Origin of the sequence: Eikenella sp. NML120348 (assembly GCF_001648435.1) — a bacterium.
Taxonomy (GTDB): domain Bacteria; phylum Pseudomonadota; class Gammaproteobacteria; order Burkholderiales; family Neisseriaceae; genus Eikenella; species Eikenella exigua.
The window spans coordinates 56,005-112,852 of record NZ_LXSP01000004.1 but is presented as its reverse complement, the minus strand read 5'-3'; the positions used below and the strand labels follow the sequence as shown (position 1 = coordinate 112,852).

Annotated in this window: 49 protein-coding genes and 3 pseudogenes (2 of these 52 running past the window's edge); 18 read left to right on the top strand and 34 right to left on the bottom strand. The window is 55.5% G+C overall.

Annotated features, from left to right (window positions below; genetic code table 11):
• Together A7P99_RS07565 and A7P99_RS07560 are read right to left on the bottom strand one after the other, a co-directional pair.
• Positions 1 to 515, bottom strand: the 5' portion of a protein-coding gene (locus A7P99_RS07565) for a M3 family metallopeptidase (RefSeq protein WP_156496201.1). 1,519 nt of this gene lie to the left of the window's left edge; the window shows 515 of its 2,034 coding nt (coding positions 1-515); it begins with the start codon at positions 513 to 515; its stop codon lies beyond the left edge, outside the window.
• Positions 516 to 743: 228 nt separating this feature from the next.
• Positions 744 to 1,142 carry a hypothetical protein gene (locus tag A7P99_RS07560; RefSeq protein ID WP_067448039.1) on the bottom strand — a complete coding sequence of 133 codons (399 nt, stop codon included), beginning with the start codon at positions 1,140 to 1,142 and terminating at the stop codon, positions 744 to 746.
• On the opposite strand from A7P99_RS07560, the gene A7P99_RS10110 reads away from it, so the two are divergent.
• Positions 1,141 to 1,335, top strand: a complete 195-nt coding sequence (locus tag A7P99_RS10110; RefSeq protein ID WP_153705555.1) for a hypothetical protein — start codon at positions 1,141 to 1,143, stop codon at positions 1,333 to 1,335. The two genes, A7P99_RS07560 and A7P99_RS10110, sit on opposite strands and share 2 nt — an antisense overlap.
• A gap of 57 nt (positions 1,336 to 1,392) precedes the next feature.
• On the opposite strand, the gene A7P99_RS07555 is transcribed toward A7P99_RS10110, so the two are convergent.
• The 3 genes from A7P99_RS07555 to A7P99_RS07545 all read right to left on the bottom strand — a co-directional run bounded on the left by A7P99_RS07555 (position 1,393) and on the right by A7P99_RS07545 (position 7,485).
• Positions 1,393 to 2,889 carry an efflux transporter outer membrane subunit gene (locus A7P99_RS07555; RefSeq protein ID WP_067687128.1) on the bottom strand — a complete coding sequence of 499 codons (1,497 nt, stop codon included), beginning with the start codon at positions 2,887 to 2,889 and terminating at the stop codon, positions 1,393 to 1,395.
• Between the two features lie 61 nt (positions 2,890 to 2,950).
• Positions 2,951 to 6,199 carry an efflux RND transporter permease subunit gene (locus A7P99_RS07550; protein ID WP_067528594.1) on the bottom strand — a complete coding sequence of 1,083 codons (3,249 nt, stop codon included), beginning with the start codon at positions 6,197 to 6,199 and terminating at the stop codon, positions 2,951 to 2,953.
• Positions 6,200 to 6,213: 14 nt separating this feature from the next.
• Positions 6,214 to 7,485, bottom strand: a complete 1,272-nt coding sequence (locus A7P99_RS07545; RefSeq protein WP_067441417.1) for an efflux RND transporter periplasmic adaptor subunit — start codon at positions 7,483 to 7,485, stop codon at positions 6,214 to 6,216.
• Between the two features lie 262 nt (positions 7,486 to 7,747).
• Here A7P99_RS07545 and A7P99_RS07540 point away from each other — a divergent pair, with 262 nt between their 5' ends.
• From A7P99_RS07540 to A7P99_RS10100, 3 genes are all read left to right on the top strand, one after another.
• Complete coding sequence (locus tag A7P99_RS07540; protein WP_067441415.1) at positions 7,748 to 8,422, top strand: TetR family transcriptional regulator; 675 nt, start codon at positions 7,748 to 7,750, stop codon at positions 8,420 to 8,422.
• A 215-nt stretch (positions 8,423 to 8,637) separates the two neighbouring features.
• Positions 8,638 to 8,790, top strand: a complete 153-nt coding sequence (locus A7P99_RS10105) for a hypothetical protein (protein ID WP_153705553.1) — start codon at positions 8,638 to 8,640, stop codon at positions 8,788 to 8,790.
• Positions 8,791 to 9,004: 214 nt separating this feature from the next.
• The gene (locus tag A7P99_RS10100) at positions 9,005 to 9,250 is read left to right on the top strand and encodes a hypothetical protein (protein ID WP_153705552.1); all 246 of its coding nucleotides are present in this window, start codon (positions 9,005 to 9,007) and stop codon (positions 9,248 to 9,250) included.
• Between the two features lie 59 nt (positions 9,251 to 9,309).
• On the opposite strand, the gene A7P99_RS07535 is transcribed toward A7P99_RS10100, so the two are convergent.
• Positions 9,310 to 10,176 carry a peptidyl-prolyl cis-trans isomerase gene (locus A7P99_RS07535; RefSeq protein WP_067448045.1) on the bottom strand — a complete coding sequence of 289 codons (867 nt, stop codon included), beginning with the start codon at positions 10,174 to 10,176 and terminating at the stop codon, positions 9,310 to 9,312.
• Between the two features lie 239 nt (positions 10,177 to 10,415).
• Positions 10,416 to 10,709, bottom strand: coding sequence for a YciI family protein (locus tag A7P99_RS07530; protein WP_193563044.1), 294 nt, complete (start codon positions 10,707 to 10,709; stop codon positions 10,416 to 10,418).
• 502 nt (positions 10,710 to 11,211) lie between these two features.
• Here A7P99_RS07530 and A7P99_RS07525 point away from each other — a divergent pair.
• A complete protein-coding gene (locus A7P99_RS07525; protein ID WP_067528590.1) occupies positions 11,212 to 13,215 on the top strand; it encodes a FimV/HubP family polar landmark protein in 2,004 nt (667 codons plus the stop codon).
• Positions 13,216 to 13,440: 225 nt separating this feature from the next.
• Here A7P99_RS07525 and A7P99_RS07520 read toward each other — a convergent pair whose 3' ends face one another.
• Positions 13,441 to 13,638: a hypothetical protein gene (locus A7P99_RS07520; protein ID WP_067528588.1), complete on the bottom strand. Its 198-nt coding sequence runs from the start codon at positions 13,636 to 13,638 to the stop codon at positions 13,441 to 13,443.
• On the opposite strand from A7P99_RS07520, the gene truA reads away from it, so the two are divergent.
• From truA to A7P99_RS09755, 3 genes and pseudogenes are all read left to right on the top strand, one after another.
• Positions 13,637 to 14,446, top strand: a complete 810-nt coding sequence (gene truA, locus A7P99_RS07515; RefSeq protein WP_067528586.1) for a tRNA pseudouridine(38-40) synthase TruA — start codon at positions 13,637 to 13,639, stop codon at positions 14,444 to 14,446. The two genes, A7P99_RS07520 and truA, sit on opposite strands and share 2 nt — an antisense overlap.
• Before the next feature lie 10 nt (positions 14,447 to 14,456).
• Positions 14,457 to 14,703 (top strand): annotated as a pseudogene (locus A7P99_RS09760) (glutaredoxin family protein).
• Between the two features lie 18 nt (positions 14,704 to 14,721).
• A pseudogene (locus A7P99_RS09755) lies at positions 14,722 to 14,847 on the top strand (N-(5'-phosphoribosyl)anthranilate isomerase); the annotation flags it as partial.
• A gap of 68 nt (positions 14,848 to 14,915) precedes the next feature.
• Here the strand turns inward: A7P99_RS09755 and A7P99_RS07505 are convergent.
• The 5 genes from A7P99_RS07505 to glmM form a co-directional block, all read right to left on the bottom strand.
• Positions 14,916 to 15,308: a DUF4189 domain-containing protein gene (locus A7P99_RS07505; protein WP_156499718.1), complete on the bottom strand. Its 393-nt coding sequence runs from the start codon at positions 15,306 to 15,308 to the stop codon at positions 14,916 to 14,918.
• Complete coding sequence (locus tag A7P99_RS07500) at positions 15,293 to 15,937, bottom strand: DUF4189 domain-containing protein (protein ID WP_067687119.1); 645 nt, start codon at positions 15,935 to 15,937, stop codon at positions 15,293 to 15,295. The genes A7P99_RS07505 and A7P99_RS07500 overlap by 16 nt, the downstream gene beginning before the upstream one ends.
• Before the next feature lie 250 nt (positions 15,938 to 16,187).
• Entirely contained in the window at positions 16,188 to 17,816 is a 1,629-nt protein-coding gene (locus A7P99_RS07495) for an FAD-dependent oxidoreductase (RefSeq protein ID WP_067687116.1), read from the bottom strand.
• Positions 17,817 to 17,941: 125 nt separating this feature from the next.
• The gene (locus tag A7P99_RS07490; RefSeq protein WP_067528581.1) at positions 17,942 to 18,622 is read right to left on the bottom strand and encodes a DedA family protein; all 681 of its coding nucleotides are present in this window, start codon (positions 18,620 to 18,622) and stop codon (positions 17,942 to 17,944) included.
• Between the two features lie 27 nt (positions 18,623 to 18,649).
• Entirely contained in the window at positions 18,650 to 19,981 is a 1,332-nt protein-coding gene (glmM, locus tag A7P99_RS07485) for a phosphoglucosamine mutase (RefSeq protein ID WP_067448057.1), read from the bottom strand.
• A 396-nt stretch (positions 19,982 to 20,377) separates the two neighbouring features.
• Here glmM and A7P99_RS07480 point away from each other — a divergent pair, with 396 nt between their 5' ends.
• A complete protein-coding gene (locus A7P99_RS07480) occupies positions 20,378 to 20,908 on the top strand; it encodes an inorganic diphosphatase (protein WP_067687113.1) in 531 nt (176 codons plus the stop codon).
• A gap of 117 nt (positions 20,909 to 21,025) precedes the next feature.
• Here the strand turns inward: A7P99_RS07480 and A7P99_RS07475 are convergent, their stop codons facing one another.
• Entirely contained in the window at positions 21,026 to 21,541 is a 516-nt protein-coding gene (locus tag A7P99_RS07475) for a MarR family winged helix-turn-helix transcriptional regulator (protein ID WP_067448059.1), read from the bottom strand.
• Between the two features lie 304 nt (positions 21,542 to 21,845).
• On the opposite strand from A7P99_RS07475, the gene guaD reads away from it, so the two are divergent.
• The 3 genes from guaD to A7P99_RS07460 all read left to right on the top strand — a co-directional run bounded on the left by guaD (position 21,846) and on the right by A7P99_RS07460 (position 25,861).
• Positions 21,846 to 23,147, top strand: coding sequence for a guanine deaminase (gene guaD, locus A7P99_RS07470; RefSeq protein WP_067448061.1), 1,302 nt, complete (start codon positions 21,846 to 21,848; stop codon positions 23,145 to 23,147).
• 90 nt (positions 23,148 to 23,237) lie between these two features.
• A complete protein-coding gene (locus A7P99_RS07465) occupies positions 23,238 to 24,476 on the top strand; it encodes an MFS transporter (protein WP_067448063.1) in 1,239 nt (412 codons plus the stop codon).
• A gap of 173 nt (positions 24,477 to 24,649) precedes the next feature.
• Positions 24,650 to 25,861 carry a nitrate/nitrite transporter gene (locus A7P99_RS07460; protein WP_067448065.1) on the top strand — a complete coding sequence of 404 codons (1,212 nt, stop codon included), beginning with the start codon at positions 24,650 to 24,652 and terminating at the stop codon, positions 25,859 to 25,861.
• Between the two features lie 90 nt (positions 25,862 to 25,951).
• Here the strand turns inward: A7P99_RS07460 and A7P99_RS07455 are convergent, their stop codons facing one another.
• Positions 25,952 to 26,608 (bottom strand): triacylglycerol lipase, encoded by a 657-nt coding sequence (locus tag A7P99_RS07455; protein ID WP_067687110.1) that lies wholly within the window; start codon positions 26,606 to 26,608, stop codon positions 25,952 to 25,954.
• A 4-nt stretch (positions 26,609 to 26,612) separates the two neighbouring features.
• The gene (locus A7P99_RS07450) at positions 26,613 to 26,969 is read right to left on the bottom strand and encodes an STAS/SEC14 domain-containing protein (protein WP_067687107.1); all 357 of its coding nucleotides are present in this window, start codon (positions 26,967 to 26,969) and stop codon (positions 26,613 to 26,615) included.
• On the opposite strand from A7P99_RS07450, the gene A7P99_RS10590 reads away from it, so the two are divergent.
• A complete protein-coding gene (locus A7P99_RS10590; protein ID WP_255361306.1) occupies positions 26,968 to 27,096 on the top strand; it encodes a hypothetical protein in 129 nt (42 codons plus the stop codon). The genes A7P99_RS07450 and A7P99_RS10590 overlap by 2 nt on opposite strands.
• Positions 27,097 to 27,287: 191 nt before the next feature.
• On the opposite strand, the gene clpP is transcribed toward A7P99_RS10590, so the two are convergent.
• The 6 genes from clpP to A7P99_RS07420 form a co-directional block, all read right to left on the bottom strand.
• Positions 27,288 to 27,908, bottom strand: coding sequence for an ATP-dependent Clp endopeptidase proteolytic subunit ClpP (clpP, locus tag A7P99_RS07445; protein ID WP_064084091.1), 621 nt, complete (start codon positions 27,906 to 27,908; stop codon positions 27,288 to 27,290).
• Between the two features lie 97 nt (positions 27,909 to 28,005).
• On the bottom strand, positions 28,006 to 29,310 hold the full coding sequence (gene tig / locus A7P99_RS07440) for a trigger factor (protein ID WP_067687104.1): 1,305 nt from the start codon (positions 29,308 to 29,310) through the stop codon (positions 28,006 to 28,008).
• Positions 29,311 to 29,677: 367 nt separating this feature from the next.
• Positions 29,678 to 31,315 (bottom strand): SulP family inorganic anion transporter, encoded by a 1,638-nt coding sequence (locus A7P99_RS07435; RefSeq protein WP_067448073.1) that lies wholly within the window; start codon positions 31,313 to 31,315, stop codon positions 29,678 to 29,680.
• Between the two features lie 272 nt (positions 31,316 to 31,587).
• Complete coding sequence (locus A7P99_RS07430) at positions 31,588 to 32,841, bottom strand: M48 family metallopeptidase (RefSeq protein WP_067448075.1); 1,254 nt, start codon at positions 32,839 to 32,841, stop codon at positions 31,588 to 31,590.
• 560 nt (positions 32,842 to 33,401) lie between these two features.
• The gene (locus tag A7P99_RS07425) at positions 33,402 to 34,517 is read right to left on the bottom strand and encodes a phospholipase A (RefSeq protein ID WP_067687185.1); all 1,116 of its coding nucleotides are present in this window, start codon (positions 34,515 to 34,517) and stop codon (positions 33,402 to 33,404) included.
• Between the two features lie 54 nt (positions 34,518 to 34,571).
• A complete protein-coding gene (locus tag A7P99_RS07420) occupies positions 34,572 to 35,372 on the bottom strand; it encodes a hypothetical protein (RefSeq protein ID WP_082881552.1) in 801 nt (266 codons plus the stop codon).
• 445 nt (positions 35,373 to 35,817) lie between these two features.
• On the opposite strand from A7P99_RS07420, the gene A7P99_RS10255 reads away from it, so the two are divergent.
• Entirely contained in the window at positions 35,818 to 35,934 is a 117-nt protein-coding gene (locus tag A7P99_RS10255) for a helix-turn-helix transcriptional regulator (protein WP_167738609.1), read from the top strand.
• Between the two features lie 105 nt (positions 35,935 to 36,039).
• Here A7P99_RS10255 and A7P99_RS10700 read toward each other — a convergent pair.
• Positions 36,040 to 36,241: pseudogene (locus A7P99_RS10700) on the bottom strand (molybdopterin-synthase adenylyltransferase MoeB); the annotation flags it as partial.
• A 159-nt stretch (positions 36,242 to 36,400) separates the two neighbouring features.
• On the opposite strand from A7P99_RS10700, the gene A7P99_RS10095 reads away from it, so the two are divergent.
• Positions 36,401 to 36,601 carry a hypothetical protein gene (locus tag A7P99_RS10095; protein ID WP_153705546.1) on the top strand — a complete coding sequence of 67 codons (201 nt, stop codon included), beginning with the start codon at positions 36,401 to 36,403 and terminating at the stop codon, positions 36,599 to 36,601.
• A 79-nt stretch (positions 36,602 to 36,680) separates the two neighbouring features.
• Here the strand turns inward: A7P99_RS10095 and carA are convergent, their stop codons facing one another.
• The 4 genes from carA to A7P99_RS07400 all read right to left on the bottom strand — a co-directional run bounded on the left by carA (position 36,681) and on the right by A7P99_RS07400 (position 41,392).
• Positions 36,681 to 37,814 carry a glutamine-hydrolyzing carbamoyl-phosphate synthase small subunit gene (gene carA / locus A7P99_RS07415; RefSeq protein ID WP_067448077.1) on the bottom strand — a complete coding sequence of 378 codons (1,134 nt, stop codon included), beginning with the start codon at positions 37,812 to 37,814 and terminating at the stop codon, positions 36,681 to 36,683.
• 333 nt (positions 37,815 to 38,147) lie between these two features.
• A complete protein-coding gene (locus A7P99_RS07410) occupies positions 38,148 to 39,719 on the bottom strand; it encodes a TerC family protein (RefSeq protein ID WP_067528578.1) in 1,572 nt (523 codons plus the stop codon).
• 404 nt (positions 39,720 to 40,123) lie between these two features.
• Positions 40,124 to 40,582, bottom strand: a complete 459-nt coding sequence (locus tag A7P99_RS07405) for a threonine/serine exporter family protein (protein WP_067441353.1) — start codon at positions 40,580 to 40,582, stop codon at positions 40,124 to 40,126.
• Between the two features lie 3 nt (positions 40,583 to 40,585).
• Positions 40,586 to 41,392, bottom strand: a complete 807-nt coding sequence (locus tag A7P99_RS07400) for a threonine/serine exporter ThrE family protein (RefSeq protein WP_067448081.1) — start codon at positions 41,390 to 41,392, stop codon at positions 40,586 to 40,588.
• A 382-nt stretch (positions 41,393 to 41,774) separates the two neighbouring features.
• On the opposite strand from A7P99_RS07400, the gene A7P99_RS07395 reads away from it, so the two are divergent.
• From A7P99_RS07395 to dnaE, 3 genes are all read left to right on the top strand, one after another.
• The gene (locus tag A7P99_RS07395; protein ID WP_067528574.1) at positions 41,775 to 42,344 is read left to right on the top strand and encodes an L-threonylcarbamoyladenylate synthase; all 570 of its coding nucleotides are present in this window, start codon (positions 41,775 to 41,777) and stop codon (positions 42,342 to 42,344) included.
• A gap of 423 nt (positions 42,345 to 42,767) precedes the next feature.
• The gene (locus A7P99_RS07390; protein WP_067687101.1) at positions 42,768 to 45,044 is read left to right on the top strand and encodes a DNA internalization-related competence protein ComEC/Rec2; all 2,277 of its coding nucleotides are present in this window, start codon (positions 42,768 to 42,770) and stop codon (positions 45,042 to 45,044) included.
• A gap of 169 nt (positions 45,045 to 45,213) precedes the next feature.
• Positions 45,214 to 48,645, top strand: a complete 3,432-nt coding sequence (gene dnaE, locus A7P99_RS07385; RefSeq protein ID WP_067528572.1) for a DNA polymerase III subunit alpha — start codon at positions 45,214 to 45,216, stop codon at positions 48,643 to 48,645.
• Positions 48,646 to 48,831: 186 nt separating this feature from the next.
• Here dnaE and tilS read toward each other — a convergent pair whose 3' ends face one another.
• From tilS to fmt, 7 genes are all read right to left on the bottom strand, one after another.
• A complete protein-coding gene (gene tilS / locus A7P99_RS07380) occupies positions 48,832 to 50,151 on the bottom strand; it encodes a tRNA lysidine(34) synthetase TilS (protein WP_067687098.1) in 1,320 nt (439 codons plus the stop codon).
• Positions 50,129 to 51,088, bottom strand: coding sequence for an acetyl-CoA carboxylase carboxyltransferase subunit alpha (locus tag A7P99_RS07375; protein WP_067448091.1), 960 nt, complete (start codon positions 51,086 to 51,088; stop codon positions 50,129 to 50,131). The genes tilS and A7P99_RS07375 overlap by 23 nt, the downstream gene beginning before the upstream one ends.
• 502 nt (positions 51,089 to 51,590) lie before the next feature.
• Positions 51,591 to 52,865, bottom strand: a complete 1,275-nt coding sequence (locus tag A7P99_RS07370) for a sigma-54 dependent transcriptional regulator (RefSeq protein WP_067448093.1) — start codon at positions 52,863 to 52,865, stop codon at positions 51,591 to 51,593.
• The gene (locus A7P99_RS07365) at positions 52,852 to 54,966 is read right to left on the bottom strand and encodes a PAS domain-containing sensor histidine kinase (RefSeq protein ID WP_067448095.1); all 2,115 of its coding nucleotides are present in this window, start codon (positions 54,964 to 54,966) and stop codon (positions 52,852 to 52,854) included. Before A7P99_RS07365 ends, A7P99_RS07370 begins: the two co-directional genes overlap by 14 nt.
• Positions 54,967 to 54,975: 9 nt before the next feature.
• Entirely contained in the window at positions 54,976 to 55,572 is a 597-nt protein-coding gene (locus tag A7P99_RS07360) for a DUF4390 domain-containing protein (RefSeq protein ID WP_067448097.1), read from the bottom strand.
• Positions 55,535 to 56,794, bottom strand: a complete 1,260-nt coding sequence (gene rsmB, locus A7P99_RS07355; protein WP_067528568.1) for a 16S rRNA (cytosine(967)-C(5))-methyltransferase RsmB — start codon at positions 56,792 to 56,794, stop codon at positions 55,535 to 55,537. Before rsmB ends, A7P99_RS07360 begins: the two co-directional genes overlap by 38 nt.
• Positions 56,791 to 56,848: the final stretch of a methionyl-tRNA formyltransferase gene (gene fmt / locus A7P99_RS07350; RefSeq protein ID WP_067687095.1), read on the bottom strand. The gene runs 878 nt beyond the window's last position; 58 of the gene's 936 nt are visible here — the last part of the coding sequence; the start codon falls outside the window, past its right edge; it ends in the stop codon at positions 56,791 to 56,793. The genes rsmB and fmt overlap by 4 nt, the downstream gene beginning before the upstream one ends.

Here is a 56,848-nt window from a genome sequence, read left to right as displayed (position 1 = left end):
GTGGCATCAAGCACGTTTTGCGAGAATTTGGCGGCTAGTTGTGCGCCTTCGGTTTGCAGGGCAGCGAATTCGGCCTGTTTTTCGGGCGGCAGCTCGGCGCCGCTGAGCACGAAATCGCGCAGGTCGTGGTTGAGCTTGGTTTGCTGCGCCGGGCTTAAGGCGGCGAATTCGGGGGAGCTTTTGATGGTTTTGAAGCGTTGGTAAAGCTCGATGTCTTGGCCGATTTCGGTAAAGAACACGGTGATTTCCGGCATCAGCTCGTTATATACGGTGCGCAGCTCGGGGGTGTCGGCCACGGAGTTGAGGTGCGATACCACGCCCCAGATGCGGCCGACGCGCTCGGTGATGTCGGTAAGTTTTTCCACGGTGTTGCCCCAAGTGGCTTTGCTTTGAGCCTTAACTGCGGCAATGCCGGCCCGGGCTTCGGCGATGGCGGATTCGAGTGCAGGGCGGATGTGGGCGGTTTGGATTTGGTCGAAACGCGGCTCTTCACCGAGTTGGAGCAGGGGATTCACGGATTGTCCTTTTGATGATGGGGATGATACGGGCAAATAGGGGCGGGGCGGGTTTTCACAAGGGCAGGGGCAGGGTTAATTGGTGTTTTCAGGTAGCCTGGGTTTGAATCGGCTTGAGGCTACCTGAAAATGAACATCCGGTTGTGGCGGAATAGGGCGGTTTGAGTCTGTTGCGCTTAGCGATGCGGTTTCAGGTAGCCTTTGCTGATACAGCCTTGGGCAGATGACTCAATGGGATAGTTGGTGGGCTTTTAGCAGCTGGTAAAACAGTTCTACTGCTTGGGCGTGCTGCTGTGCGGAAATCGGGAGGGATAGGAAATTTGGCCAATCGATATCGGCAGGGCTGAAGCCGCAGACGTAGGCCAGGATCATGTTGGCAAAGCCAGCGGTGGATTCGGCATAGCCCAGTTGTTGGGCAACGAAATCGTGGAAGGGTCGAAGGGTGTCGGGTTCGTCAATATGGTGACAGCGGGTGGCCATGGTGTAGCCGCTGATGAAGTTCATCAGGCTGGGAAGCGTGGGCGGGTTGATATACATACCGAGCCGGTTTTGCATTTGGAAGAGCAGGGCAGAAAGGGTGGTGGGAAAAGGCATGGTGTGGATTGGGGCTACCTGAAAAGTGGGCATGATTATAGCCAAAGCGCATTTCACTTCCTACCGCGTGAGCCAGCCTTGCGGTGCTGTTTGTACTGTATCCGGCTCGGTAGGAAAAATCATGGCTTTGGCTATGGCCAAAGTGCCGGTTTCAGGTAGCCTCAAGTTTTCAGGTAGCCTCAGTTGCGGTGTGAATACGGATAAAAAACTGCCGACCTTTCTATGATATGTGTGGGAGGGTCGGCAGGGCAGGCTGCCTGAAAACGTAATGAGGGCAGCCGGATTATTTGCCGTTTGCTGCGGCAGGGGCAGAAGCGGCTTCTGCTGTGGCTTGGGCCGGCGTTGCTGCTGCGGCTGGTGCGGCTTCGGTGTGTTGCTTGAGGCCGCCGCCGAGGGCTTTATAAAGGTCGGCTAGGTTTTCCAGCATGGAAAGCTGGGTAGCGAGCACAGCGGCATCGGCGGAATAGCTGCTGCGTTCGGCATCGAGCACTTCCAGCGAGCTAGACACGCCGTGGCGGTAGCGCAGATTAATCAGGCGCAAGCGGTCGTTGTAGGCTTTTTGGGTTTGCACGCGGGCATCGTATTGTTGTTGCAGGGTTTCGCGTGCCACCAGGGCGTTGGATACATCTTGGAAGGCGGACTGCACGGCTTTTTCATACGTGGCCACGGCCGATTGCTGGCGCAGTTTTGCCACATCCAGGCTGGCGCGCAGACTGCCCCAGTTGAAAATCGGTACTTTGATGGTGGGGGAGAATACCCAGGTGCGGTTTATGCCGTCGAATAGGCGATTCATCTCGGTGCTGCCGGTGCCGATGCTGCTGGTGATGCTGATGCTAGGGAAGAAGGCGGCACGGGCGGCGCCGATATTGGCATTGGCCTGTCGCAGGTCGTGCTCGGCAGCGCGGATATCGGGGCGGTTTTGCAGCAAGTCGGAGGAGAGGCCGGCGGGCAGTTGGGTGATGCGGAACTGTTTATTCAGCGGCAGGCCGGCGGGCAGATTGTTGGGCACGGGCTGGTTAATCAGCACGGCCAGGGCGTTGTGTGCCTGCTCGCGGGCGCGCAGGGCGGCGGCGTAGTCGGCTTTGGCCGATTCAATCAGGGCTTCCATTTCACGCAGGTTGACGGCAGAAATCACGCCGGCGTTGTGCTGGATTTGGTTGAGCCGGTAGGTTTGCTCGCGGGTTTGCAGCACTCTTTGTGCAAGCTTCATGGATTCTTCGGCGTAGCGTTCGTTGAAATAGGCTTTGGCTACGGCGGAAACCAGCGCGAGGTGGGCGGAATCACGCGCGGCGGCGCTGCTGAAATAGCCTTGCAGTGCGGCTTGATTGTTGCTGCGGGCTTTGCCGAACAGGTCGAGCTCGTAGGAGGCGATGCCGAGGCCGACGGTGTAGGATTCAGCAATGTAGGAGCGGCCGGTGGCGCTCAAATCTTGCGCCACGCGGGTACGTTGGCCGGTGCCGCTGGCGTTGATGCCGGGCAGTGAGGCGGCGCGGGTAATGGCGTATTGGGCTCGCACTGCTTCGGCATTCAGGGCGGCCATGCGTAGGTCGGGGTTGTTTTGCAGCGCCAGGGTAATCAGGGATTTAAGGCGCGGGTCGGCAAAGTAGTCTTCCCAGCCGGTGTCGGCGGCACGGCTACTTTGGTTGGTGGCGGTGTCGTAGCGGAAGCTGGCGGGCACGTTTACTTCGGGCTGCTGATAGCGTGGCGCAAGGGTGCAGGCGGAGAGCAGCAGGTTGAAGGCGAGGCTGCCGGCAATCGGTTTTAAAACGGTTGTTCTCATGTGCTTTGTCCTTATGGTTTTCAGGTAGCCTCCAATGCGGCAGAGGCTACCTGAAAACGTTTTACTGGTCGTTATGCAGGTCGCGTTTCTCTTCTTCGCTCAGCCCTTCTTCAGCGGCAGAAACGTAGAGTTCGGCCTGCTCGGGGCTTATGTTGGTGTGGGCGGCGGCCATTTCGGTTTCGTGTTGGGACGGTTTAAACAGCTTGCGTACCAACACATAGAACAGCGGCACCAGGAACACCGACAGCAGCGTGCCGACAGACATACCCCAGAATACGGCGGTACCGATGGCGCGTTGGCTGGCGGAGCTGGCACCGGAAGCGACATACAGCGGCACCACGCCCAAGATGAAGGCGAAGGAGGTCATCAGAATCGGGCGGAAACGCAGGTGGGCGGCGGCCAAGGCTGATTCCATCGCGCTCTTGCCCTGCGCTTGCAGGTCTTTGGCAAATTCGATAATCAGAATCGCGTTTTTCGCGCTCAAGCCGACTACAGTAATCATACCGACCATGAAGTAGATGTCGTTGAAGAACACCTCCCGGATGCCGAATACGCCGTTGAACAGGTTGCGGCCGAACACGCCCAGCACCACGCCGAGGAAGCCCAAGGGGGCAACCAGCAGCACGGCAGCGGGAATCGACCAGCTTTCATATAGGGCGGCCAGCACGAGGAAAGTGGCCAGCAATACGAAGCCGTAGAGCATGGTGCGCTGGGAAGAGCCGCTGGCCTGTTCGCGCGATTCGCCCGCCCACTCCACGCTGTAGCCGTCCATTTGCGATACGATGCGTTCTACTTCGGCTATAGCGTCGCCGCTGGCGAAACCGGGTTTGACCGCGCCGCTAATCGACATGGCGGGATAGCCGTTGAAACGAGTGCTCTGCTCCATGCCGGCTTCCCACGAGGCGCTGACCACGGTGGAAAGCGGCACGGCCACGCCTTGACCGTTGGGCACGGTCATGGCCAAAATTTGCTCGGCCTGCATACGGGCCTGGGGCACGGCTTGCACATACACTTTTTGCAGACGGTCGTTGTTGGGGAAGTCGTTTACATACGCTCCGCCCAGAGCCGTACCCAAGGTGCTGCGGATAGAAGCCATGCTGATGCCTTGTGCGGCAGCAGCTGCGCGGTCGATGGTAAGTTTGAGCTGCGGCGCATCTTCCAAGCCGGCGGCACGGGTGTCGCCAAATATCGGGTTTTTACGCATTTCGGCAATCAATTTATTGCGTGCCGCCAGCAGGGCTTGATGGCCTTGGCTGTTGCGGTCTTGCAGGTAGAATTCCAGGCCGCCGTTACCCAGTTCGCGGATGGGTGGTGGATTCACGGCGATAGCGAAACCGTCGCGGATCAGGCCGCTGGACATGAAGGTACCAGTCAGTTTCCGAGTGATGCTGGCCGCATCTTCACCTGCGCCTTTGCGTTCGTCCCAGTTTTTCAAAATCACAAAGCCCATAGCCATGTTCTGACCGCTACCTGAAAAGCTGAAGCCGGATACGGTGAATACATCTTTCACGCCGGGCGTGCCTTTGGCAATCTGCTCCACGGCCAGTAGGGTTTGGTCGGTACGCTCTTTGGTGGCGCCGGCCGGCAGCTGGATGCTGACCATCAGGTTGCCTTGGTCTTCTGACGGCAGGAAGGAAGACGGGATACGGGTGTAGAGCAGGCCGGCGGCAGCCACCAGCGCTAAGTACACAATCAGCATACGGCCGGCACGGTGTAGCAGGGCGGCCACCCAGCCTTCGTAGCGCTTGTTGCCAGCAGTGAATTTGCGGTTGAACCAGCCGAAGAAGCCGGTTTTTTCCTCGTGATGCCCTTTCCTAATCGGTTTGAGCAGCGAGGCGCACAAGGCTGGCGTGAGTGACAGAGCAAGGAAGGCTGAGAAAGCGATAGAGAGCACCATAGTGATGGCAAACTGCTGGTAGATTTTGCCGGTGGCGCCGCTGAACATGGCCAGCGGTACGAACACGGAAATCAACACGGCGGTAATGCCGACCACGGCGCCGGAAATCTGCCCCATGGCTTTGTGTGTGGCTTCGCGCGGCGGCAGGCCTTCTTCCGACATGATGCGCTCCACGTTTTCTACCACCACGATGGCATCGTCCACCACAATACCGATTACCAGCACCATGGCAAACATGGTCAGCACGTTGATCGACATGCCGAAATAGTAGATGCCGGCAAGACCGCCTAAGAGCGAAATCGGCACCACAATGGTGGGGATCAGGGTATAGCGGATGTTTTGCAGGAACACGAACATCACGATAAACACCAACACCATGGCTTCCACCAAGGTGTGTACCACTTGTTCGATGGAGATTTCCACAAAGGTGGAGGTATCGTACGGAGCGCTCCAGCTAACATCACTGGGGAAATATTGCGCCAATTTGGCCATACGTTCTTTTACCAGTGCGGCAGTGGCGGTGGCGTTGCCGCTATTGGACAACATCACGGCCATGCCGACGTTTGGCTTGCCGTTGAGGCGGGTACTGGCAGAGTAGTCTTCCGAACCTAGCTCGATTTTGGCCACATCGCGCAGATAAACGTTGGCACCATCTGTGGTGCTGCGCAGGATGATGTTGCCGAATTCTTCTGGCGTGCTGAGTTGGCCTTCGGCGGTGATGGTGGCAGTGATGGTTTGCCCCTGCACTGATGGTAGAGAGCCGAGCGAGCCAGCGGAAATTTGCACGTTTTGTGCGCTGATGGCGGCGGAAACGTCGGCAAAGGAGAGGTTGAAGTTTTGCAATTTCTGCGGGTCTACCCAGATACGCATGGCGCGTTCGGCAGCAAACAGGCGCACTGCACCCACACCTTCAACACGTTGCAATTCTGGCACGATATTGCGTTTGGCGTAATCGGCCATTTCTTCCAAATCTTGCGTTTGCGAAGAGAGCGCCACCACCATCAGGAAGTTGGATCGAGATTTGGATATGCGTACACCGTATTGCTGCACGGTGGCAGGCAGGCTGGACAAGACTTCATTCAGCTTGTTGTTTACTTCCAGCTGTGCCACGTCTTCATCGGTGTCGGGCGTGAAGGTGAGGGTAACGCTACCTGAACCGCTGGAGTCGGCAGAGGTAGACATATAATCCAAGCCTTCCACGCCATTCATATTGCGCTCGATCACTGCCAATACACTGTCTTCCATCACTTGGGCGGAAGCACCGGGGTAGGTGGCGGTGAGGTTGAATGTAGGCGCGGCAACAGACGGGTATTGCGATACTGGCAGTTTTCGGATGGCCAGCACACCCGCCAAAATAATAAAGATGGAGATAACCCATGCGAACACGGGTCGGTCAATAAAAAATTTAGCCATTTACGTACGCCCCTTTATTTGGCTTGGGAAGCAGATTGGGCGGCCGGAGCGGAGGCTGCTGTGCCGGATAGGACGGGAGCAGAAGTGCTGTTTGGCTTGATCGGGGCGGCAGCTGTGCCAGATTGTTGCGGCTGTGAGGCTTGCCATTCCTGGGTTTTCACTTTTTGCGCCCCCATCATGCCGGCAATCATAGTGCCGTCTATGGCTACTTTGTCGCCGTCTTTCAGCCCGCCGGTAATAATCCAATTGTTGCCGCTTTGGCCGGCAATGGTTACTTCCTGTTGGCGCATTGAGCCATCGGACGCTACGATTACCACGGTATTTTTGGCACCACGGGTAACGGCGCGTTGCGGAATGAGGTAGGCGCTGTTGGCTTGTGCCTGCGGCAGGCGTACGCGCACATACAGACCGGGTAGCAGGATATTGTCGTCGTTCGGCACTTCCACACGCAGGGAAACCTGGCCGGTGGTTTCGTTTACCGTCGGGTCGGTAAACAGTAGGCGGCCTTTTTGCGGGTATTCGCTGCCGTCTTCTAAAATAATGGTTACTTCCACTGCGCCGTTTACCGCACTCATCTGGCCTTCGGCAATCTGGCGGCGCAGTTTCATCACATCCAGCGCAGACTGGGTAACGTTTGCATACATCGGATTGGTTTGCTGGATGGTGGCCAGCACGGTTGCACCACCGGCAGTGAGCAATGCACCTTCGGATACGTTGGAGCGGCCGATATAGCCGGAAATCGGCGCGGTAATACGAGCGTGGTTCACATTAACCTGCGCCGAGCGGATGGCGGCGCGGGCGGCGTTCACATTGGCCACGGCAGAACGTTGTGCGGCCACGGCAGCATCGTATTCCTGTTTGCTGATGGCATCAGCAGCTACCAAGGGCTGGTAGCGTGCCAAATCGGCATTGGCTTTAGCCTGAGCGGCTTCGGCGGCAGCTAGCTGGGCGCGTGCGCTGGCAAGGCCGGCTGAGTAGCTGGCGTCGTCCAGTTGATACAGCGCCTGGCCAGCTTGTACATAACTGCCTTCTTGGAACAGGCGGCGTTTGATGATGCCGCTCACCTGCGGGCGCACTTCGGCAGAGCGGAATGATTCCAAACGGCCGGGCAGTTCGGTGTTGATGGTGGTGTCTTCTGCCTTCACGGTAAGCACGCTTACTACTAATTCCAGCTCACTCTGCCGCTGTGGCTCGCTTTTGCCGCAAGCAGACAGCGCTAATACGGAAGTCACGACGATTGCACTCAGCCTGAAGCTCGTTTTCCCTGATATGCTGAAATATGTCATTATGATGATGGCCTTGTTAAGTTGATGTCTAATTTAATGAATTATGGCCGCTTGAAGCCCATGGGGGGCGGAAGCAGCCGCTAGATAAAAATAATATTTTACATACATTATTGTATGTTGTCTATGGCTATTCAAATGAAGAAATGCTAATATACTAAAAAGCAACATTATTGCGCGGGCGAGCCGATAGGAAGCTTGAAAGCCTGCTCTAAACATGACAGAATTCAATAATAAATAAACCAGTGAATATTCTGGAATAGTGATGAGAAAAACGAAAATTGAAGCGCAGAAAACACGCAACTACCTACTTAAGGCAGCATTGGATACATTCTATATAAGAGGGGTCAGCCGTTCATCTCTAAACGAAATCGCTCAAACTGCCGGCGTAACGCGTGGCGCGCTGTATTGGCATTTCAAAAATAAAGAAGATTTATTTGAAGGTCTGTTTCAAAAAGTATTTGTCGAATTATCTAGCAAGTTGGCGTACGATATAGAAACCCAATCGCCGGATATTTGGGAAAGTTTTGAAGTAGCCACCATTAATCTGTTTCAAAAGCTGGAAACCGATGAAACCGTAAGAAAGTTTTGCAACATCATTCATTTGAAATGCGAATACACTGAGCAAAACCACTCTGTGGTGAAAATCATGCGCAGCTATCAGGATATGTGGCAGCGTCAGCTCACCGATGTGCTGACGTTAAGCCTGCAAAAGAAAAAGCTACCGGAAGATTTGAATATTAATCTGGCGGTGGTGTTTATGATGTCAGTTATCAGCGGGCTGATGAACATTTGGATGAATATGCCCGAACAATTCAGCATCGGCAAAACTGCGCCGAATATTATCCGTACCGCCATGAAGGCATTGCAGCATTCGCCGGATTTGTGCACTCAGTCTTTTAAACCTCTGCCACTGAGTATGCGGCAGCATAAGGCTTAATATTTCCGTACCGCATACAGGCTACCTGAAAATTTTCTGCTTCATTCATACAGAGTTTTCAGGTAGCCTGAAGTGTTTGTAGCTAAAGCTCTTATTTATTCCTACTACGTTGGATCGCCTTTTCGTATTACTCATACTGTCTACGGCTCACCACCTGGTAGGGAAAAATAATTGCCTCAGCTATATTACCGTTTGAGCTCCTCAAAATATGCCATATGAAAACCTTGTTTTCCGAGTTAGTCCTTTCCCTGTTGCTCATCGGCGTAGCAGTGGGCATCATCGGCATTGTGCTGACATTGCTGCTGCACACGGTACAGCATTTGGCGTTTGGTTATCCGCTGAATGTAGAGAGTTGTCGTACTGCGTGATGGTGGAAGAGAGCATACCGCTGCGGCGTTTGATAGTGCTGCTGCGCTATTGGCTTGCGGCATGGTGTTGTGATGGTGCGCTCGGCATTGGGTGATGTGATTCAGTATCCGCTACTGGATTTTCTTTTTCCGGATGAGTGGGTTAAAACATGAGCACTGGTAGCCTGTGCGTGGAATATTTGACTGCCGGTAGTGGATATGGGGGCGGCAGCATTTGTGGGAGCAGTGGTGTTTTGGGTGTGGCGTAGAAAATGCTGATTACCACGCTGGTGTTTATGCTGGAATTGTCGAACCAGTCGCCAGCGCTGTGGCTGCCGCTGTGTTTGGTACTGACTTTGCTGGTGTATCGGGCATTGCCGGTGAAGCAGGTGGTTTGAGGGCAGGATGGCTGGAGAATCTACCTGAAAAACAAAAACAGTGGTATTGCCATGCCGCTTCCAATTTTTACCAGCCGCCATAAGTAGGCATAACAAAAGGCTACCTGAAGTTTTCAGGTAGCCTTTTCTGTGCTGAATAAGCTTAGCGGATATTGGCTTGTTGATAGAGGCGGGCAATTTCCTGCTCGATCAGCAGGTTTTGCAGGTCTTGCTGGATTTGTGGTTTCATTTGGGCAAACGGCGGCACGCGCACGGGGCGTTTGGCTTCCAGATAGAAAATGGCGAAAATGCCGTTGCTTTCCACTGGGGTTTCGGTGAATTTGCCCTGGCCGAGCGATTTCACGGCGTTGTACACTATGGGTGCACCTTCTTCCAAATCTTTCAGCGGGGTAAAAGTGGGGCTGATGCCGCCGTTGGCACGGCTTGGCGTGTCGATGGTGTATTGGCGGGCAACGTCGGTGAAACGGCGGCCGCGTCGGAGGTCGGCCACGGCTTTTTGGGCGTTATCGCGGCTGTTGAGGATGATTTCGCCGAGTTTTACTTCTTGCGTGCCGCGATAGCGGTTGGTGATTTCCTGATAGGCCTGTTGTACTTGGGCTTCGGTTACGGGATTAGAACGCAGAATGTGAGCCACTAGAGCTTGGGCGGTTACATTGCCTTCAAAGGTTTCCCAGTCTTGGTGGAAGGTGGTTTTGCGGTCTTCACCACTGGTGCGGGCATCGGTGCGGGCGCGTTCGATGATTTGTTTGAATTCGGGGCTTTCGTTTAGGCGCAGGCGGCGTGATTCTTGAATCATCAGTTCGCGGGTTACGAGGCGGCGGGCAATGTTTTCGCGCAGCTCAGGGGTGTCGACCACCTGGCCGTTGCTCTGCTCGTTAATAATCCTTACCTGTTGGTCGATTACGGTGCTGTCAATGCGGGTATTGTTTACGGTTACAACGGTTTGGGCAGCTAGCGGGGAGACAGCCAAAACGGTAGTCAGTAGTAGTGCGAGTGAAGTTTGTTTCATGTTGTTGTCCTTAAATTCAAGATAGTTATAGCCGGATTATAAAGGATTTTGCGGCGCGCATTCTCCGGTGTTTGTGCGCAGATGATCAGGGCGTGGATTTAGGCAGGGTATAAATCGTGCAATATCTGCTGGACTGTGTGTTGGTTGCCGGTGTGGCAGATGTGTAATGGCTCCCGTCGGCCAGTTCGAGCAGGCTGTGAGAAAACGGTTTCCAGGGCGCTGGAGAATGATTTGTGTGCTCATGCAGGCAGTACTTTCTTAAACGGACGGATGAGGATTTCGGCATATACGCCGGCTTCCACATAGGGGTCTTGCCCAGCCCATTCTTCAGCTTCGTCTAAAGAGGCGAAGTCGGCCACGATGAGGCTACCTGAAAAGCCGGTTTCGCCCTCAGGCAGGGGACATGGTCCAGCCAAAACCAGCCGGCCAGCTTTGGCCAGCTTTTCTAACCTGGCCAAATGCGCGCTGCGGGCAGCTAGTCTGGCTTTGGTGGAATCGGTCACGTCGGAGGCCATCAGCATGAACAACATAATTCGGTTTCTCTTGATAAATTTGGAAATCGGGCAAAGGCGTTTGCTGCAACGAAATCTGTGGATAGTTTTGCCCAGCTGCCGTCAAACTTTGCATCATCTTGTAAGCTGGCAGTTTGCAAGTGGTGCGATTTAGGTGTTTATCTTAAAGCAAATGCGGAAATTCTGCACTTAAATATCGCAAAGCTGAGGATTGGGAGGATGCGTTGGCAACAGTGCAAACACACCAGAAAGGCGAAAGATTGAAAGACTGGATTTTTGTTAAATAATTAAAAATGTTTCATTCCTGTATAGAAAATCGGGCCAAATAGCAGAAATGGCTTGGCATAAATAGGAAATAAACGATATGATACCTAAGTTTAGAGATTTTAATCCGTTGCACAACTGCCGTGCTCAGGCTGGAATTTTGCTTATTTGGCCCTGTATTTTTCTGTTGGTTCAGACGGTTAGCAGTGCATTACTTTAGGTTGTTAAGGGGGATTTGATGTTTTGTAAGCAGTATAAAATGAAACTGATCGCGGCTTCGCTGGGTTTGGTAGCCTCTGTCGGTGCCCATGCCGCTTTGGGCGTTTTGCAGGTTCAGTCGCGTTTGGACGAGCCGTTTTCCGCCACAGTGGTGGTAACGGGCGACGAGGCACGTGCTTTGGCTTCGGCCAAGCCCACCATCAATGGTGCCAATCTGCAAGCCACGGTATCGCGCCGAAGCAGCGACCGTGCCGTTATCCATTTGCATTCCAGCACGCCAATTAAAGAGCCGGTGATGACTTTCTGGCTGGGCGTAGGTAATCAAAACCACCAATATACCGCCATTTTGGACCCCCGCGATTATCAATCTGCCCCCAGTAGCTCTCGTTCGCGCCACGAACGCCGTGCTGAAGCTGCACCGAGCCGCCGCCATCCTGCCGAATCCAGACGGCACCGCCGTGCTGCCGACCGTCGCGAAGCACCAGTGCAGATTCAGGGAGAAAGCTATCAGATTAAAGATGGCGAATTGCTGGTGGACATTGCCCAGCGCGTTAAGCCGTCCGGCATGACTTTGCGTCAAACCATCAACGCCTTGGTGGCCGCCAACCCACGCGCCTTCCGCAACGGAAACCCTGATTTGATGTATCGTGGTGCCACCCTCACCATTCCCGATGGCGAAACCCTGCGCCGTTTGGCACACAACCCACCACGCCGCGTAAGCGACCGCGCACAGGAAGAGCGCCCAGCTGTTGACACTGCTCCAGCACGCCAGCTGCCGTCGGTGGAAACTCAGTCGGCCGTACCCACTCCGCCGATTACTCCCCCTGCACCGCCTGTTGAGCCGGCTCAACCCCAGCCGCAACAACCTGCCCAGCCGCCAGTTCAGCAATTGCCTCAAGAGCAGCCTGCTGTTCCGCCCATGGCCAGTGATGTAGTCCCCGAGATGCCGGCTTCTGCCGTGCTGCCCGATATGGGTGCCAGCTTGCCTGAGCAGGCTTCCGATATGATGGTGTCCGAGCCGGTGGAAGAAATGCCGCCGCCCGTGGTTGCCCCGCCGGTGGTGGAAACCCCGCCGATGGAGGAAGAGGGCATGGACATCACTCAGATGGCACTCTACGGTGGTGGTGGATTGTTGGTGTTGGGTGGTTTGGCGTATCTCCTGATGAACCGCCGTCGCAAAATGGCCGCACCTGCCCGCGGTGACGATCATGCGGACGATGACGGCCTCTATTTTGAGAGTGTTACCGACCATTCTGGCAGCTTTTCTGCCGCTCCGGCTGCTCCTGCCGCAGTGCAGCCTGCACCGGTGAGTGAACAGGATTTGGGTTTGGACTTGAGCCACTTGGACGAACAGCAGCAGCTGGGTAGTACTCCCAGTACTGGAGACGCGGCCCGGCAGGCCGAAGCCGATGAGTGGAGTTGGCTGCAGTCCGAAAAACCTGCTGCAGCACCTGCTGCCCCGGCTGCACCCGCTGCTGCTGGATCTGCCGCTTCGGATGACGATTGGCTGAACTTTGCTACCGAAGAGCCTACTGCTTTCGCTGCCCCGGCGGCTCAAGTACCTGTGCAGCCAGCGCCCGAGCCACAGGCTGAACCGGTTGCCCCTGAAGAGCTGGATTGGGTGTTGGATGAAACTCCTGCTGCCGTTGAAGTGGTAGAGCCTGCCCAGCCGGCAGCATCGGAAATGGACAATACCATTTCCTTTGATGTATCAAGCTTGGATACTGAAGGCGTAAGCAGTGTAGCTGAAGAAGCTGCTGCTGCATCCAATGTAATGGATTTGGACTTTGGCAGCACGCCGGCTGTTCCGGCTCAAGCCGCTCCGGTGGAAGTTAGCCAGCCCGCTTCGGCATATGCCGAGCCGGTTAGTGCCGGCCCGCTGCCGAAAGAGGCGCTGGAAGCCAAATTGGAACTGGCTAAAATGTATCTGGAAATCGATGATGCCAACACTGCCCGCCAGACTCTGATGGAGTTGATTAACGAATCAGAAGGCAGCAGCATTCAGGCTGAGGCGCAGCAATTGTTGAACGACATCGGCCAGTAATCCAGCTAGCCACAGCAACCCGGGCAGTTCCGCCCGGGTTTTTCTATACAGGGCAGGATTTGCCGGCGTTGTTTCTGTTTCCAGGTAGCCTTCTCAAGCAATATTGTGGCTACCTGAAAAGAGTAGGCTGGCTTCGGCTCATAGAGAGCAGTCAGATGGCAGGCGTAAAACTGCTGTACACAGTACTCCGCTGGCGTAAGCATGCCGACCTGCCCAGTTATACCGTTATCTGATTTTCAGGTAGCCTTTCTCAATATGCAGGCTACCTGAAAACATGGCTGCAACGAAGCTATAGTGAACTACAATTAAGAATGCTGCTGCGTTGGCTTGCTTTGCTGCACTGTCGTTGCTATCTGCGGCTTGCTGCCCTGTCTCATTCTTAGGTTTTAAGCCACTAAAAAACCAATTAATTTGAAAAAACATGAATCCATCTCCCATCAAACGCCGTGTCTTATTCGTCAGCTACGACGGCAGCCGTTTTTTCGGTTGGCAGAAGCAGGCAGACGGCATTGCCACCGTGCAAAGCGCCTTGGAAGCTGCTTTGAGCGAATTGGCGCAGGAACACATCAGCGTGGTAACGGCCGGGCGCACCGATACCGGCGTGCACGCTACCGCGCAGGTGGTGCATTTCGATTCTGCCGCGCGGCGGCCGGATCAGGCCTGGGTGCGCGGCGTGAACGCGCTATTGCCCGAGGGCGTGGCCGTGTGGCGGGTGCAGGATGTGGCGCCGGAGTTTCATGCCCGTTTCGATGCCTGCGGGCGGCGTTATCGTTATCTGTTGCAATCGGCGCCGGTGCGTTCGCCGCTGTTGGTGGGGCGTGCGGGGTGGGCGCATTATGCCTTGGATATGGAAGCCATGCGCCAAGCTGCCGCGCTTTTGGTGGGCGAGCACGATTTTTCCAGTTTCCGCGCTGCCGAATGCCAGGCCAAATCGCCGGTGAAAACCCTGTATCGTGTGGCTTTGTGCGGCACGCCGGAATTGATGGCGGTGGATTTCCACGGCAACGCGTTTTTGCACCACATGGTGCGCAACCTGATGGGCGCGCTGGTGTATGTGGGCTGCGGTAAGTTGAGTGTGGACAGTTTTGCCGAGCTGCTGACCGCCCGCAGCCGCAAGCTTGCGCCCCCCACTTTTATGCCCGACGGGCTGTATCTCACCGGCATCGACTATCCGCCGCAATTCGGCGTGGCCACGCCGCCGCCGCCCGCCTGGCTGTTTCCCGATTGGTGAGGAGAATCAGATGGTTTTAACTTTAATGTTTCGTGAATATTGCAGCCTGTGCCACCACATGCGTGCTGCCCTGCAGCCGTATCAGGCGGCATATGGTTTTGAGTTGCAGGTGTTTGATGTGGATGAAGATCCGGAGCAGGAAGCGCATTATAACGAGCGCGTGCAGGTGTTGCAGCATGAGGGGCGAGGAAATCTGCCATTGGCATTTTGATAAAGCCAAATTGCTGGCGGTGCTGCAAAATGCAAAGGCTACCTGAAGGGAAAACCCGGGCAACGTAGCCACTGCCGTGCGGCAAACCGGTGCTGCTTGGCTGGATGTGTCCAGCGGGGTGGAGCAGGCTCCAGGGGAGAAGAGTAGGGAACTAAAGGAGTGCTTTGTGCGGCTGGCGCGCGAGGCATGATTGATAAGTGGTGCGGGCAATGAAAAGGCTACCTGAAAACTTTTCAGGTAGCCTTTTAATAGTAGCGATCACTTCTGGTAAATGCCGTACTCGTAGCCGGAGCAGAACGCATTGCCTGTTTTTGTCTGCACATCAATATAGCTGCATTTGTCGTAGCCGTGCACCGCTTCGCAGGCGCGCACTGCCTGCACGATGGCCTGCTGGCTATCCTGGTCTTTGCCCACGAAAATGTCGGAAGGCTTGTCTGGGCCGTTGTCGGGATAGGCGAACATGACGCAGGTGTTGGCGAAAGTGGCTACCAGATGGCAGGTATGGCCGCGCCCGCAGCGGCGCATGGTTTCCGCCACTGCTTCGGTTTCAGTGTGGAAGCCGCCGGCATACATCACCCGCCGGTTTGGGATGTCATAAGCAACCGCCATATAAAACGGCCTGCGGCGCAGTTGTGCTATTTCAGACTGCACTTGCCGTGGCTTTGGGGGTATTGTTGGCCGTAAACGCCATAATCATATCCGGTGCAAAACTTGCCCGTTCTTGTTGGTATCTCCCAGTAGCTGCATTGGTTATTTCCATGCTTCGCTTCGCAGTCCCTCATAGCTTTGACAGCGGCTCTCCTATCATCAACATCAATTGCCACAAAAAGGTCTTGCAACGATTTCGCCCGTGTATCAGGCTCAACAACAACAGCACAACTATTTGCAAAAGTCGCCACCAATTGACAATTAGAACTCCCACAACGCCTCAAAGCCTCCTCTACAGCTCTTTGTTCAGAATAATACCCCCCATCCCCTGATATTCTGTGATTAGAAAAATCATAGGCGATGGCCATCCAATACGGCGTGGCGCGAAAATGGGCGATACGTGCTTGCACCTCCGCCTCGCGCTGCTCCCAGGCGCGTATTTCAGCGGCGGTGGGGCCGCGGTTGATCGGCTGTTGTGTTGCTCCTCTTCTTGCACGGGCTGCATTATCTGCATCCGTCTGCATACCTGCTCTGGTATGTGGATCTAAATTCTGTGCCCAAGCCAAGCCCGCACTGCCCAATAGCACTGCCGCCAATACGCCCGCTGCCGTGTTCATCATGGTTTGCTTCATCTTGCCGCTCCTGTTTGGAAAGGGGAAAAAGGGTATTGCCGCTGATCGGATTGTAACAAAAAACAAGATATTGTAAACATCTATCCCGCTGCTTGAAGGCTACCTGAAAACCATATTATGGTTTTCAGGTAGCCTTTTCGTGTATGGTGATTGGGGATGGCATTGCCGGATTGGTTTCTGGCGTAGTCGTAAGTTGGGCATGGATGCCTGGCCTACCTTTTATTGGGTTACGCCTGCGGCTATACCATCGTCAGCGCGGCAGGATTTTCTTGGCGGCTTCCACGCCCCAGTAAACGGCTTCCTCCATCACGGAGTAGCTGCTCAGATCGCTGTGGGCGAAGGTGAGGCGGGAGTGGTGCTGACGCAGCTGGAGTAGGGTTGGGTGGGTGAGGTAGCCGGGGGCGGGGGAGCTCATGCCGTGGCCGCGTATGCTGATATCTACGGAGGCGACCTGGTGCCAGAAGCTTGGGCCGTAGGCTTGGATGAGGTCTTGAGCAGCGTGTTCGAGCAGCTCGGCCTCACTGGCTTTGAGCAGCCAGCGGCGGATGCTTTGCGGGCTGTCGTGGTTGAGGGCGGTGTAGGCGGTGAAGATGGTGTGTTCGGGTTTGGCGGTGCGGATAAGCTGGTTGGTGGACACAACGTAGCCGAGGCCTCGTGTGCCGTGCACCACGTTGTCCCACGCCAATTCGCTGCGCTGTGCTTCCCGGGGGAAGCCGTTGAGCACGAAATTGCTCACCAACCAGGGGGCGTAGGCGGGCAGGTTGAGCGAGAAGCCGTAGCGCTGGGGCTGGGCGATGATGCGGGCAGCAATCATCAGAGGCATGGCGCAGATAACGTTTTGGGCGCGGATGAGGGCGGTGTGGCCGCTTTGGTTGTGGCGCAGGATAACGGCAACGTCTTCATCGGTTTCGCTGATTTGCAGGGCGGAGGCGTTGACGGCGGCGGGTTGGGAAAAGGTGAGCTCGGCGGTTTCAGGTAGCCTGTCGATGTTTTGCAGGCGGATATGGCGGCGGATGGCTTCGGAAAGGTGGGCGAGGCCTTCGGGCCAGGTGAGCACGGCTTCGTTGGTGTGGCCGCGAGCGGCGAAGTAGTGCAGGCCGGCAAAGGCGGATACTTGGGCGATGCCTTGGCCGTAGTCGTCGCGGCAGCAGTAGTCGAGATACCAGAGCAGGCTGGGGGATCGGTAGTTTTCTTTTTCGAGCCAGGCGGCGAAGGTGGTTTGGTCGAGGCGGCGCCATTCTTCGTCGGCGGAGGAATGGGTGATGGGAATGGCGAAGATTTTTCGCCCGTCGCGGCCGCGTGCGCGGCGCAGGATTTCGATAAGGGCGTGGAAGCGGCGGCTGTCGGCATCTTCTTGCGGCAGCAGGGAATATTGCCAGCGGTTTTGGTAATACAGGCGCTCGGTGGGGGCGTAAACCAAATCGGTTTCGCGATACAGGGGCTCGGGCCGGTCGATGCCGTCGAGCAGGATGCCGAGGTCGGATAAGAGTTGGCGCACATACACGCTTTCCTGCGAGGGCAGGGCCAAATAGTGCGCGCCGGAGGGGGCGGAGAGGCTACCTGAAACATAGGCGGCATTGTTGCCGTTGCGCTCGATGCCTTCGGCGAGGAGGAAATTGCACTGCCCGTGTTTGGCCAAATGCCAGGCGGCGGAGAGGGCGGCGGCGCCGCTGCCGAGGATAAGGGTGTGGCAGCGGTGTTCGGATTGGGGGGCAAGGGAAACTTGGCCGTTGCGCAGCTCGTGGCCGAAGGGCAGGCCAATGCGGTGGATGTGCACAGGAGGCAGGCGGTGGAGGTATTGATGGCCTAGGCGTGAGGCTGCGGCTGCGGCGGTTAGGGCGGCGGCGCTGCCGAGCAGTTGGCGGCGGGTGAGTTTCATGTTTCAGGTAGCCTCTGGCAGAGGTGGGGTTGGGCGGGATGGCTGGCAGAAGTCTAATAGTTTATATGTTTTCAGGTAGCCTTTATCCATTATGGCTACCTGAAAAACAAGATTGCGGTGCGGCCTTATTCGGCAGATTGATTTTGCTGTTTGCTGCGTTCGACTTGTCGTTTTTGGCGCATTTCCTGCAGTTTGGCGTGGAAAAATTGGCTGCGGCGGCGTTTGCGTTGCCAGAAGTAGAACAGCACCAGTGCGCCGATGCCGATGATCATATAGAGGATGTGCTGGAACTGGTGGGCTTTCATGAGCAGCCAGTCTTTGTTTGCGGCGCCGTAGTGGCCGAGATACACCCAGGCGGGCACAGAAATCAGGGAGGCGAGACCGTCCATAATCAGCCAGCGCCAAAATGAGATCCGGCCGCTCATGCCGGCAGTGATGAAGATGGGGGTGCGCAGGCCGGGCAGGAAACGGGCCACGAATAATACCCAGCTGCCGTGTTTGTCGAACTTTTCCTGCACTTGCAGGTAACGTTGCGGCGGCATCAGACGTTGGACGAAGCGGGCTTTGAGGATGCGGTCGCCGTAGAAGTGGCCGAGCAGGAACATCATGCCGTCGCCGGTGAGCACGCCGATCATGCCCACCACCACCATAATGTGCTCATTGCTGTGGCCGAGGCCGGAAATCACGCCGCCGGCAATCAGGGTGATGTCTTCGGGAATGGGAATGCCGAAACCGCAGGCAACCAACACCACGAATACAGCGGCATAGCCGTATTGGGTGAACAGGGCTTCTAGAATGTCCAGCATGGTTGTGGGTGTTCCTGTGAGTTGCTGTTATTTTTGACGGATGCTGTCGGCAATGCGTTCGGCGCAGCGCTGCGCAAGCTTGGTGTCGCGTGCTTCCACCATCACGCGTACCACGGGCTCGGTGCCAGAGGCGCGCAATACCACGCGGCCGTGCCCGGCCAATTCGGCTTCCACGGCCTGCAGCTCGGCGGTGGAGGCGGCTTGCCAATCCTGCTCTTTGCTGATGCGTACGTTAATCATGGTTTGCGGGAAGGGCAGCCAATCTACGGCAGCGGCCAAATCCTGATCCAGCGTTTGCAGTGCAGCCAGCACTTGCAGTGCGGCAATGGTGCCGTCGCCGGTGTTGTGTTTGTCGAGGCAGAGGATGTGGCCGCTGGCTTCACCGCCCAGCTGCCAGCCGTGTTGGTGCAGCTGTTCCAGCACATAGCGGTCGCCCACTTTGGCGCGGCAGAATTCGATCTTGAGCTGCGCCAAGGCCAGCTCCATCGCCATATTGGTCATCACCGTGCCGACTACGCCGCCAACCAGCAAACCGGCTTTATGGCGGGCGCGGGCAATCACATAAATCAGCGAATCGCCGTCGTACACTTTGCCTTGTTTGTCCACCATCATCAGGCGGTCGCCGTCGCCATCGAGCGCAATGCCGTAGTCGGCCTCATTTTGCAGCACGGCGGCTTGCAGGGTTTTGGTGTAGGTGGCGCCGCATTTATGGTTGATATTGAAACCGTTGGGCTGATTGCCGATTTCGATCACGTCTGCACCCAGCTCGTGGAACACTTTAGGTGCCACGTGATAACCGGCGCCATTGGCGGTGTCCACCACCAGCTTCAGCCCGCGTAAATCCATATTGGCGGGGAAGGTGGATTTGCAAAATTCGATGTAGCGGTCGTCTGCGCCGCTCACGCGTTTGGCTCGGCCGAGGTGGTCGGAGGAAACGGTGTGCATTTCCTGTTCCAGCTGCTGCTCGATTTCCTGCTCGATTTCATCAGACAGCTTCATACCGTCTTCGGTGAAGAATTTGATGCCGTTATCGGCATAGTGGTTGTGGGAGGCGGAAATCATCACGCCGGCAGAAAGGCGCAGCGCGCGGGTCAGATAGGCCACGCCCGGGGTAGGCAGCGGGCCGGTTTGGATAACATTCACGCCGGCAGCGGTGAAACCGGCCACCAGCGCGGTTTCCAGCATATAGCCGGAGATGCGGGTGTCTTTGCCGATGAGCACGGTGGGTTTGATTTCATCGTCGTGCTGGGTCAGCACTTGGCCGGCTGCATAGGCCAGCTTTAATACGAAATCGGGCGTAATCGGAAATTTGCCCACTTCGCCGCGCACACCGTCCGTGCCGAAATATTTTTTTGCCATCGTGAAATCCTTTGTAGTAGCCGCTTGCAGGCCGAATGAGCGAATTGTAAAGCAGCACTCCTTCTTATGCCAGCATTGCGGCGGTTAAATCGGGCAAACCTACGGCGCAAAAGGCATTTGAATGGCGGCAATCAGTAGGCGGCAAAGCATTCGGCAATGAAGTTTATATCCAGCCCAAAGGCTACCTGAAAAATTAGAGCGGCGCAGAAACTCGCGCTACATTTTGATTCGTTGAAGTTTTGCTTTCAGGTAGCCTTTGCCTGAATGGTGCATGTGTTACAGCGAAGCAGGCTAAGGTGGGATTATTGCCCGTTTAGAACGGCTATATATAGATTATGCCAGCGATGGTCGCTATAATCGGGTCTTTCAAACCGTTCAAGCACAGAAGGAAAAACCATGGCAGACTTCAATAAAATTCTCGACGCCGGCGATGTAGACGGCGGCATCATCAATGTAGTGGTGGAAATTCCGCAAGGCTCCAACCAGAAAATCGAATGGGACCGCAAAATCGGCGCAATGAAACTCGACCGCATTGAGCCGCAGATTTTTGCCAAACCCACCAACTACGGCTTCATCCCGCAAACTCTCGATGAAGACGGCGACGAACTCGACGCCCTGATTATTACCGATCTGCCGCTGCCCACCGGCATCTACATGGAAGCCAGAGTGATCGGCGTGATGAAATTTGTGGACGACGGCGAAGTGGACGACAAAGTAGTGGTGGTGCCTGCCGACGACCGCCACAACGGCAATGCCATCAAGACTTTGGCCGATTTGCTGCCGCAGCTGATCAAGCAAATCGAATTCCACTTCAATCACTATAAAGACCTGAAAAAACCCGGCAGCACTAAAGTTGGCCACTGGGGCGACATTGAAGAAGCCAAAGCCGTTATCCGCGAATCGCAAGCCCGTTGGAAAGCGCAGTAACCTTGTGCTAGAGGCTGGCTGAAAAGGCTACCTGAAACGTAGAAACCCGTTGTTCTGAATAAGAGAACAGCGGGTTTTTGTTTTTTCAGGTAGCCTGATTTGGTGAAGGATGGTTGCTTATTTATTCTTTTCTAAGTCCTTGGATAAGGTGATCAATAGATCACGGAGTTGTTGATACTCTTGGAAGGATAGGTTTTTTATTGCTTTGGTTTCTATGCTTAAGTGTGAAGGGACAACTTTTTTTATCAGGGTTTCGCCCTTGGGCAACAAATTGATTAGCCAGCTGCGCCTGTCTTCTGGGTTTAAAATCCGCTGTACTAAGCCTTTTTTCTCTAGTTTATTGATTCTATTGGTTAGTCCGCCAGATGAAATCAATACTAGATCTTGTATCTGTTTTGGTGTCAATGTCTGGTTTGGCTCTCGTAACAATGCTGCCAATACATCGAATTCGCCAACTGTTAGTTTATAGTTGGCCAAGTTTTCATCTACTAATTGAGAAATAATCGAACCAATCCGAATAATCCTGCCGATGATTTCTGTGCCTGAGGTATCTAGGCGGTGGTCAAATTTCTTCCAATGGTCGGTTATATAGCCAACAACATCAATCACTTCTTTTGATTCTGCTTGAGTCATTATTTACCCCAATATTCGGTTATCTAATAAAATCATATATTAATACAAATATTTATCCAAAATGCAAGATTGCAAGCCATCGAGGGGAGAATAGGAATTATATCAAATAAAATTTGATATATATCAAATTTTATCAAGGTTTTCTTTAAAAGTCCTTATGCTGGATTGCGGTGTATTATTATTTCATATAAAATATTTTCATGCAAAGATATTTTATATGAAACTTTATTGGCTGTATGGCTTTAAAGTAATCTTTGCATAGGAAACATATAACTATTTCATACGCTTTAAAAAGGATTAAACTATGAAAACCGCTATCCGAAGTGCGATGCTTACATTCAAAAAAGACCCATTTTTTCATGAAATGGATGAATGCTTGGTATATGAATCTGATGCTGTAATTGTGATGGAAGGAGGGAAAATTACCCAAGTTGGCCGTGCACAAGATATTTTGCCTGAGTTGGATGGCGTGGAAGTAAAACGCTACACCGACAGCGTCATCATCCCTGGCTTTATCGATTCGCACGTCCACTACCCGCAAACTGAAATCATCGGTGCCTATGGCGAACAGCTCTTAGACTGGCTAAACAACTACACCTTCATCGCCGAGCAGGGGTTTAAAAATAAAGAACACGCCAGTGAAGTGGCAAAAGTATTTTTGAAAGAGCAGATTAGAAACGGTGTTACTTCCTCTACTGTTTATTGCACAGTATTCCCGCAATCGGTAGATGCCATCTTTGAAGAAGCGGAAAAATACGATATGCGGATTATGGCGGGTAAGGTTTGCATGGATAGGAATGCACCGGAAGTATTATTGGATACACCGCAGCGTGCCTATGATGAATCTTCTTCCCTAATTAAAAAATGGCATAACAAGGGGCGTGCCGAATATGTGATTACCCCCCGTTTTGTGCCTACCTCTACACCAGAACAGATGGAAATGATGCAGGCGTTAGCTGCGGAAAATCCAGATATGCTCATTCAATCGCATGTTTCTGAAAATGTGAATGAGGTGGCTTGGGTGAAAGATTTATGTCCGAAAGCCAAAGACTATACAGATGCTTATGCACAATATGGATTGGTTAGGCCGAGGGCGATTTATGGTCACGGTATTCACTTAACTGATCGGGAATTAAGTGTATTCAGTGAAACTGGTGCTGCTGTTGCACACTGCCCAACTTCTAATTTCTTCTTAGGGTCAGGTTGCCTAAACGTGAAAAAACTGCGGGATAAAAACCGTCCTGTCCACGTTGGCTTGGCAACTGACTTAGGTGCCGGTACCAGCTTCTCCATGTTGCAAACCATGAATGAAGCTTATAAAGCAGCACAAATGAACGGTACGCCATATACCTCTCTTCACAGTTTCTATTTGGCCAGCTGTGGCACGGCTGAAGCACTTGGGCTACAAGATAAAGTTGGCACGATTGCTGTAGGTATGGAAGCGGATTTAACGGTATTAAATTTGAAATCTACGCCGATTATCGACTACCGCATGAAATATGCAAAAGATTTGGAAGAGGCGTTGTTTATCCAAATGACTTTGGGGGATGACCGCGCTATTGCTGCCACGTATGTTGCAGGCAAAGAAGTCTATCGTGCCAACTGATATTTTCAGGTAGCCTATTAGAGGTTTCTTGAATTATTAGGCTACCTGAAAACGATTTTTTAGTTAAATCGGATTTTTGGAGTATTGATCATGAGTAACAAAACTGAATTTAAACTCGGCGGTACAAGAGCGTGGATCGTTTGGGTTATTGCCGTATTATTTGTGGTGTGGCTGTTCAACGTGCAAACGGGATATGCCATCGTTAACGACAGCGTATCCAAAGCGCTGAATCTGAGTATTGATCAAGTCGGCTTGATTGCTGCTACCTACACTTGGACTTTCGCTATTGCGCAAATGTTCTCCGGCGCTTTGCTGGATAAGCTAGGTAGCCGGAAAATCCTGATTCCTGCCATTACTTTGGTGATTATCGGCGTGTTCCTGTTTGCTTTTGCACAGAGTTTTGAAATGCTGCTCTTGTCGCAGGTTGTATTGGCTATCGGCTCCAGCGCCGGTTTTGTGGGCGCGGGTTATGTGGGCGGTGTTTGGTTCGGTATGGCTAAATTCGGCCTGATGTTCGGATTGGTGCAGCTCGTGGCCGCCTTGTCTTCCGCTTTCGGCCAAACTGGTTTCGACTTCGCCTTGGCTAATTGGGACTGGCGCACCATCATCACTGGCTTCGGTATCTTCGGTGTGCTGCTGCTGGTTGCTGCTGTGATGTTCGTGTGCAACCCTGCCCCGGTGGAAAGTCCAAAAAGCTCCGTTGGTGAATTTATTTCCTCTGTATTGCAATCTATTGTTGAAGTGTTGAAGAAAAGCCAGATTTGGGCCATCAGCATTCAAGGTGCAATTGTGTTCGGTACCATCCTAGCTTTGGGTGTGGTATGGGGCCCGAAGTTGTTGATTGCCCACGGAATGGATCCCAGTGCCGCCAACCACGCTACTGCCTGCCTCTGGCTGGGTCTGGCTGTAGGCAGCCCGCTGATCGACCGCATCTCTAATGCCACCAAATCACGTAAATTGCCAATTACGATTGCTACCATGGTGCAGATGCTTGTGTTAGCCGGTGCGATGTACATCGATGTAACTCCTACAATCGCCATGGTTTTGTACTTTATCTTCGGTTTCTGCAATGCCGGCCATATGCTGAACTTCACTGCTGCGTCAGACAACGTACCCCCGCACAGAATCGGTACTTCATCTTCTATCGTAAACGGTTCTATGTTTATCGCAGGTGGTATTTTGATGGGCTTGCCTGGTAAGATGTTGGCTGGCACTCAGGAAACATTGGCCGACTACCAAGCCGCTCTGCAACCTACCCTGATTGCATTGGCTGTCGCCTTGATTATTGCACTGCTTTGGATTAAAGAAAGTTTCCCGAAGCAGCAATAAATAGATAAATAAAATAGATTCAGGGGGATAGAGAAACTATTCCCCTGAATTTGCAAGAAAACAGCTAATTCCCTCCCTTCCTCGTTATCTCAACCCAACGTTCAGTCTTTCCTGATGCCGCCTGTTTGAGTGGGCAGTAAAGTACCAATTATGGAATTTTTAAAGGAACTATTATGTTTGCCAGTAAAAAAGCGTGGCTTTGTTGGATTTTAGCCGTCAGCTATGTCATTTTGATTTTTGGCTTTCAGACAGGATATGCGGTTATTAACCCAAAAATATCTGAAACATTAGGCTTGAGTGCTACAGAGATGAGCCTGATCAGCGCAACATATACTTTTTTCTTTGCATTCTTTCAGATATTTTCAGGTAGCATTTTGGATAAAACAGGTGTTAAACCAGCAATCCCATTGGCTTGTCTGTTTTTAACGATGGGTTTGGTGTTGTTTGTGCTGTCTAAATCGTTATGGGGGTTTGTATTAGCACAGATTTTTGTGGCATTAGGAGGCTCATTTGGCTTTATTGGTGCTGGATTTGTGGGCAGAATTTGGTTTTCCAGTGAAAAATATGGATTAATGTTCTCATGGGTTCAGTTTGTAGCATCGGTTTCAGCTTGTTTGATCCAGTTGGTATTTATTAAAGTTTTGGAGCATCTGCCATGGGGTGATGTTGTTATTGGTTTTTCTGTATTGGGTGGAATGATGATTCTATTGATGGCGATTTTGCTTGATAATCCAAAAAAATTAAATTTTCAGCCATTGCGTATCGAAACAGCCAGAGCTGTTATTAAGAGTTGTATAGTTGATTTGCTTAAGACAATTCATCAAAAAAAAGTTTTATTTATTATGTTTATTGGAGCGGTTTCTTTTGGGTCGATGCTCAGTTTCAGTATCGTATGGGGTAGCCGATTGCTGCAATCTTATGGAATTGGCCAAAATCAGGCGCATTTGGCAGTAGCAATGAGCTGGTTGGGTTTGGCGATAGGCTCGCCGTTGTTCAGTTATATCAGTAATTTTTTAAGAAGTAATGCAAAAGCTCTTGGAATAGGGCTGATTGGACAAACGGTTACTTTGGCAATCTTGGTTTGTTTGCAAACTAATGCATGGCAGTCTACTCCCCTTCTTTTCTTGTTCGGTATTTTTACTGGAGCATCTATGTTGCCATTTGCAATTGCTGCATCATTGGTTGATGCCAATCATGTTGGCACATCAGCAGCACTGGTGAATGGTAGTCAATTTTTATTTGGTGCAATTTTGGTTTCTATACCAGGCTACCTATTAAATCTCTATCCAGCAGCCAGTATGAGACAGATATTGCTTCCCGTATTCTTTATTTTATTAGCAACAACCTCTTGCTATGTTTTGCTTAGGAAAAAAGCAGCCAAATAAATTAGATATGATGATGCAAACCCCTTGTGATGAATAACCAACACAAGGGGTTGTTCCATGGTGGTACTCAAATTAAACAGACTCTTACCATTACTTATCCGCAGCTGCCGCATATTCAAACCGGCCGTGGCGCAGGAAGTGGGCGGTTTGTCGGGCGACGGTGGGGTCGGTGAGCATGGCGGAGTGGTTGACGGGTAGGACGAGATAGTCGTGGCAGTTGGCAGGGCGGGTTTCGGAGAGGAGGACGGTACCGTCGCCTTCGCCTTGCAAGCCGACGATTTGGCCGACGCCTAGGTGATGGTTGCCGGCGATGCAGCCGAGTTCGAGCTGGGGAGGCCAGGGCGGGAGATTGCCATCTAGGCCGTTCTGGTAGGCACCGCCGATAAGTGCAGGGGCGTAACGGTACAGCCGGTTGGCGGTTTCGCTGCCGAGATGCGGGGTGGCGAGGGTAACGCTGCGGCCGCGTACCAGTTCGGGGTAGTCGCCGGCGAAACGGCGCAACACGAGGCCGCCGAGGCTGTGGCAGATGAAGTGCAGCGGTTCTTGGTGCTGCTGGTAGTGGCGGCGGACGGTTTCGGCGAGGCGGCGGCTGTGCTGGGGCAGAGTTTGGGCGATGCTGTAGTAGCCGAAGCAGCGGCTGTGGATATTATGGCGGCGCAGTTGCCAGGCAAGCGGGAGCATCACCCAGGCATGCATATGGATGCCGTGCAGCAGGAGGGCGCGCAGCGGGGTTTTGGGCTGGTTCATGGTGTTAGCGGCTGCCGTCGGCAAGTAGCCATTTCTGGGCTTCAGCGGCATCGTTGAAATATTTGGGATGCTGGCGGGTGAGTAGGCTGGAAATATGGACGGAGAGGCGTATCCAGAGGTCGTTGGTGACGATGGCGATGCGGCCGAAGTCGTTGTCGTGGTTGTTGAGGAAGCGCAGTTGTTCGGTAGCCATGTCGATGGTGTAGTCGCACAACAGGGATAGGTCGAGGAGGAGGTCGGGGCGGTGTACGCGTTGGAGGCACTCGAGGATGGCGGCTTCGAGGGTTTTGAAGTCTTCAAGGGTGAATTCGTTGTAGAGGGCAACGTTGAGGCCGTAGTTTTGCTGGCGGATGGAAATCATGGCAGAACTCCTGTTGAGATGGGTTTCCCGCGAGGGAGGGAGTGATACCGGCACGCTGTGGGCGCTTGCTGATTATAGTGAAATTGCCGGCAAACTGCTATGGCATGAGTTTGTATTGCCGCAATGAATGCGCTGTATGCGGGCGGCAAAAAGGCTACCTGAAAATCCACTTGGTCTATTTTCAGGTAGCCTTTTATAGCAAGCCAACTGAATTTTCGCTACAGCGTTGGTTCGCCTTGCCGTACTTCTGTATTGCTTGCGGCTTAATGCCTTGTAGCAGCAAGTCAATTTGGCTTGAGGATGGATTGAGCCGAGACTTTATTTGATGTCGCTGCGGCTGGACAACACTTGGTCGATGAGGCCGTATGCTTGGGCTTCTTCGGCCGACATGAAGTTGTCGCGGTCGGTGTCGCGTTCGAGTTCGTCCAGCGTGCGGCCGCAATGTTCGGCCAAGAGCTGGTTGAGTTTGGCTTTCAGTTTGAGCAGCTCTTTGGCGTGGATTTCGATATCGGAAGCCTGGCCGCCCAAGCCTCCGCTGATTAGGGGCTGGTGAATCATCACTCGGCTGTTGGGCAGGGCGAAGCGTTTGCCTTTGGCGCCGGCGGAAAGCAGGAACGCGCCCATGCTGGCGGCTTGGCCGAGGCACAGGGTGGACACATCGGGCTTGATGAAGTTCATGGTGTCGTAAATCGACATGCCGGCAGAAACCGAGCCGCCGGGGCTGTTGATGTAGAGGAAAATATCTTTATCGGGGTTTTCGCTTTCCAAAAACAGCAGCTGTGCCACCACCAGGTTGGCAGTTTGGTCGTTTACCGGGCCCACCAGGAAGATAATCCGCTCTTTGAGCAGGCGGGAGTAAATATCGAAGGCGCGCTCGCCCCGGCCGCTCTGTTCGATAACTGTGGGCACCAGATAGTTGTTTTCGATTGTGGGATTCATGGGATTCCTCGCGTTTATAAGGGATAATTTGGGCAAAAAGCACCTCGGCGGATACGGCCTTGGTGCTTTGTTTGCAACGAGTTTCAGGTAGCCTGAATTACTGCTGGCCCATCACTTCGTCGAAGCTCAGTTTTTTCTCGTTTACCTTGGCCTGACCCAACACATAATCCACCACATTGGCTTCTACGGCCATAGAAATCGGGCCTTCCAAGCGGCTGCGGTCGGCGAAGTACCAATCCATTACTTCCTGCGGATCTTCGTAGCTTTCGGAGAAGGTTTGTACCACGGCTTTAACTTGGTCGTCGGTCGGCTGCAGATTGTGCTTGCCCACCAGGTCGGCCAAAATCAGACCCAGTGCCACACGGCGTTCGGCCTGCTCGGTAAACAGGCTGTCGGACAAATCCACGTCTTCCGGCTTCATGCCTTGGTTCACTAGGTTTTGACAGGCGTTTGCGGCCATACGGGCAGTTTCTTCGCGCACCAGTGTTTTCGGTAGCTCGATGGGGGTAACGTCCAGCAGGGCTTTCATCACGTTGTCTTTGGTTTGCGCTTCCACGCGGCGGGTTACTTCGCGTTTGATGTTTTTCTTCACTTCTTCGCGCATTTTGGCCACGTCGCCGTCTTGGATGCCCAAGGCTTTGGCAAATTGTTCGTCCACTTCCGGCAGCACGGCTTCTGCTACGTTGCGTAGGGTGATGGCGAATACGGCGGTTTTGCCGGCCACTTCTTTGCCGTGGTAGTCGGCAGGGAAGTTTACGCTGACATCTTTGGTTTCGCCTTCTTTCAAGCCTTGGATGCCGGCTTCAAATTCGGGCAGCATCTGGCCTTGGCCGAGGATGAAGGGGTAGTTTTGTGCAGAGCCACCTTCGAAGAGGATGCCGTCGATGGTGCCGGCAAAGTCGATGATTACGCGGTCGCCGTCTTTGGCTTCGCGCTCCACGCGGTTGAAGCGGGTACGCTGGCGGCGCAGGATGTCGATGGTTTTTTCCACTTCCGCTTCGCCCACTTCGCCCACTACTTTTTCGATTTCCTGGTCGGCCAGGCTGCCCACGGTGATTTCGGGGAACACTTCGAAACGGGCGTTTACTTTGAATACTTTTTCGTCGTCTTGCGCTTCAACGGCATCAAAAGCGAGCAGGCCGGCGAGGCGGATATCTTCGGAATCCACGATTTCACCGAATTTGTGACGCAGGCTGTCGTTTAAAACTTCATCGCGGATGCTCGCGCCATACATGGATTCAATCATGCGCAGCGGGGCTTTGCCGGGGCGGAAGCCGTCCACACGGGCACGTTTTTGAGTGGCTTGCAGGCGTTTTTGTACGGCTGTTTCGATGTCTGCCCAGGACAGTTCCAGTTGCAGGCTGCGTTCGAGACCTTCCAGTTTTTCAATAGTTACGCTCATTCGTAAGACCTTGTTTTGGTGTTAATCAAGCCGATAGGCGGATGCCTGCTCGGAAAAGTTTGCACTTGGCCGGCGTGTTTTTCCGCACCGACCGTAAACGAAAGGCGCAAGTGTATCATAACTTGATGGTGCAGGCAGTATTTGGCTGAGGAATTTATGTGGCAAAACGGGTTTCAGGTAGCCTTTTTAGCGAGGGTGTGAGGCTGGTGGGAAACGGGAGGATGCGAAAGGGTAGGATGCTAAAGGGAGGCTACCTGAAAACTGGGTTGGAGTTTCAGGTAGCCTTTATTTGAACAGATTTGGTTTGAGGCTTGGCTGCTAACATGATGGTGTTGCTTTATTTTCAGGTAGCCTATTTGGTATTCCATCAACTTGCCGCTCCAGCCTTCCTTTCCGCACGCAGCATGGCGGCAGCGTCGTCGAATTCGCGGATGAAGTTGCCTTCGCCGAGCAGGGTAACGATGCCGCTGCGCTCCAGGCTGGCGCGTACTTGCTCATTGGCGCCGGTAACGATAACGCGGATACCGCGTTTTTGCAGGCCGCTGATAACGCGTTCTAGGGTGAGGATGCCGGTGATATCGATATAGGGCACCCAGCGCATCCGCAACACCACGGCGCGTGGCTGGGTGTTGATATCGGCCAGCGTGGTTTCGAATTTTTCCATCGCGCCGAAGAAGAAGGGGCCGTTCACGATAAACATCAGCACGTTATCCGGCAGGACGGCGGCATCGCGGCTGTGTTCTTCCTTGCGCACTTCTACCGCTTTGGCCATCTGACCGATAAAGTGCAGGGTGGACAAAATCACGCCGATGTTCACCGCCACCACCAAATCCACCAAGATGGTGAGGAAAAAGGTGATGAAAAACAGAATATAGGCAGCACGCTGGGCGCGGCGCAGGATGTGCAGGCAGCGTTTGGGCTCGCTCATGTTCCAGGCTACCTGAAACAGGATGGCAGCCAGTGCGGCCAAGGGAATATCGGCGGCCAGCGGTGCGGCCACGAGCAGAATCAGCGCCAATGTGAGGGCATGGATGATGCCGGCCAGCGGGCTGTTGCCGCCCTGGCGGATATTGGTGGCGGTGCGGGCGATGGCGCCGGTGGCGGCGAACCCGCCGAAAAATGGTGTGATGATATTGGCCAGCCCTTGGCCCACCAGCTCCTGATTGGCGCTGTGGTGCGTGCCGGCCATGCCGTCGGCCACCACGGCGGAGAGCAGCGATTCAATCGCGCCGAGCATGGCGATGGTGAAGGCAGGCAGAATCAGTTTGGCAGTTTCGGCTGTTGCAAAATTGGGCAGGGAAAAATGTGGCAGGGCGCGCGGAATGGCGCCGTAGGCCGAGCCGACGGTGGCCACGCCTTCAAAGTGGAACAGGCTTTGCAGCACGGTGGCGCACAGCAGCACCCACATCGGCGAAGGCAGGCGGCGCAGCAGCGGCACTTTGGGCATCAACAACAGCAGCGCAAGTGAAAACAGCCCCAGTGCGGTGGTGGTGGGGTGGAGATGAGGCAGACTTTGCAGCAGCGACCACAGCTGTTGGTGGAAATGCTCACCGCCGGCTTTGGGCAGGCCGAAAAATGCTGCCCATTGCCCCACAAAAATCACCACGCCGATGCCGGCAGTAAAGCCCATAATCACCGGCATGGAGATAAAGCGGATCATGCCGCCGAAGCGGAATAGTCCCATAAACAACAGTATGATGCCGGCGAGGATGGTGGCAATTTGCAGGCCGTCGAAGCCGAATTTGGCGGTGATGCCGGAGAGAATGGCGATAAATGCGCCGGTGGGGCCGGCAATCTGCACGCGTGAGCCGCCGGTCACGGCCACAATCACGCTGGCTACGATGGCGGTGTAAATCCCCTGTTCGGGTTTCACGCCGGTGGCGATGGCAAAGGCCATGGAAAGCGGCAGCGCCACCACGCCCACAATAATGCCTGCCACAATATTGTTCGCCCAATGGGTGCGGCCAAGCAAACCGGCGCGGCGGGCTTCTATCCAAGCAATCATGTTTGATTCCGTGCGCTTCTGTAAAAATATGTGAATTGTACGCTTGTGAGATGGGAATGACAAAGGCTACCTGATTATCAGGTAGCCTTTGTTTGCAGTAATCCGGTTTGAATGGTGCGGGGAGGATGCTGAATTATTAAAAACGGATAAGGTGTTTGCATAGGCAGCTGGTTGCCTGGGTTGATAGGCCGACGGCAAGGCTACCTGAAACTTTCGCTGAGTGAAGGCAGCGTTTTCAGGTAGCCTTTATTTTGCTAAAGCAGCCTAGGCTTTCAGCTAGTCTGCCCGCTCTGCCGCAGGGCGGCGATGCGTTCGCGGGCGTTGGGATGGCTGTCGTACCAGCGGGCATACCAGCGATCATTTACCAGGCTGGCGGCATTGCTGCGGTAGAGTTTGATCAGTGCAGAAATCAGGTCTTCGGCATGGGTGTGCGCGGCGGCGAAACGGTCGGCTTCAAATTCGTTGCGGCGTGAGGAAAAGCTGCCCAACGGGGCGAAGGGGAAAGAGAGCACAGGCAGCACCAGCATCATCAACAGCAGCGCCATGGCGTGGCTGGGATAGGCCACGCCCAAACCGTGATACACGGCGGCAAAGTGGATGATTTGCCCAAGCGCAAACAGCACCAAGAGTGCGAGCAGGAAACGCACGGCGATTTGCTTCACGATATGGCGGTGTTTGAAATGCCCCAGTTCGTGCGCCAACACGGCTTCAACCTCCTGCGGCTGCATGCCTTTGAGCAGGGTGTCAAAAAACACGATGCGTTTGTTTTGGCCGAGGCCGGTGAAATAGGCGTTGGCGTGGCCGCTGCGTTTGCTACCGTCCATCACGAAAATGCCGTTGCTGGCAAAGCCGGTGCGCGTGAGCAGATTGGTGATGCGCTGTTGCAAGTCTTCATCGGCCAGCGGTTCGAAGCGGTTGAACAGCGGGGCAATCCATTTGGGAAACGCCCACAGCATCAGCAGCGAGAAACCGAGCCACAACAGCCACACCCACAGCCACCACGCATTTCCAGCCGCGCCCATCAGATAAATCACGGCATACAGAAGCGGAATGCCGATGGCCGCGCCCAACAGCAGGCCTTTGATTTGGTCGGCAAAGAAAGTGCCCAAGGTCATGTTGTTGAAGTCGAATGCGGCTTCCAGCCGGAAGCTGCGGTAGAGCGCAAAGGGCAGGGACAGCAGGCTGCTAGCCAGCGAAAACAGCACCACCAACAGCACGCCTTGGTTTAACGGCGAGGCGGCAAGGCGGTTGGCTGTTTCTGCCAGCAGATTCAGCCCGCCGCCGAGGGTAAACATCAGCAGCAGCAAGGTTTCATACAGAATATGCCAACGCGAAAACCGCTGTTTGGCCAGCGCGTAGTCGGCGGCTTTTTGGTGTTCTTCCAGCGAAACCACGTCTTTGAAATCGCGCGGCACGCGGCCTCGGTGCGGCAGCACGACGCGGCTCTGGCGCAAAGAGAGCAGCAGTTGCAGCAGGGTGGAAAAGGCGGTAAAACCGAGAAAGAGGTAAAACACGGTGGCGGACATGGGCTGCTCCGAGTGGAAAACGGGCGGCAGTATAGTGGGATTTCTGATAAAGAGCTATGGCACTCGCTTGATTTGCTGTAATGGATGCATAGTGCATGGCTGGCTGATTTATGTTTGAAAAGAATGATTTGTTTTGTTTGGATTCAAATGCTTGGCAAATCAGTGGAAATTTGTACGATGGAAGCAGGCAAAAAAGCGGCACATATTGAATATGTGCCAAATCTACAAAGGAGAAATAGAGGAGAAACTTGTTAAGCGGTCTCCTTGACCACCCAACAGTAATGCATTATAGGGCGGCCTAAAAAGGAAGGCAAGGCTAATACTATGATTTAACCTGCTTTTTCTGGATTGTAAGTAAGTGTGAATGTAGAATGCTAGCAGCATGAAACTAAAACAGAAATTAAATATACTGATTTATTCGAAATTCGGATTGTATATGGATTTAGGATGGATGTCGGTATTTTATGGCTGCTATATGCAAAATGCTGTGTGCAAATAATACACTAATTTTTCAGGTAGCCTGTTTGGATAGAAAGCTACCTGAAAAATATGAGTGTGGTTTAGAAAGCATCCCAATCGTTCAGCATCACGCCCAGGCCGATGCTGTTGTGTTTGTGGTTGTAATCGAGCAGGCTTTCTCCGTAGCCGTGGAAGGCTTGCACATAGCCTTTGAGTCGGCCGGCGATGGGGAAGGTGTAGTTCAGCTGCAGGCTGCCTTTGCTGCTGGCAGGATTGTAGCGGGCGAGGGCACCGAGGGTTTGGCGGTCGTTGAAGCGGTAGTACATCTGCAAATCGCCGTAGCCCATGTAGCGGTTGATGTTGGAGTTGTCGTCATCGTCGCTTTTTTCGGGAATGCGCCACCACAGGCGCGGCACCACGGTGAGGTTGCCCCATTCCATGCCGGCCATGGCGTAGATGCGGTTCCAAGAGCGGGAAAGTGGGTCGCTTTGGCCGTTGGACTGGTGTGCGGCACCAATGCCGAGCATACGCAGGCCGCCGCCGCCAGGCAGAGCGGCTTTCACGGGCTGGGTAAGGAAGATTTCGGGCTCGTAGTCGGTGTTGCGGAAGGGGGAGGACATGGAGCCTTTATATACTTGCCAGTGGGAAACTTGAGTGTAGCCGAACCAGAGGTCAGCGTTGGTGCCGAATAGGTCTTGTAATAGCTTGGTTTTGAAGGAAATCTGCATTTTGGCTTCAACGTGGTTTTGGCGCTGCTGCTCGGGAATGGCGGAAGTGTGTTCGGGGGAGGAGGGGTTGCGGTTGGGCGAGCTGTTGTACCAGCCGGGCAGCAGGTAGAGCGGGCGGTGGGCACGCACGCTGAGGATGCTGGATTCGTGGTTTACGTCTAAATCGTAGGCGAGGCTGAGCGGGCTGAAGGCCTGCGGCTGGGTGGGGGCGGCAGGGGCTTCGGTGAGCACCACCTTGGGTGTGCTCTCGGCCTGGCTTTGCTCGATGCTTTGTTTGATGTCGATGGCGGCTTTGGTGTCGGCGGGAGCAGATAAGGGCTGGGTGGGCGGAAGTTGTGCACCCATGCTGTGGTCGTAGCAAGCAAGGCGGGCGGCGGGGTCGCCGATTTGGGTACAGGCCAGGGCGCCGGCGGGGGCTTGGGTTTGGGCGGCGCTGTGGGCAGAAACGAAAAGGACGGTGGCGATGAGGGGGAGGCGGAATGTTTGCATGATGGTTGGGGTGTGAAACGTCATCTTTGGAGTAAGGCTACCTGAAAACCTGCTTCAGATTTCGCCCATGCGGTAAAACAAATCGGCCAGTGCGGCCAGGCGCAGGGTGTCGCAGCCCCAGCGTTCGGATTGGATGCGGCGCATCCACAAAATGGGATGCATACTGCGGCGCAAGGTGCGAATTATAGCGGGATTTTGCTTTTGCAGGCAGGTTTTGTAATGTTCAGCGGCTTGGTCGAGCAGGCCGCTGCGCAGGAGGATGTCGGCGGTGGATTGCAGGTAGCACAGCCAGTCGCGGCTTTGGCACTGCAGCAGGCTGAGCACGGTGGCGGGGTTGTCTTCGAAGTCGATAAAGCCGATGCCGCCGGCTTCGGTCAGCACTATATTGCGGGCGAAAGCTTGGCTGAGAAATTGGTTTTGCCGGTGTACGGCTTCGATGGCATGCAGACCTTGCAGCCAGCCTTCGAGGCTGCCGACTTTGGTTTGCTTTTCGATGGCGATGAGCAGGGTTTGCTCGCCCACATGGCTCATCAATAGGGCATTCTCCTGCACGGCCAATAGTTTCGGCGCGGGAATGCCGGCTTCGGCCAGTTCGCGTAGGCGGCCGGCTTCAATGGCTATGCTGGCCTCGCCGCCGGGGTTGGGCACTGGGGTGAGCACGCCCAAGCGGCACACTTTGGCCAGGCCGTTGAGTAGGCTGTAACGCCAGGCGGCTTGGCGTGGAGCGGCTTTGCGCAGCCACACGGTTTCGCCGTTGTCTAAACGGTGGCGGGCGATGGTTTCGGTTTGGGCGGCAGCGAGGGCGGCCAGCTGGGCGGCGTAGTTCATGGCAGTGCGGGAAAAAGAAAGCGGCATTATATAGCGAAACAGTTTTGCCCGCCTTGCTGTGAGGCTACTCCATTTTTAAGTAACCTGCCGCACATTCACACTACCAGGCGAGAAGGCGAAGTCAGCGATATGGTATGGATACAGGGTAAAGTAGGCGCTTTGGTGACGCTGGTGCCCATCTACGCCTTGGGCAGCTTCCAAAGGCGGTTGCCCTTTCCAAGCCCTCCGTGCCGATGCTCACCGTTTCCAAAGATGCCGACAACTTGCAAAAATGCTTCGAGCTCGGTGCGCACGGCTATATTTTGAAAAACACCGATGCCGATTTCCGCCAGGTCGTGGCTGGGCAGTAAACCGTGTCGCCCGAGCTTCCCGCCCGACCATTCCGCCATCCTCGATTCCCGCACCCAGAGCGAGCACGATGTGTTGCACTGCGCAGCTGGTGGTTATCAGCAACAAAATGATTGTTTGGCGGATGTTTTTATCCGAAAACACGGTGAAGGCGTATATGCAGATTATCTTCCGCAAACTAAACATCGACAACTGCGTACGTGCTGCCGTGTATGCCCGAGAATTGGGCTTGGATAAGTGAAGAGGAATAATGAGATTGGCGGTTTCAGGTAGCCTGATATTGGAAAAGGCTACCTGAAAACGAGCTACGCAAGTTTCTGTGAAGCTAAATTTTCAGGTAGCCTTTTCAGCCTTTCTTATGTCCGCCGCACACTTTACAGGTGGGATTTGGGGGGGGGGGGGATGGAGAAGTGCTGCCATTGGCCGCTGAGTGCGTTGTATCAGCACAAAACGCCGTTTTCGGCAGGCAGGCCGAGCAGGATTTTCAGGGTTTCGGCAGCTTGGGTGGTGCTGATAATGCCCACTAGTGGGGAGAACACGCCGAATAGGGTGTAGGTAGTGGTGGCCGGCAATGTTGCGGTTGCCGGCGGCTAGGGTTTGATAAATGTCTTGTGTGGCGGAATCCACCATATCGCCCCCCATTTGGCTGATGCTTTTCAGATTAACGGGCTTGTCTTTGGCGAAAATCGGGCTGCTGATGAGCAGGCATGAAGATGAAGATGCTGTGTTTCATGTTTGTTTTCTGGTGTAGTGTTGCAGAAAAAAACAGCCTGATGTGGCTTACATTTCAGGCTGTTTTCGCTCCGGCGCGGGGATTAGCGATGCTGCTTTTGATAATCCTTGTTCCACGCTTGAACGGTGGTATTGGCATCGCGCGCGGCGGAGTGCAAGGTGTTGCAGGCAGATAAAGTGTCCAGCAAAACAGCGCATAAAACGATTCTTTTCATCTGCATTTTTCCTTTTAAGTGATTGATATGTGTGCGATGATTAAGCTTGTTTGGCGGCTTGCATATTTTGGATAAACCGGTCAAACAGATAGCCGACATCTTGCGGGCCGGGGCTGGCTTCGGGGTGGCCTTGGAAGCAGAACACGGGTTTGTCGGTCAGCTCGATGCCTTGCAAAGTGTTGTCGAACAAGGATTGGTGGGTAATCCTTGCGTTGGCGGGCAGGGTGTCGGCATCGACGGCGAAACCGTGGTTTTGGCTGGTGATGACGACTTTGCCGCTGTCCAAGTCTTGCACGGGATGGTTCGCGCCGTGGTGGCTGAAGTGCATTTTCAGGGTTTTTGCGCCGATGGCGAGGCTGATAAGCTGGTGTCCCAAGCAGATGCCGAAGATGGGTTTGCCGCTTGCCATCAGTTTTTGCACGGCTTCGATGGCGTAGATGCAAGGCTCGGGGTCGCCGGGGCCGTTGGAGAGGAACACGCCATCTGGGTTGAGCGCCAACACATCTTCCGCGCTGGTTTGGGCGGGGACGACGGTCAGGCGGCAGCCGCGTGAGGTGAGCATACGCAGGATGTTGGTTTTCACGCCGAAATCGTAGGCGACTACGTGGAACGGCTGCTCGGCAGGGGTAACGAAACCTTTGCCCAACGCCCATTCGCCTTCGGTCCATTCGTAGGCTTCTTTGCAGGAAACCTCTTTCGCCAAATCTTTGCCGACCATGCTGCCGAACGCGGCGATGAGTTCTTGCGCTTTTGCAACCGTTGCGTCCGCGCCGGTCAGAATTGCGCCGCCTTGCGCGCCTTTTTCACGCAGCAGCGTGGTCAGGCGGCGGGTATCGATGTCAGCGATGGCGACGGTTTTATTGCGCACCAGATAGTCGTGCAGGCTTTCGGACGCGCGGAAGTTGCTGTGCAGCAGCGGCAGGTCGCGGATAATCAAGCCGGCGGCATAAACGCTGCGGCTTTCTTCATCTTCGGCGTTGGTGCCGGTGTTGCCGATGTGGGGATAGGTGAGGGTTACGATTTGTTTGCAGTAGGACGGGTCGGTCAGGATTTCCTGATAGCCGGTCATGGAGGTGTTGAACACGACTTCGCCGGAAGCTGAACCTTTGTAACCGATTGATGTGCCTTGAAATACGCTGCCGTCAGCGAGAACGAGAAGGGCGGGAGTGGTCATGATTGGTGTCCGGACGCGGGGGATAAAGAACACGTTTCGCGGCTTTCTAAGCGGGGCAAAACGTGCTTCGGCGAAGGCGGCAGTGCCTGCCGGAAGCGTGTTATTCTAATGGACAATGGGAGGGCTGGGCAAGTTTGGGTGGGGAGTTTTCAGGTAACCTGAGCGCTTGTATGGTGGAGGAGTTATATTTGGCTGTTGCCATACCGAAGGCTACCTGAAATTTGTGGAAGGCAGACAAAACAATATAGCTTTTAGGCTACCTGAAGAAGCGGTTTCCATATTTTCGGGTAGCTTTTTCGTATCGCAGCAAAAGGTCACCTAAAACCGCACACTTTATTTCGGCAGGCGGCTGATGCGGATTTGTTCGATGCGCTGGCCGGCTTTGGCGGCCACGGTGAAGCGCCAGCCGTGGTAGTCGAGGGTGTCACCCACTTCAGGCAGGGTTTTCAGCTCTTCCATCATCAGGCCGGCCACGGTGTGGTAGTCGGCATCTTCTTCGGGCGGGGGAAGACCAAGCTGCGGGGCGAGCTCGGCGTATTCGTGACTGCCGTCCACCAGCAGGCTATCGCTGCTGTCAGTGTTGTTTTCGCCGGATTGGTCATTCGGCTCTTTACGCTCGTAGGCTTCGGGAAATTCGCCGGCAATGGCGGAGAGCAAGTCTTTGGTGGTAACCATACCCTGCACGGCGCCGAATTCATCCACCACGAGAGCGTAGTCGGCACTGCTGTGGCGGAATTGTTCGATGGCGGAAAGGGTATTGGTGCTGTCGGGCAGGATGAGCGGCTGGCACAGGGCGGCCTGGATATCGGGCTCTTCGCCGCTGAGCAGCTGGTTGAGCAAGTCTTTTTTGTTGATGTAGCCCAAAGGCTCGTCAGCACCGGCCTTGCCCACCACGAGGAGGCGGGAATACGGGGAGTTTTGCAGCTGGGCGTATTGCTGTTCGCGGCTTTGGGAAATATCGAGGCGTTCGATGTCGCGGCGGGGCACCATGATGCCGGGCAAGGGGCGCTCGGCCAGGGTGAGCACGCTGCGGATCATGGATTTTTCGTTTTCTTCAAAGTGTCCGGCATCATGATTTTCTTCGCCGGCTTTGGCCAGCATGGTTTCGCGGATGCCCATCATGCCAAGCACGTTTTCGGTGGTACGGCGGCGCCAAGAGCGGCTGCCGTAGGCGTTTCTGTCGGTGTTGCGCTGGGAGATTTGGTTGAACACTTCAATCAGCACGGAGAAGCCGATGGCGGCATACAGGTAGCCTTTGGGGATGACTACGTGGAAGGCTTCGGCAATCAGGCTGAAGCCAATCATCAAGAGGAAGCCGAGACAGAGCATCACCACAGTGGGATGGCGGTTGACAAATTCGGTGAGCGGTTTGCTTGCCCAAATCATCATGGCCATCGCCACAATCACGGCGGCCATGGCGATTTGGATATGCTGCACCACAGCCACGGCAGTAACCACAGCATCGATGGAAAACACAGCATCGAGCACGAGAATCTGCAATACCACGCCCCAAAACGGCGCATGTTGTTTGCGATGATCGGTGTCGGAAACGGCGTAGTGGTTGGCGCCTTCCAGCCGTTCATGCAGCTCGGTGGTGGCCTTATACAGTAGGAACAGGCCGCCCACAAACATGATGATGTCTTTGCCGGCCACTTCCAGCCGCCCCAGGGCAAATAGCGGAGCGGTGAGCTGCATGATGCGGCCCATAAAGGCGAGCATGAGCAGCCGGATGAGCACGGCCAAAGTCAGGCCGGTGATGCGGGCGCGGTCGCGCTGGGCGGGGCGCACTTTGCCGGCCAGAATGGCCACGAACACCAGGTTGTCGATGCCGAGCACGACTTCGAGAATAATCAGCGTGGCGAAGCCCAGCCAGATTACCGGGTCGGCCAGCCAGGAGAAATCCATAAGTAGAATCCTTAAAATTAAAGCGGCAATGAGCTTTTTTCAAAACCCCATCTTTGGCGCATTTCTTCGCAGTACGCCTCCCGAATGTTGGAAAATATTCAAATATTGTCTTCGTGATTTGCGATGCTACTGCTTTGAATTGAGATCAAATATGGGGTTTTGTAAGGGTTTCATAATAGGGAAAAACAAAGGCTACCTGAAAATGCCGTGGGCAGTTTTCAGGTAGCCTTTAAATACGACGCACCGCGTACAAACTTATCTACCGAGGCAGGCTCGGGCTCTGAGGAGGCGGGGGAAGCAGGGTGCATATCGGTACGGGAGTAGTAAAGAGATGGCAAGTTTAGCAGATTGCGACAGCTTGCTGAAGCAATTATTCCTTTGGTTAAACTCAAACAGTATGGCGGCTACACTACTGGCCGTTGGCGGTAGAACAGCAGCCCCGGCAGCGCCAGCCCGAAGGCCAGTGCGCCGATAACGAAGCCTGATTTTACAAAATAATCCACCGCCTGCTCTAAAAGCTGTTCGGAAAAGCCCTTGTGATTTATCTGCACCAGCGCAATCATAGCCTTATACACATACACGCCTGGAATCATCGGAATGATGGCGGCCACAGTAAACACTTTCGGGTGCGCCCGATAGCGTTGCGACAAATACACGCCGATAAAGCCCACCAGCGAAGCCGCACACAGCGTGGCCAAGCCCTGCGACAGACCAAACTGCATCATGAGCGTGCGCGAGCCATGCCCCAACGCACCCAAATAAGCACAGTATTTCAACGCATTGCGCGGTACATTGAACAAAATCGCAAAGCCCACGGCGGGGATAGCGGCGAAGAACATATCGTCTAGCAAATTCAGCAGCATGGTTTAATCCCAAGCAGAAACATTCAACAGGCTCAAGGCCAACACAATGCCCAAACAGGTGCTGAACGTGAGCAGCATGGCCACTGCCCAGCGGCTCATGCCCATATTCACATGGCCTTTGAGCATATCGGCCAGCGAATTAATCAGCGGCATCCCAGGCACTAGCAGCAGGACGCTGGCCGCCGTGGCGATTTCTGGGTGCTCGCCCCAACCGAACTTCAGTGCCGTGCCCGACACCATTGAAGCCACAAAAGCAGTAACCGCGAACACCACTGCCGGGTTGTAGTGCCGTGCCGACAACCTTTGGCGTACCCACATGCCGCAGGCCGAAGCAATAAACGTGATGAAGCAAATCAGCGGATCGCCACCCGAGAGGTGGGCAAAGCTCGCGCAGGAGAGCCCCACCATAAACACCACAAAATAGCGGTTGTATTTTTCCGGCTTCACCGCATCCAGCTGTTCACGCACTTCCTGCACGCTAGATAGACCGTCTTCCGCATCCAGCACAATGTGCTGCACCGCTGTGATCACCGACATATTGATGCCTTTGTCGAAATTCTTGCGCGTGGTGGTGATGCATTGATTGCAACGGCGCGTGGTGATCACAATCGCATTGGGTGTGAGCGCACACTCCACACTGTCCATGCCCAGTGCACGGCCAAGGCGCACGGCGATTTGGTCAATAAGTGTGCTTTCCGCACCGTATTGCAACAGCAACAGTGCGGCATGGACGCACAGGCGGGTGATTTCCTGCTGCTGTTCGTAATCAGTGGAAACGGAGGGAAGGGAGGCGGGAACGGGAGTCGTCATTAAATATACCGGCTGGGAAAAACAGAAGGAAGACGCGTGCAGAAAACGGCTGGAAATGCTGTGGGTCAAAGAGCCGTTTGGTTGGATGTATGATGGGAACGAATTATACCGCAAGCCCCGTACAGCAGCCAATTGTGCAGTGTGAATGCGGGTGTTTACGGGCAAAAAGGCTACCTGAAAACGTGAACTTCAGTGAGGTTAAAACGGTTTCAGGCAGCCCTTATATGGTGTGGGTGCTGATATACGCTCGTGGCATTGCTTTTCCCCACGGGAGAAGGATACAGATGATAGGCTGCTTGAAAACGGGATATCAACATGGTAAACAACCCATCATTTTCAGATTACAATACCACTTCAAACCCCATATCGGCATCCAGCAAGAATCATGTTTCCACGAGTTCTTTCCGTCTCCGCCGCCCGAGGGCTGCGTGCGCACCTGCGCGGCGGCGGTTTGGTGGCTTATCCCACGGAATCCAGCTACGGATTGGGCTGCCTGCCCACGCACCGCCGTGCCTTGCGCCGGCTGATGCAGCTGAAAAAGCGGCCACAGCATAAAGGATTGATTGTTATCGGCAATGATTTGAAGCAGCTTGAGCCGTTGCTGCAAAGGCTACCTGAAAACCAGCGCCGGCTGGCGCAAAGCACTTGGCCGGCGGCGGTCACGTTTTTATTTGCGGCAGCCGATAGCGTGCCGGCGCTGTTGCGCGGGCGTGGGCGGGAAAAACTGGCGGTGCGCGTGCCGGCGCATGATGGGGCACGGCGTCTGTGTGCGCTGCTGGGCGCACCGCTGGTGTCCACTTCGTGCAACCGCAGCGGGCGGCGGGCTTTACGGCATCAGCGCGAGGTGCAGCGCTGTTTTGGGCGGGATGTGTATGTGGTAAACGGCCGCTGCGGTGGGGCGAAGCGGCCGAGCCGGATTGTGGATGCGCAGAGCGGGACGTGTTTGCGTTAGAGGCTACCTGAAAGCTGTTTTCAAGTAGCCTCTAACATACTATGCCGCGAGGTATGTGGCAGATCGGCGTTGCTGCGGGAATATTTGAATTTTCGTCCCTTTCAAATTTTCAGGTAGCCTGTATCATTCATGTCCAGTTCACCTTTGCGCCTCATACCTGCGCCCGCAGACGGATGGCAAGATCGATAGATTAACCATACTTGGCTTCTAAGCCTATGGGTGTTAAAAGCTACCTGAAACTTGCAGGAGCAGGGTTTATATCCGCCTGCTGCAATGGCTGAGTTTGCTCGAAGCAGTTTTTTAATTTGGCTGAAACGCGCCCGCTGTTAGCAAAGTTTCAGGTAGCCTTCATCTATCTTTGCCAATCCGGCGGCGGTTTGTTATAAGGTAATCTGATTAAAACGAATAAACAATGAGGTAGCTATGCGCTTGGGCGGGTTGTGCTGTTGGGTGGCGGGTGTGCTGCTGGCTTTTCTGTTGCCGGCAGCACATTTTATTGCCATTGCCTCTGCCTTGGCGCTGTTGCTCGCTCTGATCGGCTGCTTCCGGCGCGTTCGTGGGGCGTGGTGGCTGCTGTGCGGGCTGCTTTACGGTGTGTGGCGGGTGCAGCTGGCGCTATCGCAGCAGTGGCCGGCGGAGCCGGAGTTTCAAAGGGTACGGTTGGATTTTCAGGTAGCCTTGGTGACGGAGGCATCGGCGCAGTCGGTGCGGTTTGAGGCTTGGGCGCAAACAGAGGCGGGGGAGCGGTTTCGGCTGCTGGTGTCGGACCGGTATTTGCGCGAATGGCGGCCGGGCAGCCGCTGGCGGATGACGGTGCGGGTGCGGCCTACGGTGGGCGAGCGCAATGAAAACGGCTTCGACCGCGAGGCTTGGGCCTTGAGCCAGCATATCGACGGCATGGCTTCGGCTGCCCGCGAGCGGGTGGAACTGCCGCCGGACACGGGTTGGCAATCGCGTTGGCAAAACTGGCGCTACGACAGGCAGCAGGCCTGGCAGCAGGCGGCGGAAAGCTACCCGAACGGGGCGGCACTGATGCGGGCTTTGGGTGGCGGCGGATACGGCGGGCTGGCGGATGAGCATTGGCAGGCGTTTCGCGTGTTGGGCATCAATCATCTGATTAGCGTGTCGGGGCTGCACATCGGCATGGTGGCGCTGGCAGCGGCGTATCTGGCGCGGCTTTTGCTGCTGCGCCTGCCGCTGGCCGAGCCGCGACGCTGGTATTTGGCGGCGGGCTTGGCAGCGGCTTTGTTTTATTCGGTATTGGCCGGCTTCGGCGTGCCGATTCAGCGCAGTTTGCTGATGCTGGCGGTGTTTGCCTGGCAATGGTATCGGCGCGGCAGCCCTGCGCCGTGGCGGGCTTGGTGGCAGGCTTTGGCCGTAGTGCTGCTGTTTGACCCGCTTTCGGCTTTGGGCGTGGGCTTTTGGTTTTCCTTCGGCGCGGTGGCGGCGCTGATTTGGGTGGCACAGGGTCGGCTGGAGGCCATACCGGATGATGATGCACCGGAAGGCGGCTGGCTGCGTGCGGCCAAGCATTCCGGCAAATGGCGCACCGCGCTGCGCGCCCAATATGCGGCCACGCTGTTGGGGTTTTGGCAGGCCGGGCAGGTGTTCGGCATTGTGCCGCTGGCCGCGCCTTTGGCCAATGCGCTGCTGATTCCGTGGTTTTCCTGGGTGTTGGTGCCGCTGGCCTTGCTGGCGGTGTTGCTGCCGTTTGAAGGCTACCTGAAAATGGCGGCTGCCATCGGCGAATACACCATGGGCGCGGTGGTGTGGGCGGGCGGCATCGTGCCCACCGGCGCGCTGGCGCATTTGCCGCCGCTGTTTTGGCTGGCCGTGCTGGCCGCGCTGGCGGTATGGCTGTTGCCGCGCGGCCTGGGTTTGCGGCCTTGGGCGGTGCTGGTGTTGGCGGCATCCTGCCTGTATCGCACGCCCGCGCCGGAGCACGGCACGGCGGCGGTGCGGATTATCGACGTGGGGCAGGGGCTTGCCTTGCAGGTGCGCACGCAAAACCATTGGCTGCTGTTCGACACCGGCACGGCAGGGGTGGCGCAGACGCAGCTGGTGCCCAACCTGCTGGCGCAGGGGCTGCCGTCGCCCGATGTGTTGGTACTCTCGCATCACGATGCCGACCACGACGGCGGCTTCCCCGCCATTCAGGCAGTCTTTGTGCCGCGCCAACTGTATGCCGGCCAGCCGGAAGCCTATGCCGAAGCGGCTCAATGGTGTGCTGGCGGCACGGCGTGGGAGTGGGACGGCGTGCACTTCGAATTCCTCACCCCGCTGCACAATCCGCAGGCCGACGACAACGAACAAAGCTGCGTGTTGCGCGTGTTGGCCAACGGGCAGGCCATGCTGGCCGGCGGCGATTTGGGCATTGCGGGCGAGCGCTGGCTGGTGGGCACATACGGCGATTCGCTGCACAGCCAATTATTGGTGCTGGGGCACCACGGCAGCCGCTCCTCATCCGATTCGGCCTATCTGAACGCGGTGGCGCCCGAAGCGGCGGTGGCGGCCAACGGCTTCGCCAACCCCTACGGCCACCCCGCCGCCATTGTGCGCCACCGCCTCTCCGCCCACCGCATCCGGCTCTACACCACCGCCCGCAGCGGGCAGCTGGATTTCGTGCTGGGGCAGGGCGGAGCAATGCGGCCGCAGCGCTTGGGCAGGAGGTTTTGGCAGCGCAAGCCGTTTGAGGAGTGAAGGTTTCAGGTAGTCTGTTGGTGGATGGAGAGGCTACCTGAAAATCTTTCCACTACTCAACCACCCCCGTCCGCGCTTACCGCCCGTTTGCGGTACAATGTGTGTCCTTCCTGTTTTCAATCAGGCTACCTGAAAGCGCGTAGCCAAACCCCTCTCCCAAGCCCGAAATATGACCGCCCCTGTTTACATCCCCCTGCGCCAACACACCGAATTTTCCATCACCGACGGCACTTTGCGCATCAAAGAGCTGGTGAAGAAAGCTGCCGCTTTCGGCCTGCCCGCGCTGGGCATCAGCGATTTGATGAACACGTTCGGCCTGGTGAAATTCTACAAAACCTGCCGTGGCGTGGGTATCAAACCGGTGGTGGGGGCGGATGTGTGGGTGGCTAATCCGGACAATCCGGAGCAGCCCTTCCGAGCCATGCTCTTGGTGCGCAACGAAGCGGGCTACCGCCGCCTGTGTGAGCTGCTCACCCGTGCCTATGTGGGCACGGACCGCAACGTTGCCCATGCCGAGCTGGAGCCGCAATGGCTGGCTGAGGGCGATAATGAGGGGCTGATTTGTCTTTCTGGTGCGAATTTGGGCGAAGTAGGCCGCCAGCTGATGAACGGCCATGACAACGCCGCCCGCGTCGCCGCGCAGAAATACGCGCAATGGTTTCCCGATGCTTTTTATTTGGAACTGCAAAGGCTACCTGAAAAACCGGAATGGGAAACTTCGGTTTCAGGTAGCCTCAAATTGGCGGCGGAATTGGGTTTGCCCGTGGTGGCCACCCATCCGGCACAGTTTTTAAATCCCGACGATTTCAAGGCGCACGATGCGCGGGTGTGTATTGCTGGCGGCTGGGTGCTGGCGGACAAACGCCGCCCGCGCGACTTTGTGGCCGGACAGTATTTTACTTCGCCGGAAGAGGTGGCTGCGCGCTTTGCCGATTTGCCGGAGGCGCTGCAAAACACAGTGGAAATCGCCAAGCGCTGCAACCTCACGCTCACGCTGGGCAAAAATTTCCTGCCGCAGTTTCCCACGCCCGACGGCATGAGCCTGGACGACTACCTCGCCCACCTATCCAACCAAGGCCTGCGCGAACGGCTGGCCGCGCTCTATCCGGATGAGGCGGAACGCAGGCAAAAACTGCCGGAATACCAGGCGCGGCTGGATTTCGAGCTGGGCACCATCGTGCAGATGGGCTTTCCGGGCTATTTCCTGATTGTGGCCGACTTCATCAACTGGGCGAAAAACAACGGCTGCCCGGTGGGGCCGGGGCGCGGCTCGGGCGCAGGCTCGATGGTGGCGTATTCCTTAAAAATTACTGATTTAGACCCGCTGCGCTATGCGCTGCTGTTTGAGCGTTTCCTCAATCCCGAGCGCGTGTCGATGCCCGATTTCGATATTGACTTTTGCCAAAACAACCGTGGCCGCGTGATTGAATATGTGCGCCAAAAATATGGCTTCGAGGCAGTGAGCCAGATTGTTACCTTTGGCACAATGTCTTCCAAAGCCGTAATCCGTGATGTGGGGCGCGTGCTGGAGCTGCCGTTCGGCGTGTGCGACCGGCTTTCCAAGCTGATTCCGATGGAAGCTAACAAGCCGCTGAGCCTGGAGAAGGCGATGGAGGCCGAGCCGGAAATCGCCAAGGTGCTGGAAGAGGAAGAGGCCGAAGAGCTAATGGAGCTGGCCAAAAAGCTGGAAGACCTCACGCGCGGGCTGGGCATGCATGCCGGCGGCGTGTTGATTGCGCCAGGCAAGATTTCCGATTTCTGCCCGGTGTATCAGGCCGATGAATCCGCCTCGCCCGTTTCCATGTATGACAAGGGCGACGTGGAAGATATTGGGCTGGTGAAGTTTGACTTCCTTGGCCTGCGCAACCTTACCATCATTAAAATGGCGCAGGAATTTATTGCGCAAACCACCGGCAAGCACATCGATGTGAACCACATCGACCTCACCGACCAGCAAGCCTACGAAGTGTTCCGCAAGGCCAACACCACGGCGGTGTTCCAGTTTGAATCCACCGGCATGAAAAAGATGCTGGCGCAGGCCAACACCACCAAGCTGGAAGAAATCATCGCCTTTGTGTCGCTCTACCGTCCCGGCCCGATGGATTTGATTCCGGACTTCATCGCCCGCATGAAGGGCGTACGCTTCGAATACATGCACCCGCTGCTCGAGCCCGTGTTGCAACCCACCTACGGCATCATGGTGTATCAGGAGCAGGTGATGCAGGCCGCGCAGGTGATCGGCGGCTATTCGCTCGGCGGGGCAGACTTATTGCGCCGCGCCATGGGCAAGAAAAAGCCCGAAGAAATGGCGAAACACCGCGAAATCTTCGCCGAAGGTGCGGCCAAGCAGGGCATTGCCCGCGAAAAAGCCGATGAAATCTTCGACTACATGGAAAAATTCGCCGGCTACGGCTTCAACAAATCCCACGCCGCCGCCTACGCCTTGGTGGCCTACCAAACCGCCTGGCTCAAAGCCCACTATCCGGCCGAATTCATGGCCGCCACCATGTCGAGCGAGTTGGACAACACCGACCAGCTCAAGCTGTTCTACGACGATGCCCGCGATAACGGCATCCGCTTCCTGCCCCCTGATGTCAACCATTCCGGCTACCATTTCCAGCCCGACGCCCAACACCGCATTCGTTATGCCCTGGGCGCGATTAAGGGCACCGGCGAAGCCGCGGTAGAAGCCATTATGGCCGCACGCGAAGAAGGCGGCGCATTCCAGAGCCTGTTCGACTTCTGCGAGCGCGTGAGCCGCCAGCACATCAACCGCCGCACCATCGAAGCCCTGGTGCGCGGCGGCGCGTTCGACAGCATCGAGCCCAACCGCGCCCGCCTGCTTGCCAACATCGACCTGGCCATGAGCAACGCCGAGCAGCAAGAAGAAAATGCCAACCAAGGCGGCCTGTTCGATATGGTGGAAGACGCGATTGCCCCTTTGGAAATGATCGATGTGCCCGCTTGGGGAGAAGCCGAGCTTTTGGCCGAAGAAAAACAGGCCATCGGCTTCTATTTTTCCGGCCACCCCTTCGGCCCGGCCGAAAAAGAAGTGCGCCAATTCGCCCCCACCCGTCTCTCCCAGCTCAAGCCCAACGACAACGTGCGCGTGGCCGGCTTCGCCACCGCCATCCGCAGCATGGTGGGCAAACGCGGCAAAATCGCCTTCATCACGCTGGAAGATACCGGCGGCAAAGCCGAAGTGATGATTAGCGGCGAAACGCTCGAGCAGCTCGGCCGCGACACCCTGCGCGCCGACCAAGTGTTGATTGCCGAATGCCGCATCAGCCGCGATGACTACGGCGGCGAAGACGGCTTGCGCATCATCGCCAACCGCGTTTACACCCTGCAGGAAGCCCGCAGCCACTACGCTCGCGCCCTCACCCTGCACCTCGCCCCCCACGACAACATCCCCCGCCTGGCCGAACTGTTGCAACGCGGCGGCGAAGGCAAACGCGTTCCCCTGCGCCTGCACTACGCCAACGGCCAAGCCAGCGGCGAGCTCATCCCCGACAGCCGATGGCAGCCTTGCCTCAGCACCGAACTCTTGGAAGAACTGGTGTCGCTTTTGGGCGAGCGGCAGGTAGGGGTAAATTGGTAGGGGCTACTTGAAGAGGATGGCCAAAGAGATTTCAGGTAGCCTTTGGGGGCTACCTGAAAATGTATTGGTTGAGGTGGGGTGGCCGCAGGCGTAACCCAACACGCAGCCCTGATTGATAAATAATCCACGATGATTTGGAAGAATTTCAGGTAGCCTGCGCAGTATGTACAGGCTACCTGAAATTCTTTATTCCGTTTCATCATCCAAGCCGCTGCCGGACAAAATAAACCGGTTCAAATCTTCCGATTGCGCCTGCCAGCCGTTCGGCACGGAGAGGCAGCAATGTGTTTGCAGGTTGGCGGCGGCGAGGCAGCCGTGTTGTTCGTGCACCCACAGCGGCCATAGGGCGCGCATGAAGGGGGGTACTTTTTTTTCTTGCAGCAGGCGGCTGATTTTTTTGTGGCCGTGCGGCAGGGGCAGGATGTCGCTAGGTTGCGGGGTGCGCCAGATGCCGCTGTCGGGCTGAATTAGGTTCTCAGGTAGCCCGTGAGTGGTGGGTTGCCACATGGGTTGGGCAAGTAGTTTACCGGCGGTCCACTTGGCGGGAACGGGAAACAGGCAGCCGGCGTAGAGGATGGCACGACCATGTGGCAGCGGCCATTGGGCTTGCTGCACGGTGGGATTGGCGAGGGTGGCGGCGAATTGGCGTACGCTGTCGGCGCGGGGGCTGCCAAGGTGGTGATTACGGGCGAATAGGTGCAGTTGGTGGGTTTGCCGTAAGGGAGGAAGCTGCCGCCAAGAGGCTACCTGAAAACGGCCGGCGGCGTCATACAGGCTGTTGTGCTCAGTTTGGCTGTAGTCTTCCAATAGCGCCAAGTCGTGTTGCAGGCGGTCGACGGTGGCGAGCAGTTGGCGGGTGAAATGTGGCACGCGTTCTTGCCATGGGGGTAGGGCTTCGCGGCGCAGCCAGTTGCGCAGTAGGGCGGTGTCGGCGTTGCTGCTGTCTTCCACCCATGTCAGCTTGTGTTCTTGGGCGTAGGCGAGCAGCTCGGTTCGGGGAACGGCCAAGAGGGGGCGCCATAGGCTGATACGTTCGTTCAGCGCCCGCAGGGCAGGCATGGCGGCGAGGGCACGGAGCCCACCGCCGCGCAGGGCGGCCAGCAGCAGGGTTTCGGCTTGATCATCGGCATGGTGGGCGAGGGCAACGGCATCGGCGCGGCTTTGGGCGAAGCAGCGGTAGCGTTCGGCACGGGCAGCGGCTTCGAGTCCGAGTTTGCTGAACGCCACCTGCACGCGCTCTATGCGCAACGGCACTTGCCATCGGGCGCACAGTTCGCGGCAGAATTCCGCCCATTCGTCGGCGGGGGCATCGAGACCGTGGTGGATGTGTACCGCGCTCAATTCCAGCGACAATTCGTTGCGTAGGCTGCATAACAGGTGCAATAAGACCACGGAATCGAGCCCGCCGCTGAAACCGACTTCCACGGCAAAACGGCCGGCGTTTGGCGCCGGCCATTGTTGGGTAATGTGTTGCCGCAGTTGGTTATTTGTCGGTAAATTTTCCATAGGCCATGATGCGGTCGAAGCGTTTGGCCAGCAGTTGCTCCACCGGCTGGTGTTCCAAATCGGCCAGCTGCTGGCGGATGGTTTTGCGCACGTTGTTCATCACGGTTTCATAATCGCGGTGTGCGCCACCCAAGGGCTCGGCGATGATTTGGTCGATTAGCTCGAGGCTCTTTAAGCGCTTGGCAGTAATGCCTAGGGCTTGTGCGGCATCGGCAGCTTTTTCGGCAGTTTTCCACAGAATGGAAGCGCAACCTTCAGGCGAAATCACAGAATAGGTGGCGTATTGCAGCATATTTACGGCATCGCCCACGGCAATGGCCAGCGCGCCGCCGGAGCCGCCTTCACCGATTACGGTGCAGATAACCGGCACGCGCAGGCGGGTGAGCTCATACAGATTGCGGCCGATGGCTTCGGATTGGCCACGCTCTTCAGCACCGATGCCAGGATAGGCGCCGGGGGTGTCGACAAAGGTAAGCACAGGCAGGCCGAATTTTTCCGCCATCTTCATTAGGCGCAGGGCTTTGCGGTAGCCTTCAGGGCGGGGCATGCCGAAATTACGGCGGATTTTGGCTTTGGTATCGCGGCCTTTTTGGTGACCAATAACTACCACGCTCTGGCCTTCAAACTTGGCCAGCCCGCCCACGATAGCATAGTCGTCTGCATAGTAGCGGTCGCCGTGCAGCTCTTCAAAATCGGTACACAGCGCTTCAATGTAGTCGAGGGTGTAGGGGCGCTGCGGATGGCGCGAAACCTGCATAATTTGTGCGGGAGTGAGCTTGGCAAAAATGTTTTTGGTGAGCTCGTTGCTTTTCTTTTGCAGGCGTTCGATTTCTTCGGAAATATCCAATACCGAGTCGTTTTGCACGAAGCGCAGCTCTTCTATTTTCTGCACCAATTCGGCAATGGGCTGTTCGAAATCGAGAAAAATCTGTTTCATGTGTCTGTTTCCTTGTTGCGGCTGCACCGATTGACGGAGGCAGCCCAAGCTAAGCGCGCTTGGGGTGGCTAAAACACTTTATTTCCTACGGCATGGGTTCTGTTGTGCAGAAAAAATGTGCTTTATCTATAGCTGTAGCGCGGAGACGGTTTCTTAACATTACTTTGCGGTCTAAACCGCTGTAATGATACGCTAGGATGCGCAGTTTGTGCAGCCGTTGCTACTGATTTTTCGTGGTCCGGGTTGGTTTCAGGTAGTCTTTAAAATAGCTAACTGTTTTGTTGTATCGAGGCTCTTGCTAATTTTTGTTATGTTTGAAATGTGGGGCGCGGGTTTTTAGCTCCGCAGAAACTTGCCTCCTTCGGAGACCTCGTTTTAACTTCGATGAAGCTAATTTCAGGAAGCCTGTTGTTAGATGCTGCAAATAGGGCAGATACTAAATAGTACTACAGGCTACCTGAAAACCATTGGCTGGATTTTCAGATAGCCTGATTGGGTGGAGCTATTTGCTGTCGTTACTGCCTCGGCGGGAGAATTGGATACCGAGCTGTTTGAGCTTGCGGTACAGGTGGGTGCGCTCGAGGCCGACTTTCTGTGCCACTCTGCTCATGTTGTGCCCTTCTTGGGCGATATGGTATTCAAAATAGCGGCGTTCCAAGTCTTCGCGCAATTCGCGCAAGGGCAAGTCGAAGTTGAATCCACCCACCAGTTCGGAGGGTTGGTTGAGCGTGAACTGGCTGAGCACGGCCTGCACATTTTCCAAACAGATTTCTTTGCTCTCGGCGGTGAGCACAATGCTTTTCACCACACTGCGCAGCTGCTCGAAGTTGCCCGGCCAGTCGTATTGGCGCAGGGCGTTCAGGGCGGCAGTGTTGAATTTAACGGCGGTTTTGCGGCTTTCGGAAAACTCTTGAATCAGCTGCTCCACCAAGAAAACAATGTCTTCGGGCTGGTTGCGCAATGGTGGGATGCTGACCATGATGGCCGAGAGGCTGTTGAGCAGGCGGGAGTCGAAGTCTGGGCTGGTAATCAGCTCTTGCACAGGCTGGCTGCAGGCGCAGACGATGCGCACGTTGTAGCGGTCGGCCTTACCCAAGAGGAAGAGGATGCCTTGCTGGATGCTTTTGCCGTATTGGGCGATGTCGCCTAGATAGAGCACACCGTTGCCGGCTTTTTGCAGCAATTCGATGGGGCTGCTGCTGATTTGTTCGATTTTGCCGGGCTCCACCCAGGGGGCATTGCCGGTTTGGAAGTAGTGCGCCACCAACTCGAACGGTGAACCTGGCTCGCCGGAGAGTAGCACGGGGGCTTGGGTGCGGGCAGCACGTTCGAGCTGCTGGTTGAGCTGTTTAACAGCTTCGCTGGTGCCGAGTTTATCCAGCGACATGGTGGAAGAAGCCTGCATAGCGCTGTGTTTGAAGGCACGTTCTACGGCAGCTAAAAGCTTTTGTAGGGCGATGGGTTTTTCCAAGAAATCCAGCGCGCCGATTTTGGTGGCCTCCACGGCAGTATCGATGCTGGCGTGGCCGCTCATCATCACTACAGGCATGTTGAGCTGACCAGATTTGGCCCACTCTTTGAGCAGAGTAATGCCGTCGCAATCGGGCATCCAAATGTCCAGCAACACCATGGTGGGGCGGGTCTGGTTTCGAAGTTGGCGGGCTTCTTCGGCATTTTCGGCCAGAGTAACCGAATAGCCTTCGTCTTGCAGGATTTCCGACAGCAAATCGCGGATGCCCACTTCATCATCTACAATCAAAATATCACTGCTGCGCATCGTTTTCCACCAGTAGGGGTAAAGTAATTTTCACACAAGCCCCGCCTTCTGGGCGGTTGGCCAGCGATATGCGGCCTTTGTGCTCTTCAATAATTTTTTTTACCACCGGCAAGCCCAAACCGGTGCCGCCGGGTTTGTCGGTAACATAGGGATCAAAGGCGTGGAGAAGCATGTCTTCGCTGAAACTTTTGCCGTTATTGCAAATGTTTAGCAGCACTTTATCATCTTGCACCGCCGTTTGGATGAACACTTTCGGCTGTTCGTCTGCAGCAGCGGCTTCGGCGCCGTTTTTCAAAATATTGTGTAACACTTGGCGCATGGCACCGGCATCGGCTTCGACCACGGCTTCTATATTACTGAAATCCGCTTCAAATGTACAATTTGAGCTCTCATACAGCACCAAAAGCTCGGCAGCCAAAACGTTTAAATCGATACGTTCCAGTTTGAGTTTTGGTGCTTTGGCGTAGTTGCGGAAGGCTTCAACCATATCTTTCATGGCGGCCACCTGGTTGACAATGGTGTTGGTGGCGCGCTCAAGCATCGCGGCGTCTTTATCGTCCAGTTTGCCATCGAGCTTCCAGGCCAGGCGCTCGGCGGAAAGCTGGATGGGAGTGAGCGGGTTGCGGATTTCGTGCGCCAAGCGCTGGGCCACTTCGCCCCAGGCGGCTTCTTTCTGCGCCTGCACCAGTGTGGTTACATCGTCGAACACTAATACAGTGCCGGCGCCGTTGTCTTCAGGCAGACGGGTGGCCTTGCCCAGCAGGATACGGGATTCGTCGGGTGCGGCATAGGTGAGCTGCACGGGTTTGTCGCTGTCGATGGTGGGGAGGATGGCAAGCAGCACTTGGGCGGCCAGTGCCTCAGCCACGCCGAGCTTGTGCCATTCGTGCACGCTACTTTCCCGGCAGGCGGCCAAGTCGAGCATTAGGATGTGCCCAGCACTGCTGTTGCAGGCTTTCAGGTAGCCTTGGTCGTCGAGCGTAACCACGCCGCTGGTCAGGCTGGAGAGCACGCATTCGAGATAGTGGCGGGCGGCTTCCTGGCGGATATGGGAAGCGTTGAGCTCGGCGGTCATGTGGTTGAATAGGGTGGTGAGGCGGCCGAGCTCGTCGTTGCGGTATATGGCCAGTTGCTGCGAATAATCGCCCTGTGCCACGGAGCGTGCACCGGCAGCCAAGGAGAGAATCGGCGCAGTGAAGCGTTGAGCGAAAAATAGGGCAATTACCAGCGCGAGCAGAATGGCCAGCAGGGTGGCCATCAAGAGGGTGAACAGGAAGAAGGTTTGCAGACCTTGTTTGGCATAGCTGATTTCAGCGTAGCGGGCGCGGGCGGCTTCAATCAGGGTTACGTCGTTGGCTACTTGTTTCTGCACCGGTTGGCGGAAGAACAAAATATAGTTTTGGCCGTGTAGCTCGGGCAGGGCGAGCCAGCCTTGGGCGTAGAGTGTGTGGCCGACGTTGGCTACGCTGCGTGCGCTGCCGGTGGTTTTCACTTGTTCGAGGATATCGTGTGTGAGTTCGGGTGGCGGCAGTTTGTCGGCATCGGGCTTGCGGTATTCGGCAGCGGGGTTCAAGGTTTTGCTGTCGTAGAGTGCGAGCTGGTCAAAGCCGCTATTGGCAGAAAGCTGGCTCAGAGCCTGCCGCGCGTCTTGCTGCAGCGACATTTCGCCGATTAAGGCTACCTGAACAGTGGCAGCTTTGCGCACTGAGGTGTCCAGTGCCAAATCCAGTGCGGATTTGCTCAGGCTCAGACTGCGCTCCAGCGCTTCTTCGGTTTCGTTGCCAAACCAGGAGTCGATGCTGTGCGAAATAAACTGGGCAGATACGCCGAACAGGAACAGGCCGGGCAGGATGGCCACCAACATAAACATTTTGGCCAGGCGAATAGCGGTCTGCGAGCCGAACACCCGCCTGCGCCGGTCGAGCCAGAGTTTCCACAGTTGGGAGATGAGAATGGTGAGCAGGATGCCTAAGAGGGCGGCGCTGAAGGTAAGAATCCACCAGAAATACTGCGCCAGCTTGCTGGCGTGGCCAGTGGCGAGCGCCAGCACATATAGGGTGAGCATACCCAAAACAGCGATGAAGGTAAGCAGACGGCGCATGGTTTCCCTTTATTGCTGGCTGATGAGCAGTTTGCGCCAGCCGGAATCGAGCTGCCAGCTCTTCGAGGTTTCGCCGTTGATTTGGAAAGGGCGCGGCAAATCGCTGATGCTCAGGCTCAAGCGCACATCTGCGGCTACATCGGCGGGGGTGGTGTCGGAGAGTGTGCCTTTGTCGAGCACTTGCCAGTTGGCCACCGCACCGACGGCTTTCAGTGCGGTGGGCAAGGTACCGTATTCGGTGGCAAACGAGCCGACGCTGACACGGTAGCGGTCGGTGAGCGGGTGATAGGCGAGTTTGTAGTTGATGGTTTGCGCCGAGCCGACCAGCTGGCCGAGCCGCCAGCGGTAGGCGGCCAGGGTGGGCGACTGCAAGCGGTAGCTGAGTTGGAAATTAAGCGGCACGCCTTGTTTGAGGGCTACCTGAAGCTGGCCGGGCAGCTCGGTTTGGAAGCGGCTGTTTACCGACAGGCGGCCATCAGTGGTGAGCGTGGCGCTGGAACGGGTAACGTTGATGCCTTCTGCCCGCGCGCCCACGGCTGCAAAAGCCAGCAGGCAGCAGGCGGGCAGGCTAAGCAGTTTTGTGGATAAGCGCGTAATAGAAGCCATCTTGGTGCGGATTGGGTAACAGGGTTTCGCTGCGTGTACAGGTAGCGTCGGAGTGGCGTTGCAAAAAGGCTTGCAGCTGGCTGCCGTTTTCTTCGGCAAACAGCGAGCAGGTGGACAGGAGCATTCTGCCGTCGGGCTTGAGCGTGCGCCACAGGGCATCGAGCAGATCGGTTTGCTGGGCGGCCGTGCTCTTGGCATCCTGCGGCCGGCGCAGCCATTTGATGTCGGGATGGCGGCGGGCAACGCCTGAAGCGGTGCAGGGTACGTCGGCCAATACGGCGTCGAACAGGGGGCCATCATAACACGAAGCCCATTGCCGTGCGTCGGCAGCGTGTGGCTCGGCGCTTAGGCCGAGACGACTTAGATTGTCGCGCACTTGTTGCAGGCGGGCGGGGTCGATGTCGATGGCGGTAAGCTCGCAGTCTGCCCATTCGAGCAGGTGGCCGCTTTTGCCGCCGGGTGCGGCGCAGGCATCGAGTACGCGTTCGCCGTTTTGCACGTCGAGCCAGGCGGCGGCCTGTTGTGCCCCCCAATCCTGCACGGATACGAAGCCTTCGGCAAACAGCGGCAAGGCGGACACGGGCACAGGTGTGGCGAGCATCATGGCGTGGCTACCGAGGATTTCGGCCTGCATACCGTGTTCGGCCAAGATTTTCAGGTAGCCTTCCGCATCGGTGTGCCGGCGGTTGATGCGCAGGGTCATTGGCGGATGGCTATTAAAGGTTTCGGTGATTTGCAGCCAGTGTTCGGGGTAGTCTCGCTGCAGCCGTTCGAGCCACCAGCCGGGCAAGTTGTAGCGGCCTTCCAGGCTTTGCTGCGCCTGCTGCATCAGGCTGTCGCGCTCGCGTAGGAAACGGCGGAGCAGGGCGTTGGTGAGGGCTTTGTATTGGCCTTTGCCGATTTTACCGGCAGCGCGCACAGCTTCGTTTACCACGGCATGGGCGGCATTGCGGCTGTAGGCGAGCTGGTAGAGTGCGGCCAATATCAGGCTGTGGATGTCGGCACGGGGCAGAGGCTTGTTCAGCATCAGGCCGAGCAGGGCGCGCAGGCTACCTGAAAAACGTTGGCAGCCGTAGGCAATATCTTGCAGCGCGCCGCGTTCTTGGGTGGAGAGCTGTGGGTGGTCGCGCCAGATTTCGGCCAGGACGTCGGACAGATTGCGCCCGGCTTCAACGGCAGCCACGCTGTGGGCGGCGAGGGTTTGTATGTTGGCCAAGCTCATGTGTTTTCCGCTCCGAATCGGCTGCCGACGGCGACAGGGTGGCCGGCCAGAAAG

Coding starts and splice junctions, on each gene's coding strand:
- A7P99_RS07460 (WP_067448065.1), top strand. CDS start 24,650: ATGTTTGCCAGTAAAAAAGCGTGGCTTTGTTGGATTTTAGCCGTCAGC.
- rsmB (WP_067528568.1), bottom strand. CDS start 56,794: ATGAGCTTGGCCAACATACAAACCCTCGCCGCCCACAGCGTGGCTGCC.
- A7P99_RS07555 (WP_067687128.1), bottom strand. CDS start 2,889: ATGAGAACAACCGTTTTAAAACCGATTGCCGGCAGCCTCGCCTTCAAC.
- A7P99_RS07535 (WP_067448045.1), bottom strand. CDS start 10,176: ATGAAACAAACTTCACTCGCACTACTACTGACTACCGTTTTGGCTGTC.
- A7P99_RS10095 (WP_153705546.1), top strand. CDS start 36,401: ATGAAGATGAAGATGCTGTGTTTCATGTTTGTTTTCTGGTGTAGTGTT.
- dnaE (WP_067528572.1), top strand. CDS start 45,214: ATGACCGCCCCTGTTTACATCCCCCTGCGCCAACACACCGAATTTTCC.
- truA (WP_067528586.1), top strand. CDS start 13,637: ATGAATCCATCTCCCATCAAACGCCGTGTCTTATTCGTCAGCTACGAC.
- A7P99_RS07560 (WP_067448039.1), bottom strand. CDS start 1,142: ATGCCCACTTTTCAGGTAGCCCCAATCCACACCATGCCTTTTCCCACC.
- A7P99_RS07550 (WP_067528594.1), bottom strand. CDS start 6,199: ATGGCTAAATTTTTTATTGACCGACCCGTGTTCGCATGGGTTATCTCC.
- carA (WP_067448077.1), bottom strand. CDS start 37,814: ATGACCACTCCCGCCCTTCTCGTTCTCGCTGACGGCAGCGTATTTCAA.
- A7P99_RS07390 (WP_067687101.1), top strand. CDS start 42,768: ATGCGCTTGGGCGGGTTGTGCTGTTGGGTGGCGGGTGTGCTGCTGGCT.
- clpP (WP_064084091.1), bottom strand. CDS start 27,908: ATGAATCCCACAATCGAAAACAACTATCTGGTGCCCACAGTTATCGAA.
- A7P99_RS07420 (WP_082881552.1), bottom strand. CDS start 35,372: ATGCCGCTTTCTTTTTCCCGCACTGCCATGAACTACGCCGCCCAGCTG.
- A7P99_RS07360 (WP_067448097.1), bottom strand. CDS start 55,572: ATGGCTTCTATTACGCGCTTATCCACAAAACTGCTTAGCCTGCCCGCC.
- A7P99_RS07455 (WP_067687110.1), bottom strand. CDS start 26,608: ATGAACCAGCCCAAAACCCCGCTGCGCGCCCTCCTGCTGCACGGCATC.
- A7P99_RS07500 (WP_067687119.1), bottom strand. CDS start 15,937: ATGAAGCAAACCATGATGAACACGGCAGCGGGCGTATTGGCGGCAGTG.
- A7P99_RS07540 (WP_067441415.1), top strand. CDS start 7,748: ATGAGAAAAACGAAAATTGAAGCGCAGAAAACACGCAACTACCTACTT.
- A7P99_RS07475 (WP_067448059.1), bottom strand. CDS start 21,541: ATGACTCAAGCAGAATCAAAAGAAGTGATTGATGTTGTTGGCTATATA.
- A7P99_RS07525 (WP_067528590.1), top strand. CDS start 11,212: ATGAAACTGATCGCGGCTTCGCTGGGTTTGGTAGCCTCTGTCGGTGCC.
- A7P99_RS10110 (WP_153705555.1), top strand. CDS start 1,141: ATGATTATAGCCAAAGCGCATTTCACTTCCTACCGCGTGAGCCAGCCT.
- A7P99_RS07465 (WP_067448063.1), top strand. CDS start 23,238: ATGAGTAACAAAACTGAATTTAAACTCGGCGGTACAAGAGCGTGGATC.
- A7P99_RS07545 (WP_067441417.1), bottom strand. CDS start 7,485: ATGACATATTTCAGCATATCAGGGAAAACGAGCTTCAGGCTGAGTGCA.
- A7P99_RS07375 (WP_067448091.1), bottom strand. CDS start 51,088: ATGAAACAGATTTTTCTCGATTTCGAACAGCCCATTGCCGAATTGGTG.
- A7P99_RS07450 (WP_067687107.1), bottom strand. CDS start 26,969: ATGATTTCCATCCGCCAGCAAAACTACGGCCTCAACGTTGCCCTCTAC.
- A7P99_RS07400 (WP_067448081.1), bottom strand. CDS start 41,392: ATGACGACTCCCGTTCCCGCCTCCCTTCCCTCCGTTTCCACTGATTAC.
- A7P99_RS07365 (WP_067448095.1), bottom strand. CDS start 54,966: ATGCGCCGTCTGCTTACCTTCATCGCTGTTTTGGGTATGCTCACCCTA.
- A7P99_RS10105 (WP_153705553.1), top strand. CDS start 8,638: ATGAAAACCTTGTTTTCCGAGTTAGTCCTTTCCCTGTTGCTCATCGGC.
- A7P99_RS07490 (WP_067528581.1), bottom strand. CDS start 18,622: ATGCTGGACATTCTAGAAGCCCTGTTCACCCAATACGGCTATGCCGCT.
- tig (WP_067687104.1), bottom strand. CDS start 29,310: ATGAGCGTAACTATTGAAAAACTGGAAGGTCTCGAACGCAGCCTGCAA.
- A7P99_RS10590 (WP_255361306.1), top strand. CDS start 26,968: ATGGCAGAACTCCTGTTGAGATGGGTTTCCCGCGAGGGAGGGAGTGAT.
- A7P99_RS10255 (WP_167738609.1), top strand. CDS start 35,818: ATGTTTTTATCCGAAAACACGGTGAAGGCGTATATGCAGATTATCTTC.
- A7P99_RS07435 (WP_067448073.1), bottom strand. CDS start 31,315: ATGATTGCTTGGATAGAAGCCCGCCGCGCCGGTTTGCTTGGCCGCACC.
- A7P99_RS07520 (WP_067528588.1), bottom strand. CDS start 13,638: ATGTTTTTTCAAATTAATTGGTTTTTTAGTGGCTTAAAACCTAAGAAT.
- A7P99_RS07480 (WP_067687113.1), top strand. CDS start 20,378: ATGGCAGACTTCAATAAAATTCTCGACGCCGGCGATGTAGACGGCGGC.
- glmM (WP_067448057.1), bottom strand. CDS start 19,981: ATGGCAAAAAAATATTTCGGCACGGACGGTGTGCGCGGCGAAGTGGGC.
- A7P99_RS07425 (WP_067687185.1), bottom strand. CDS start 34,517: ATGCAAACATTCCGCCTCCCCCTCATCGCCACCGTCCTTTTCGTTTCT.
- A7P99_RS07405 (WP_067441353.1), bottom strand. CDS start 40,582: ATGCTGCTGAATTTGCTAGACGATATGTTCTTCGCCGCTATCCCCGCC.
- A7P99_RS07430 (WP_067448075.1), bottom strand. CDS start 32,841: ATGTCCGCCACCGTGTTTTACCTCTTTCTCGGTTTTACCGCCTTTTCC.
- guaD (WP_067448061.1), top strand. CDS start 21,846: ATGAAAACCGCTATCCGAAGTGCGATGCTTACATTCAAAAAAGACCCA.
- A7P99_RS07495 (WP_067687116.1), bottom strand. CDS start 17,816: ATGAAACTCACCCGCCGCCAACTGCTCGGCAGCGCCGCCGCCCTAACC.
- A7P99_RS07410 (WP_067528578.1), bottom strand. CDS start 39,719: ATGGATTTCTCCTGGCTGGCCGACCCGGTAATCTGGCTGGGCTTCGCC.
- tilS (WP_067687098.1), bottom strand. CDS start 50,151: ATGGAAAATTTACCGACAAATAACCAACTGCGGCAACACATTACCCAA.
- A7P99_RS07370 (WP_067448093.1), bottom strand. CDS start 52,865: ATGCGCAGCAGTGATATTTTGATTGTAGATGATGAAGTGGGCATCCGC.